The 56,036-nt window shown below is 72.0% G+C and carries 51 protein-coding genes and 1 rRNA gene (1 of these 52 running past the window's edge); 12 read left to right on the plus strand and 40 right to left on the minus strand.

The features are described from left to right. The 3 genes in view from AB0I83_RS27425 to AB0I83_RS27435 are tightly spaced (at most 43 nt apart) and all read right to left on the minus strand, a layout consistent with a single transcriptional unit that may run on beyond the window. Positions 1–756: the 5' portion of an amino acid ABC transporter permease gene (locus tag AB0I83_RS27425; RefSeq protein ID WP_363306528.1), read on the minus strand. It extends 147 nt beyond the left edge of the window; the window shows 756 of its 903 coding nt (coding positions 1–756); it begins with the start codon at positions 754–756; its stop codon lies beyond the left edge, outside the window. A gap of 43 nt (positions 757–799) precedes the next feature. Further along, positions 800–2,641: an FAD/NAD(P)-binding protein gene (locus tag AB0I83_RS27430; protein ID WP_363306529.1), complete on the minus strand. Its 1,842-nt coding sequence runs from the start codon at positions 2,639–2,641 to the stop codon at positions 800–802. After that, positions 2,638–3,504: an amino acid ABC transporter permease gene (locus tag AB0I83_RS27435; protein ID WP_356536034.1), complete on the minus strand. Its 867-nt coding sequence runs from the start codon at positions 3,502–3,504 to the stop codon at positions 2,638–2,640. Before AB0I83_RS27435 ends, AB0I83_RS27430 begins: the two co-directional genes overlap by 4 nt. A gap of 451 nt (positions 3,505–3,955) precedes the next feature. On the opposite strand from AB0I83_RS27435, the gene AB0I83_RS27440 reads away from it, so the two are divergent. Next, positions 3,956–4,888: an ABC transporter substrate-binding protein gene (locus tag AB0I83_RS27440; RefSeq protein ID WP_363306530.1), complete on the plus strand. Its 933-nt coding sequence runs from the start codon at positions 3,956–3,958 to the stop codon at positions 4,886–4,888. A gap of 66 nt (positions 4,889–4,954) precedes the next feature. Here AB0I83_RS27440 and AB0I83_RS27445 read toward each other — a convergent pair whose 3' ends face one another. Next, a complete protein-coding gene (locus AB0I83_RS27445; RefSeq protein WP_363306531.1) occupies positions 4,955–6,157 on the minus strand; it encodes a DUF5685 family protein in 1,203 nt (400 codons plus the stop codon). 309 nt (positions 6,158–6,466) lie between these two features. Between AB0I83_RS27445 and AB0I83_RS27450 the strand changes: the two genes are divergently transcribed. Beyond that, positions 6,467–6,907, plus strand: a complete 441-nt coding sequence (locus AB0I83_RS27450; protein ID WP_356536031.1) for a cell division protein SepF — start codon at positions 6,467–6,469, stop codon at positions 6,905–6,907. A gap of 22 nt (positions 6,908–6,929) precedes the next feature. Here the strand turns inward: AB0I83_RS27450 and AB0I83_RS27455 are convergent, their stop codons facing one another. Together AB0I83_RS27455 and AB0I83_RS27460 are read right to left on the minus strand one after the other, a co-directional pair. Next, positions 6,930–8,150 carry an acyl-CoA dehydrogenase family protein gene (locus AB0I83_RS27455; RefSeq protein WP_356536030.1) on the minus strand — a complete coding sequence of 407 codons (1,221 nt, stop codon included), beginning with the start codon at positions 8,148–8,150 and terminating at the stop codon, positions 6,930–6,932. 91 nt (positions 8,151–8,241) lie between these two features. After that, complete coding sequence (locus tag AB0I83_RS27460) at positions 8,242–9,972, minus strand: MFS transporter (RefSeq protein WP_363306532.1); 1,731 nt, start codon at positions 9,970–9,972, stop codon at positions 8,242–8,244. A gap of 480 nt (positions 9,973–10,452) precedes the next feature. On the opposite strand from AB0I83_RS27460, the gene AB0I83_RS27465 reads away from it, so the two are divergent. Next, positions 10,453–11,475 (plus strand): phosphatase PAP2 family protein, encoded by a 1,023-nt coding sequence (locus tag AB0I83_RS27465; protein ID WP_356536028.1) that lies wholly within the window; start codon positions 10,453–10,455, stop codon positions 11,473–11,475. Between the two features lie 97 nt (positions 11,476–11,572). Here AB0I83_RS27465 and AB0I83_RS27470 read toward each other — a convergent pair whose 3' ends face one another. Both AB0I83_RS27470 and AB0I83_RS27475 read right to left on the minus strand, forming a co-directional pair. Next, complete coding sequence (locus tag AB0I83_RS27470) at positions 11,573–11,788, minus strand: I78 family peptidase inhibitor (protein WP_356536869.1); 216 nt, start codon at positions 11,786–11,788, stop codon at positions 11,573–11,575. Between the two features lie 429 nt (positions 11,789–12,217). Further along, entirely contained in the window at positions 12,218–13,498 is a 1,281-nt protein-coding gene (locus tag AB0I83_RS27475) for a glycosyltransferase (protein ID WP_363306533.1), read from the minus strand. Between the two features lie 309 nt (positions 13,499–13,807). Between AB0I83_RS27475 and AB0I83_RS27480 the strand changes: the two genes are divergently transcribed. Then, the gene (locus tag AB0I83_RS27480; protein WP_356536866.1) at positions 13,808–14,590 is read left to right on the plus strand and encodes a hypothetical protein; all 783 of its coding nucleotides are present in this window, start codon (positions 13,808–13,810) and stop codon (positions 14,588–14,590) included. 137 nt (positions 14,591–14,727) lie between these two features. Then, positions 14,728–15,033: a hypothetical protein gene (locus AB0I83_RS27485; RefSeq protein ID WP_363306534.1), complete on the plus strand. Its 306-nt coding sequence runs from the start codon at positions 14,728–14,730 to the stop codon at positions 15,031–15,033. 67 nt (positions 15,034–15,100) lie between these two features. Here AB0I83_RS27485 and der read toward each other — a convergent pair whose 3' ends face one another. The 7 genes from der to AB0I83_RS27520 form a co-directional block, all read right to left on the minus strand. After that, the gene (gene der, locus AB0I83_RS27490; protein WP_356536862.1) at positions 15,101–16,570 is read right to left on the minus strand and encodes a ribosome biogenesis GTPase Der; all 1,470 of its coding nucleotides are present in this window, start codon (positions 16,568–16,570) and stop codon (positions 15,101–15,103) included. A 63-nt stretch (positions 16,571–16,633) separates the two neighbouring features. Further along, on the minus strand, positions 16,634–17,293 hold the full coding sequence (locus tag AB0I83_RS27495; protein ID WP_363306535.1) for a lysophospholipid acyltransferase family protein: 660 nt from the start codon (positions 17,291–17,293) through the stop codon (positions 16,634–16,636). Next, complete coding sequence (gene cmk / locus AB0I83_RS27500) at positions 17,290–18,006, minus strand: (d)CMP kinase (protein ID WP_356536859.1); 717 nt, start codon at positions 18,004–18,006, stop codon at positions 17,290–17,292. The genes AB0I83_RS27495 and cmk overlap by 4 nt, the downstream gene beginning before the upstream one ends. 146 nt (positions 18,007–18,152) lie before the next feature. Next, positions 18,153–19,238, minus strand: a complete 1,086-nt coding sequence (locus AB0I83_RS27505; RefSeq protein WP_363306536.1) for a prephenate dehydrogenase — start codon at positions 19,236–19,238, stop codon at positions 18,153–18,155. After that, positions 19,235–19,597 carry a chorismate mutase gene (gene aroH, locus AB0I83_RS27510; RefSeq protein WP_356536856.1) on the minus strand — a complete coding sequence of 121 codons (363 nt, stop codon included), beginning with the start codon at positions 19,595–19,597 and terminating at the stop codon, positions 19,235–19,237. The genes AB0I83_RS27505 and aroH overlap by 4 nt, the downstream gene beginning before the upstream one ends. A gap of 37 nt (positions 19,598–19,634) precedes the next feature. Then, complete coding sequence (locus AB0I83_RS27515; protein ID WP_363306537.1) at positions 19,635–20,252, minus strand: TetR/AcrR family transcriptional regulator; 618 nt, start codon at positions 20,250–20,252, stop codon at positions 19,635–19,637. A 17-nt stretch (positions 20,253–20,269) separates the two neighbouring features. Beyond that, positions 20,270–20,632 carry a DUF1304 domain-containing protein gene (locus tag AB0I83_RS27520; RefSeq protein ID WP_356843934.1) on the minus strand — a complete coding sequence of 121 codons (363 nt, stop codon included), beginning with the start codon at positions 20,630–20,632 and terminating at the stop codon, positions 20,270–20,272. A 168-nt stretch (positions 20,633–20,800) separates the two neighbouring features. Between AB0I83_RS27520 and AB0I83_RS27525 the strand changes: the two genes are divergently transcribed. Both AB0I83_RS27525 and AB0I83_RS27530 read left to right on the plus strand, forming a co-directional pair. Then, the gene (locus tag AB0I83_RS27525; RefSeq protein WP_363306538.1) at positions 20,801–21,235 is read left to right on the plus strand and encodes a Rieske (2Fe-2S) protein; all 435 of its coding nucleotides are present in this window, start codon (positions 20,801–20,803) and stop codon (positions 21,233–21,235) included. 19 nt (positions 21,236–21,254) lie between these two features. Beyond that, positions 21,255–21,947, plus strand: a complete 693-nt coding sequence (locus AB0I83_RS27530; RefSeq protein WP_363306539.1) for a nucleotidyltransferase domain-containing protein — start codon at positions 21,255–21,257, stop codon at positions 21,945–21,947. A gap of 86 nt (positions 21,948–22,033) precedes the next feature. On the opposite strand, the gene AB0I83_RS27535 is transcribed toward AB0I83_RS27530, so the two are convergent. The 13 genes from AB0I83_RS27535 to AB0I83_RS27595 all read right to left on the minus strand — a co-directional run bounded on the left by AB0I83_RS27535 (position 22,034) and on the right by AB0I83_RS27595 (position 36,665). Further along, entirely contained in the window at positions 22,034–23,056 is a 1,023-nt protein-coding gene (locus AB0I83_RS27535) for an ADP-ribosylglycohydrolase family protein (RefSeq protein WP_356536845.1), read from the minus strand. Next, entirely contained in the window at positions 23,053–23,796 is a 744-nt protein-coding gene (locus AB0I83_RS27540) for an NUDIX domain-containing protein (protein WP_363306540.1), read from the minus strand. The genes AB0I83_RS27535 and AB0I83_RS27540 overlap by 4 nt, the downstream gene beginning before the upstream one ends. Further along, entirely contained in the window at positions 23,793–24,872 is a 1,080-nt protein-coding gene (locus tag AB0I83_RS27545) for an AAA family ATPase (protein ID WP_363306541.1), read from the minus strand. Before AB0I83_RS27545 ends, AB0I83_RS27540 begins: the two co-directional genes overlap by 4 nt. Continuing rightward, positions 24,869–25,519 carry a nicotinamide riboside transporter PnuC gene (gene pnuC / locus AB0I83_RS27550; RefSeq protein WP_363306542.1) on the minus strand — a complete coding sequence of 217 codons (651 nt, stop codon included), beginning with the start codon at positions 25,517–25,519 and terminating at the stop codon, positions 24,869–24,871. The genes AB0I83_RS27545 and pnuC overlap by 4 nt, the downstream gene beginning before the upstream one ends. 127 nt (positions 25,520–25,646) lie before the next feature. Further along, entirely contained in the window at positions 25,647–26,804 is a 1,158-nt protein-coding gene (locus tag AB0I83_RS27555; RefSeq protein ID WP_356536839.1) for a pseudouridine synthase, read from the minus strand. After that, positions 26,804–27,454: an SMC-Scp complex subunit ScpB gene (gene scpB / locus AB0I83_RS27560; RefSeq protein ID WP_356843944.1), complete on the minus strand. Its 651-nt coding sequence runs from the start codon at positions 27,452–27,454 to the stop codon at positions 26,804–26,806. The genes AB0I83_RS27555 and scpB overlap by 1 nt, the downstream gene beginning before the upstream one ends. Beyond that, positions 27,451–28,566 (minus strand): ScpA family protein, encoded by a 1,116-nt coding sequence (locus tag AB0I83_RS27565; RefSeq protein WP_363306543.1) that lies wholly within the window; start codon positions 28,564–28,566, stop codon positions 27,451–27,453. Before AB0I83_RS27565 ends, scpB begins: the two co-directional genes overlap by 4 nt. Positions 28,567–28,667: 101 nt before the next feature. Continuing rightward, positions 28,668–29,234, minus strand: coding sequence for a hypothetical protein (locus AB0I83_RS27570; protein ID WP_356536876.1), 567 nt, complete (start codon positions 29,232–29,234; stop codon positions 28,668–28,670). After that, positions 29,231–30,349: a ParA family protein gene (locus AB0I83_RS27575; RefSeq protein ID WP_356536834.1), complete on the minus strand. Its 1,119-nt coding sequence runs from the start codon at positions 30,347–30,349 to the stop codon at positions 29,231–29,233. Before AB0I83_RS27575 ends, AB0I83_RS27570 begins: the two co-directional genes overlap by 4 nt. Positions 30,350–30,707: 358 nt before the next feature. Further along, entirely contained in the window at positions 30,708–31,823 is a 1,116-nt protein-coding gene (gene ald / locus AB0I83_RS27580) for an alanine dehydrogenase (RefSeq protein ID WP_363306556.1), read from the minus strand. A 144-nt stretch (positions 31,824–31,967) separates the two neighbouring features. Next, positions 31,968–34,040 carry a tetratricopeptide repeat protein gene (locus AB0I83_RS27585; protein WP_363306544.1) on the minus strand — a complete coding sequence of 691 codons (2,073 nt, stop codon included), beginning with the start codon at positions 34,038–34,040 and terminating at the stop codon, positions 31,968–31,970. A 203-nt stretch (positions 34,041–34,243) separates the two neighbouring features. Continuing rightward, positions 34,244–34,870, minus strand: coding sequence for an NUDIX hydrolase (locus AB0I83_RS27590; RefSeq protein ID WP_356536831.1), 627 nt, complete (start codon positions 34,868–34,870; stop codon positions 34,244–34,246). Between the two features lie 124 nt (positions 34,871–34,994). Beyond that, on the minus strand, positions 34,995–36,665 hold the full coding sequence (locus AB0I83_RS27595; RefSeq protein ID WP_356536830.1) for a CTP synthase: 1,671 nt from the start codon (positions 36,663–36,665) through the stop codon (positions 34,995–34,997). Positions 36,666–37,079: 414 nt separating this feature from the next. Here AB0I83_RS27595 and AB0I83_RS27600 point away from each other — a divergent pair, with 414 nt between their 5' ends. The 3 genes from AB0I83_RS27600 (at position 37,080) to AB0I83_RS27610 (ending at position 42,127) form a co-directional block, all read left to right on the plus strand. Next, positions 37,080–38,906 (plus strand): glycoside hydrolase family 15 protein, encoded by a 1,827-nt coding sequence (locus AB0I83_RS27600; protein ID WP_356536828.1) that lies wholly within the window; start codon positions 37,080–37,082, stop codon positions 38,904–38,906. Between the two features lie 96 nt (positions 38,907–39,002). After that, positions 39,003–40,400: an FAD-binding oxidoreductase gene (locus AB0I83_RS27605; protein ID WP_363306546.1), complete on the plus strand. Its 1,398-nt coding sequence runs from the start codon at positions 39,003–39,005 to the stop codon at positions 40,398–40,400. Between the two features lie 98 nt (positions 40,401–40,498). Then, positions 40,499–42,127, plus strand: a complete 1,629-nt coding sequence (locus tag AB0I83_RS27610; protein ID WP_356536824.1) for a PucR family transcriptional regulator — start codon at positions 40,499–40,501, stop codon at positions 42,125–42,127. A gap of 36 nt (positions 42,128–42,163) precedes the next feature. Here the strand turns inward: AB0I83_RS27610 and AB0I83_RS27615 are convergent, their stop codons facing one another. The 5 genes from AB0I83_RS27615 to AB0I83_RS27635 all read right to left on the minus strand — a co-directional run bounded on the left by AB0I83_RS27615 (position 42,164) and on the right by AB0I83_RS27635 (position 47,304). After that, positions 42,164–43,243, minus strand: coding sequence for a glycosyltransferase family 4 protein (locus tag AB0I83_RS27615; RefSeq protein WP_363306547.1), 1,080 nt, complete (start codon positions 43,241–43,243; stop codon positions 42,164–42,166). Positions 43,244–43,420: 177 nt separating this feature from the next. Further along, positions 43,421–45,166 (minus strand): DNA repair protein RecN, encoded by a 1,746-nt coding sequence (gene recN, locus AB0I83_RS27620; RefSeq protein ID WP_356536821.1) that lies wholly within the window; start codon positions 45,164–45,166, stop codon positions 43,421–43,423. A gap of 83 nt (positions 45,167–45,249) precedes the next feature. Beyond that, a complete protein-coding gene (locus AB0I83_RS27625; RefSeq protein ID WP_356536820.1) occupies positions 45,250–46,173 on the minus strand; it encodes an NAD kinase in 924 nt (307 codons plus the stop codon). Continuing rightward, the gene (locus tag AB0I83_RS27630; protein WP_363306548.1) at positions 46,170–46,985 is read right to left on the minus strand and encodes a TlyA family RNA methyltransferase; all 816 of its coding nucleotides are present in this window, start codon (positions 46,983–46,985) and stop codon (positions 46,170–46,172) included. The genes AB0I83_RS27625 and AB0I83_RS27630 overlap by 4 nt, the downstream gene beginning before the upstream one ends. A 7-nt stretch (positions 46,986–46,992) precedes the next feature. Beyond that, positions 46,993–47,304: a hypothetical protein gene (locus AB0I83_RS27635; protein WP_363306549.1), complete on the minus strand. Its 312-nt coding sequence runs from the start codon at positions 47,302–47,304 to the stop codon at positions 46,993–46,995. A gap of 42 nt (positions 47,305–47,346) precedes the next feature. On the opposite strand from AB0I83_RS27635, the gene AB0I83_RS27640 reads away from it, so the two are divergent. Next, on the plus strand, positions 47,347–47,694 hold the full coding sequence (locus AB0I83_RS27640; RefSeq protein ID WP_356536815.1) for an SCP2 sterol-binding domain-containing protein: 348 nt from the start codon (positions 47,347–47,349) through the stop codon (positions 47,692–47,694). Positions 47,695–47,706: 12 nt separating this feature from the next. On the opposite strand, the gene AB0I83_RS27645 is transcribed toward AB0I83_RS27640, so the two are convergent. The 4 genes from AB0I83_RS27645 to AB0I83_RS27660 form a co-directional block, all read right to left on the minus strand. Beyond that, positions 47,707–48,534, minus strand: coding sequence for an ABC transporter ATP-binding protein (locus tag AB0I83_RS27645; RefSeq protein ID WP_363306550.1), 828 nt, complete (start codon positions 48,532–48,534; stop codon positions 47,707–47,709). A gap of 56 nt (positions 48,535–48,590) precedes the next feature. Then, positions 48,591–49,610: an iron chelate uptake ABC transporter family permease subunit gene (locus AB0I83_RS27650; RefSeq protein ID WP_356536873.1), complete on the minus strand. Its 1,020-nt coding sequence runs from the start codon at positions 49,608–49,610 to the stop codon at positions 48,591–48,593. 83 nt (positions 49,611–49,693) lie between these two features. Next, positions 49,694–50,653 (minus strand): iron chelate uptake ABC transporter family permease subunit, encoded by a 960-nt coding sequence (locus AB0I83_RS27655; RefSeq protein WP_356536872.1) that lies wholly within the window; start codon positions 50,651–50,653, stop codon positions 49,694–49,696. 208 nt (positions 50,654–50,861) lie between these two features. After that, complete coding sequence (locus tag AB0I83_RS27660) at positions 50,862–51,890, minus strand: HAD hydrolase-like protein (protein ID WP_363306551.1); 1,029 nt, start codon at positions 51,888–51,890, stop codon at positions 50,862–50,864. Positions 51,891–51,962: 72 nt separating this feature from the next. Between AB0I83_RS27660 and AB0I83_RS27665 the strand changes: the two genes are divergently transcribed. Beyond that, positions 51,963–53,243 carry a DUF1015 domain-containing protein gene (locus AB0I83_RS27665; RefSeq protein ID WP_356536810.1) on the plus strand — a complete coding sequence of 427 codons (1,281 nt, stop codon included), beginning with the start codon at positions 51,963–51,965 and terminating at the stop codon, positions 53,241–53,243. 151 nt (positions 53,244–53,394) lie between these two features. On the opposite strand, the gene AB0I83_RS27670 is transcribed toward AB0I83_RS27665, so the two are convergent. The 3 genes from AB0I83_RS27670 to rrf form a co-directional block, all read right to left on the minus strand. After that, positions 53,395–54,180 carry a hypothetical protein gene (locus tag AB0I83_RS27670; protein WP_363306552.1) on the minus strand — a complete coding sequence of 262 codons (786 nt, stop codon included), beginning with the start codon at positions 54,178–54,180 and terminating at the stop codon, positions 53,395–53,397. After that, positions 54,180–55,685 carry a hypothetical protein gene (locus tag AB0I83_RS27675; protein WP_363306553.1) on the minus strand — a complete coding sequence of 502 codons (1,506 nt, stop codon included), beginning with the start codon at positions 55,683–55,685 and terminating at the stop codon, positions 54,180–54,182. Before AB0I83_RS27675 ends, AB0I83_RS27670 begins: the two co-directional genes overlap by 1 nt. Positions 55,686–55,944: 259 nt before the next feature. Continuing rightward, a 5S ribosomal RNA gene (gene rrf, locus AB0I83_RS27680) occupies positions 55,945–56,036 on the minus strand; the annotation flags it as partial.

The raw sequence follows: 56,036 nt of genomic DNA on the forward strand, positions 1-56,036 counted from the left end.
GAAGAGTTCGCCGATCGCCATCACGGAGACGATCGAGGTTCCCTTGAAGAGGGAGATGATCTCGTTGGCGGCGTTCGGCAGGATGGACCGCATCGCCTGCGGCAGCACGATGCGCCGCAGCTGGCGCAGCCGCGGGATCCCGAGCGCGGCTGCGGCCTCCAACTGGCCGCTGTCCACGGCAAGTACGCCGCCCCGGACGATCTCCGCCGCGTACGCCGCCTGGTGCAGCGCGAGACCGAGGACGGCGGCGCTCATCGCGCCGACGAGGTTCATGGTGTCGAAGGAGACGAACCCGGGCCCGAACGGGATGCCGAACCGGAGCTCCTTGTAGAGGTAGGCGAGGTTGAACCAGAACAGCAGCTGCACGATGAGCGGGATCGAGCGGAACGCCCAGACGTACGCGTACGAGACCGCCCTGAGCAACGGGCTGGCGGACAGCCGCATGAAGGCCAGGACGATGCCGATCGCGAAGCCGAGGACGGTGCCGTAGAAGGTCAGCTGGAGGGTGACCCATACGGCGTGGAGGACGGTCCCGGTGGTGACGAAGTGGGCGAAGACGTCCCACTCCCAACCGGGGTTGGTGATCAGCCCGTTCAGGAACTGGGCGAGCAGGACGGCGGTGGCGGCGACGGACACCCAGCGCCAGGGGTGTCGCACCGGTACGACTTTCAGGGCCGCGTACTCATGGGCGGCCGTCTTCTCGCCCGGGTCGGCACCGGTCGGGCGGTCGAGAGGTGGATCGCTGGTCAGCGACATGGTGTGGGTTCCTTCTGCGACGTGTGTGGGAACGGGGGCGCGCTCAGGCTGTGAGGCGGTCCCGACAGGAGAGGTCGCGCAGGAACGCGAGCGCCGTGCGGGCGGTGGCGTCGTTCTGCCCGAAGGCCGGTCCTCCGGTGCGCGGCCGGGTGAAGGCGCCGCTGGAACGTGCGGTGGTGTACGGGCCGAGCGCGAAGCGGCGCGGGTGCGGGAGGCCGTCGCGGTACAGCACTCGTCCGTCCGCGGGGTCCACGGAGAGCAGCCCCGTGCCGGTGCCGGCGGCCCCGTCCTCGTGCAGGCCCCGCAGCAGCGTGCTGCGCGTGTTCCGCAGCGACGGGTCGGGCAGCCTGGCCTCGACCAGGGCGCGGGCCTCGGTGTGGGCGCCGGGCACGGTGGCGCTGCGGGCGCGGAAGACGCCCTGCTCCTCGTCGGCGTCCACGGTCGTGTCCGCGCCGAGGAAGCGCACGACCCCGGCTCGCGACAGGGCCAGGAGCTGGCGCAGGCGGGGGCCGGGCGGCCCCGAGGCGAGGTAGCTGAAGAAGCCGTGCCAGTGGTTCCCCGTGTCCCCGAGCCGGGTCAACTGCGCGTACACGGAGAGCAGTCCGAGGAACACGGCGAGGTCGGGGCTGTGCCGGGGGTCGTGGCGGCGTTCGAGGTCGGCGGTGATGTAGGCGCGCAGGCCGTCCTGCAGGTCGTCGTACGAGTCGTGGCGCACCCCGTCGAGGGGGCGGTCGAGGGCGTCCAGGTCGAGCCGGTCGGCCGGGTCGGGTACGGCCGAGGCGACGAGCGCGGCGAGCTCGGGGCTGCCGGGTTCCGCGACGGCGTACTTCTCCTCGAAGTCGTGCCGGGCGACGGCGGTGCGTTCGGGGTGGGCGGCGTAGAGCCGCCGGTAGTGCGCCTGGCCGAGCTCCTTCGCGATGAGCGGCCACAGGTCGCGCCGGAAGTCCACGGGGCCGGGCCTGCCGAGGATCTCCTCCACCTGGGCAGGGCCGAAGTGGTGCGGAAGTGCCGGGTGTTCGCCCTGCCAGGCGTAGCCGATCTTGGAGTGGTACGGGACGCCGCGCCGCGATCCGACGTACAGGACGGGTTCCTGGCCGGAGGGCAGGTAGACCCCGTTCTCGTGGCGCCCGCCGCGCCCCTCGGTCAGCAGCACCATCAGGTCGATGAAGGCGAGGCCGAAGCCGCGCACGATGACGGGCTCACCCGCGGGCAGGTCCGTCAGATCCGTGTCGGCGGTGAAGTCCGGTGGCAGATAGGTCAGTTCGTGGCGTTCGGCGAATGCGGTGAACTCCCGCTGCTCCGTGTCCGGTTCGGCGTCGAGGTGGCCGACGGTGAGGACGACGAGGTCGGCGGCGATCGGCTCGGCGCGCCCCCGGAGCCAGACGTGCTGCCGGCCGTCCCGTGGGCCCGAGACCCGGTGTGCGAGGCCGGTGTGCTCGTGGACGGTGATGCCGGGCGGGAGCGCGGCGACCGCCCGCTCGTACACCCAGCGCAGATAGGCGCTCTGCAGCCGTCGGCTGGGGAAGTCCTGGTCGCCGAGCCGGTGGATCTCCTCCAGGATCCCGGGGTCCGCACCGATGACGGTCCGTCCGGCGCGGACGTCCGCGGCCCAGGTGTGCAGTGCGGGTCCGGGGCTCACCGGGCCGTCCAGCTGGACGGTCTCGTCGGTGAACATGGTGACGTCCTCTGCCATGGAGTTCATCCAGAGCAGCGGGGACTGGTCCTGCCGCCAGATCCGTCCGCCGCCGGGCGGATACGGGTCGACGAGGTGGATGTCCAGGGGGCGGTCGCCGTACAGCTCGGCGGCGTTGGCCGCGATGCGTTCGAGGACTCCGGTGCCGCGCGGTCCGCCGCCTACGACGACCAGGACGGGTGCGCCGCTCACCGTGCGCCTGCCGTGCCGCGGGCGTAGTGGCGTTCGACGTAGTACTGGCCGAGGGAGAGCAGCGAGGTGACGGCGACGTACCAGAGGGTGGCGACCAGCAGGAGCGGGATGACCTCGTAGGTGCGGTGGTAGACGAGCTGCACCGAGTAGAGCAGGTCCTGTACGGCGATGATGCTGACGATGGAGGTGCCCTTGAGCGTCCCGATCAGCATGTTCCCCGCGGGCGGGACGATGGAGCGCATGGCCTGCGGCAGCACGATCCGCCGGAGCCGCCGCCAGGGCCCGAGTCCGAGCGACTGGGCGGCCTCCAGCTGGCCGCGCTCGACCGACAGGATGCCGCCTCGGACCACTTCGGCGGCGTACGCGGCCTCGTGGAGCGTGAGCCCGATGACGGCGACGGCGACGGGGCCGAGGAGGTTGACCGTGTCGACACCGAGGATCTGTGGGTAGAGGGCGCCGATGTTGAACCAGAAGAGCAGCTGGACGAGGATCGGCGTGGACCTGAACAGCCAGATGTAGCCCCAGCTGACGCCCCTGAGCACCGGGTTGCCGGAGAGCCTGAACACGGCGAGCAGGGTGCCGAGGGCGAAGCCCAGCACCATGACCAGGCCGGTGAGCCACAGGGTCAGCCCGAGGCCCCGCAGCACGGAGTCGGTCGTGAGGTAGTCACCGACGACGTCCCATTGGAAGGCGTCGTTGCGCACGACGGAGACCAGGGCGCCGGCCAGGAGGACCAGGACGGCGACCGCCGCCGCCCACTGCCCTGTCCGGCGCACGGGGACGATGCGGGGGGCCGGTTCTTCGGCGGCCTCACGGGGCCTGGCGGGAAGTGAGGAGGAAAGGCTGTCTGTAGGCGCGGACATGCGAAGGCTCCGTGGATGCAGAGATCGAACACGGGGCGTGCCTTCGGTGCGGAGCACAACGTGGACCGGGCCCCTCAGCGCCGGTCCGTTCCTGAGAGAAGCGCCGTCGGGGCCCTGTTGTCAAGCTTGTCCACAGTGTGAGCCGCACGTCTCAGCCCGGTTGACGCGCAACCGGATGCCTGTTCCACTTGGGCCATGTATTCGCAGCTGTGGCTGGTCACCCGCTCCCACATCGACTTCGGTCGTGTGTGGTCCTGTTCGTGTTGAGCTGACCCCCCTGCGTCTCCCTCTCCTCCGCTCGCGCCCCCGTCGGCGTTCGAGCTCCTTCCGCAGCGTTCCTTCGCGTGCACAGCACAGCTCCGCCCTCCCCTCGTATCGCTGATCTCCCGCCCCGACGCTCCGTGCTGCCTCTGCCGCGGAGCGGGGTCGACGAACCCGGAGAAACTCCGCCATGCCCCGAACCAGGCACAACGCCGCCTTCGCGCTGATCACCGTGGCCGCTCTCTCGCTCACCGCCTGCGGGTCGGGTGATCCAACGGCTTCGCCCGCGGAGGCCGCGGGCAGGGGGAGGATCCCGTCCGCCGACGTGGTGTCGTCGGTGAAGAAGGACGAGGCCGCGGCGAATCTGCTGCCCGCGAGTGTGCGCAGCTCGGGCACCCTCTCCCTCGCGTCCAGCGTCGGGGCCCCTCCCGGTGCGTTCTACCGGGAGGACGGGAAGACCCTCGCCGGAGCCGACATCGACTTCGCGGACGCGGTGGCGAGGAAGCTCGGGCTGGAGGTGAAGCGCGAGGTGGCCTCGTTCGAGGCGATCCTGCCCGCACTGGGCAGCGGGAAGTACGACCTGGGCACGGGCAACTTCGGGGTGACGGACGAACGCCGCAGGACGATCGACTTCGTGACGTACATCAACGACGGCCAGGGGTTCGCCGTCCGCGACGACAGCAAGCTGAAGAAGGTCACCGAACTCACCCAGCTGTGCGGTCTGACCGTCGGCACCGGCGCCGGGACCACCTTCGAGGCCACCCTGGAGGAGAACAGGCACCTGTGCGCCGACGCGGGGAAGAAGCCGTACGAGGTCAGGACGTACGCCGACCAGGCAGCCGTCTGGATCTCGCTCCAGCAGGGCCGCAGCGACGTCCTGATGAGCACGATCAACGGCCTGCGCTACGCCGTGACCCAGCAGAAGGGCCTGCGCTTCCTCAACGAGTTCAAGCGGCTGGACGTCGGCTTCGCCTTCAAGAAGGGCACCCAGCTGGCACCCGCCTTCCAGGCGGCGGTGAACAGCCTCAAGAAGGACGGTACCTACGACCGCGTCCTCGAGAAGTGGGGCACCGGGGAGTCGGCCATCGAGACGTCGCAGATCTCGCCGCCCGAGATCAGGTGAGGCGGCGGACCCGGGACGGCCGCCACGGGATCAGCAGCGGTGCGGGGCAACGGGCCTGATGCTTCCTCAGCAGTCGCAGCCGCAGTCGCAGCCCTCGCCGCAGCTGCAGCAGTCGCCACAGCAGCCGCAGCCGTCGCCGCACCCCTCGCAGCAGTCGCAGCAGTCGTTCTTGTGGCAGAGCCCTTCGCGCTCCTGGCCGCTCCAGGGGTCGTGGAAGCTGCCGGCACAGCACAACTGGCAGGTGCAGGCGAGCCCGGCCCAGACCAGGCAGCCGGCTATGAGGCCGCGCCGGTTGCGGGGCGGCTCCGGCGGGAGCGGCGGGCCGGACGGGCCGCCGGGGGTCGGAGCGTACGGGTTCCCGGGCTGCGGGCCGAACGATCCGGCCGGCCCGCCGCCGGGCTGGTGGGAGCAGGACGCCGAGCCGAAGGCCCGGTCCACCGAGCGGCGCAGTTCGTGCACCAGGAGTACGTGCGCCAGCGTGCCGTCGGTGAACTCCGCGTCCCGCATCGCGAGGCGCACGCCGTGCAGCGCGTCGTCGCACAGCCGGCGGGCCTCGGTCAGCGGGGTGCCGGTCGCGGTGAGCGGGTTCCAGGCTCCTGACGCGGCGTCTGTTCCCTGGTCCTCCACGGCATCCAGCAGGTGCGCGAGGCGCCCGAAGAGCCGGCCGGCCTCGGCGAGCGGCGCGGCGTTCCGCGGCTTGCCCGCGAGCAGGGCGGTGTGCGCGAAGGCCGCGGCGGTCGCCGTCTCGGTGGGTTCGGTGACCGTCAGCAGCGGGGTGCCGGGACCGGCGAGGGACTCGATCCCGGTCTGCCGGTCGACGGCGTCGACCAGGACCGCCGTGTCGAAGCCGAGCTCGGCACCCGTACGCGCGCCGGCCCTGTCCCAGCCGGCCGCGACCCGGCGGGCCGCTGCGGCCACCGGGCGGCGCTTCAACAGCCCGTCCCGGTCAGCCACATGGTCACGCACCTTCGCGGACGCCAGCACGAGCGACACGGCGGCCGCGAGCCTGGCGCCCTCCCCGCGGGCCACCGGCGCCGTACGCATCGAGCGCAGGGGGCAGGGCCCGGCGGTACGCCGCCGCCCGGCATCCCGCACGGACTGAGCCTCCGTCAGGACCGAGACGATCAGGCCGTCGTAGTTGGTGACGACCCGGGCGAACTGTCCGTGGTCCGCGCGCAAGGCGAGGCAGAGTCCGCAGAGATGCGCCATCCACTCCGTCTTGAGCCCTTCGGACAGCCGATGGGTGCAGGGCCTCACGATTCCGAACACGACGATCCCCCGGGAGCCGTTCACCTGACGCGCCGCGCTCGTGCGCCTGCGCGGCGTGCATCGTATCGAGTGATCCGTTCACCCGTACGCACCCCATGTCACCCGTACGGACGGGAGCATCATATTTTCCTTCCGCAACCCGCCTTATACGGCATGAACCCTGACGAATCGCCACATGATCTGCACCAGTAGCGTCACGAATCGCCTGCGCGCCGCCTATCTCCTTGGCGCTGTATCCGCATCATGGACGACCATAGGGATAGGAAAGAGATGCGGAACACCACAGAACCGCGGTGAGAGGAGGCGTCCATGGGATCGGTGCGCAAGGCGAGTGCCTGGTTGGGCCTCGTGGAGAACAACGACGAGCGGTACTACGACGACGAGTACTCCGAGGACGGCGATACCGGCACGAACCAGCCCTGGGTGACCGACCCGCGCGTTCAGGTCGCGTCGGAGAAGGCCGAGGACACGGGACGCAGGATCGCCACCGTCACCCCGGACAGCTTCCGGGACGCACGAGGGATCGGCGAGCTGTTCCGGGACGGCGTGCCGGTGATCGTCAACCTGACGGCCATGGACCCCACGGACGCCAAGCGGGTCGTGGACTTCGCGGCGGGACTGACCTTCGGACTCCGCGGCTCCATCGAGCGCGTGGCCACCCGGGTCTTCCTGCTGACCCCCGCCCACACACAGGTGGTGAACGGCGAAGCCGTCGGCCGGCCGGCCGACGGCTTCTTCAACCAGAGCTGAGCGGGGCGCTCGCCGGAACGGCCTACCGGAAAGCGTCCAGGCCGGTGAGCGCCTTGCCCAGCACGAGCTGATGCATCTCGACGGTTCCCTCGTAGGTGAGGACCGACTCCAGGTTGGTCGCGTGACGCATCACCGGGTACTCCAGTGAGATTCCGTTGGCGCCGAGAATCGTCCGCGCGGTGCGGCAGATCTCGATCGCCTCCCGCACGTTGTTGAGTTTTCCGAAACTGACCTGCTCCGGACGGATCCTTCCCGCGTCCATCCGGCGGCCCAGATGGTGGGCGAGCAGGATGCCCTTGTGGAGTTCCAGGGCCATGTCCGCGAGCTTCGCCTGGGTGAGCTGGAATCCGCCGATCGGCCGGCCGAACTGCTCGCGGGACTTCGCGTAGTCCAGTGCGGCCTCGAAGCTGGCGCGCGCGGCGCCCATGGCCCCCCAGACGATGCCGTAGCGGGCGTGGCTCAGACAGCTGAGCGGTCCACGGAGCCCGGTGGCACCGGGCAGGACCGCGTCGGCCGGCAGCCGCACGCCGTCGAGGACCAGTTCGCTGGTGACCGAGGCGCGCAGCGACCACTTGTGCCTGATCTCGGGCGCAGAGAAGCCGGGGCTGTCCGTCGGGACGACGAAGCCGCGGATTCCGGAGCCGCCGCCCTCCTCGTCGGTCTGCGCCCACACCACGGCGACCCCGGCGACAGATCCGTTGGTGATCCACATCTTGCGGCCGGTGAGCACCCAGTCCGTGCCGTCGCGCTTGGCGTACGTCCGCATCCCGGCGGGATCCGAGCCGTGGTCGGGCTCGGTGAGGCCGAAGCAGCCGATGGTCTCGCCGGCCGCCATGCCTGGGAGCCAGCGCTCCTTCTGCTCCTCGGAGCCGAAGCGGTGGATGGCGTACATGGCGAGGGAACCCTGGACCGAGACCAGGGAGCGGATCCCGGAGTCGGCGGCCTCCAGCTCCAGACAGGCCAGGCCGTACTGGACCGCGGTCGCTCCCGCGCAGCCGTATCCCTTCAGGGACATGCCCAGCGCGCCGAGCGATCCCAGTTCGCGGGCCAGCTCCCGGATGCCGGGGAGCTCGCCGTTCTCGTACCACTCGGCGATGTGCGGGAGGACCCGGTCGGTGGCCCACGTGCGCACGGTGTCGCGGATCGCGAGGTCCTCCGGATCGAGGAGATCGTCGATGCCGAGGGGGTCGCGCGGGTCGAACGGAGGGAGCTTCGACGGCTTCGCGGACTCGGTGGTGGACATGAGGGTGCCTCCGGCGGATCGCACGGTAAGGAAACGCGCCACGGTACTGAAACTAGCAGTGGTAGTTAAGACGCCCCGCCGACGTTACGGCTCAGCGTGCGGCCCGTCCAGAGCCGGTCGCCTCGGCCGGTTCGCGTCGCGCCGGCAGCGCCGGCCCGTGTGCCGCCTTGGGCGGCCCGGGCCGACGCCCCACGGCGGGCCCGGCGGGGCCCGGCACGACGGGGGCGGCGGCCTGCTCCGGCACGGTGGCCACGGATTCCCGGCACTCCTCCCCGGCCGGGGAGCAGTCCATGAGGCGGGGCAGGCGCAGCGCCGCCAGCGCTCCGAGCAGCAGCAGCCCCGCACTGACCAGCAGCGTGATGTGCAGACCGTCCATGAACGCGTGCCGCGCCGTGTTCCGCAGCAGGTCGCCCATGGGCCCGCCCAGCCGCCCCGCGACCTGGTAGGCCTCGCCCAGCGAGTGCGAGGCGGCCGAGCCGGCCGCCGCCGGTACGCCCTCCTCGTGCAGCCGGGTGAGACCGGGGGCGTAGGCCGCGTTCATGACGCTGCCGAGCAACGCGATGCCCAAGCCCGCGCCCAGCTGGTAGGAGGTCTCCCCGATCGCGGCGGCGCCCCCCGCCCGTTCCGCCGGGGCCTCGCTCAGCATGGACTCGTACGCCCCGAACAGCGTGGACTGCAACCCGAATCCCAGCAGCACGAAGGCGGAGGTGAGCAGCACGGGCCGGTCGTGCTGGCCCATCAGGGTCAGCAGGAGCACCGAGGCCGCCGTGAGCACGAAGCCCCAGCCGACCATCCGGCGCGGACCGATCCGGCTCAGGGTGTACGAGCCCGTGGCACCCGCCGCCATCGCCGCGAAGGTCAGCGGCAGGAGCCGCAGACCGGTTTCCAGCGGGCTGAGGTCCAGGACCAGCTGGAGGTACTGGACCGCGATCAGCTCCAGGCCGACCAGAGCCAGCATGGCCAGGACGATGCAGCCGACGGCGGTCGTGAAGGCGGGCCGCGAGAACATCGCGATGTCGATGAGCGGATGCGTACGCCGCTTCTGCCTGCGCACGAAGAGGACGAGCAGCGCGGCGCCGGCGATCAGCGGGACCAGGGTCGCGGGGTTCAGCAGTCCCTCGCCGCCCCCGACCCGCTTGATCCCGAGTACGACACCGAGCACACCGGCCGCGGCCATCAGCGCGCCGAGCACGTCCCAGGGGCCGTCGCTCTCGCCGCGGGACTCGGGCAGCAGGAAGCGTCCGACCGGCAGGAGCAGCGCCATGAGCGGGATGTTGACCAGGAAGACCGAGCCCCACCAGTAGTGCTCGACGAGGAATCCGCCGATGACCGGCCCGGTGGCGGCCCCCACCGCGGCGACCGCGGTCCAGATGCCGATGGCGAGGGCGCGCTCGCGCCGGTCGGGGAAGACCTGGCGGAGTATCGAGAGGGTGGCCGGCATGATCATCGCTCCGCCGACGCCGAGCAGCGCACGCGCCCCGATCAGCACCCCCTGCGACCCGGCCGTCGCCGCGAGTGCGGAGGCGATCCCGAAGAGCGCGTAGCCGCAGAGCAGGACCCGGCGTCTGCCGATCCGGTCACCCAGCGTGCCGAAGAGGATGAGCAGCGAGGCACAGACGAGCGGGTAGGCGTCCACGATCCACAGCAGGCCCACGGCGCTGGGCCGCAGGTCCTCGGTGACGGCGGGGACGGCGACGTGCAGCACGGTCGCGTCCAGCGCGACCAGCAGCAGACTGAGGCAGAGGACGACCAGGACGACCCAGCGGTTGGCACCGTCGGCTGCGGCGCGCAGCTTGCTCACGGCCGTGGACGTCCCGCTCATGTACGTACCTCCCACAATGAGTCCCTCGCGCTCGGCAGACCGCTGGGGATCCGGCTTCCGGCATCCCCCGGGCCCGGCATCGACGGGCGAGTGAGCCGTCAGCGTACGCGAGTTCCGCGTGGTCACACGTGGTGCACCTCATACGTTCGCGCACCACGGGGTGTGGCGTACGCCACTTGACTCCGCGCCCGCCGGGTGCGTGGGCGGCCGCCCCTCGGCGCCGTGGCGGCGCACCTCGACCGCTCCCTGCACGCGCCCCGAATGGCATCGCCCGGAGGCGGACCGACTCGTGGTGGGCCAATTCATCGACGCTCAAACATTTCTGCGAATAACACCACGGGTGAATAGAGGGAGAGGTCGAAGCGATTCCCCACGACGCCGGGAATGGATACCGATCTGAGACATAGTCCACATCACATCGTCATCACAAAAGCGCGGGATCGGCAGGATCCCGCGCTCACTCGCTGTAACGTCCATTGTGTGCGTACCGAACTCTTTGCCCGTCTGGACCGGGAGCCGGAACCGCCGAAGATAGAGACCCCGCGGATGAGTCGCCACCGCATCGCTCTCTTCGGCGGGACTTTGGCGTTCTATCTCGCCATCGTCGTTGCCGTGCTCGTCTCGTCCTGGCTGGTGACCCTCGACTGGAAGGTCATGCTGTTCCGGCCGTACCAGCAGTGGCCCGGACTCCACGCCTTCCTCGACTACTACGTCGTGCTCGGCCAGCGCGGCCCCACGGCGGTGATGGTCGCCTCCTGGCTGGGCTGGCGCTCCTGGCGCCAGCACACGCTGCGCCCCCTGCTCACGCTCGGGACCTCGCTGCTGCTGCTCAACGTCTCGGTCGGCGCGGTCAAGTACGGCCTGGGGCGGCTGGGCCCCCACTACGCCACCCAGATCGGCTCGGCGGAGCTCTTCGCCGGCGGCGATATATTTCCTTCGGGCCACACCGCCAACGCCGTCGTGACCTGGGGAATCCTTGCCTACCTGGCCACCACGCCGCGCGCCAGGCGCTACCTGTCGGCCGTCTCGGCCTTCGTCTCCCTGGGCGTGGGGCTCACCACCGTCTACATCGGCACCCACTGGCTCAGCGACGTGCTGCTGGGGTGGGCGGCCGGCCTGCTGATCCTGCTGGCCCTGCCCTGGTTCGAGCCGCTGATCACGCGCGCCGAGGTCCTGATCCTCTCGGTGCGCGAGCAGTGGCGGGCCCGGCGCAGGCTGCGGAAGCCCGTCACCGCGGCCCCCGTCGTGCCCGAGCCGGTCCTGCTGCCGCGGGCACTCGGGGCCGGCGAGACCGCCCGTGAGGCGACGGGCAGGGGCACGGCGACCGGGTCGGCCGGTGCCACCGCTCACCCCGGGGCCACCCGGGCCAGGACGTACCCCGTGCGCTCGGAACGGACACCGCTCACCCCCGGCGGCTCCCGCCGCCCGCCGCACGCGGACCGCACGCCGCACGGCAACACCGCTGCGACGCGACCGGTGGCGGGTGGGTCGGTGACCCCCTGACCTGCGGGGGACGTGGTACGCACACCCGCCCCCGTTCATGAGTGAGGGCCCCGACCGCGGTCGGGGCCCTCACTCATGAACGGGGTACGCGGAGGTGTCAGCCGACCCAGCAGCGGGTCACGGCCGCGTCGTCGACCTCGAAGTTGATACGGCCGCCACGGAACTCCATGGTGATGACGGTGCCCGGCGGAAGAGCACGGACCGTGCTCCAGCCACGCGCTCTGGCCTGCTGTTCGGCGGCCTCGGCGGCGAGGCCCACGTAGGACTCGGGGGTGTCGTCGGGCTGGGCGGGAGAGCTCGGTAGAGGTGCCATACCCCTCACCGTAGGCCGCGCCGCACCGTGACGGAAGCGGAGCGGCCACGGACATCGGGGCATCCCCATGTACACCGGCGGTCACGCTTGTGTCACAGGATCCCCACGGTCGTTTACGGCGGGCCACTTCATCCGAACGGGCGGACGGGCGGGAGTGGACTTCAATTGCGAATGGTTCGCAGAATGCTCCCGGAGCACCCACCGACGACTGACGGCAATCGGACCGCGCCGGTCCTCACGTGTTTACCCACGCCCACGAAAAGGTGAATACACGGCCGTTGTTCCAGAATTCATTCCCGCTTATGCGGGCCTTACCCGAGCGGCCCTCTCGTCCATCCGCGGCCTCCCGGGAGGCCGCGGACCACGGCACCATCCGGAATGAATCGGTCCGGGATGCGGCGCCCGGAGAGCCTCCCCGGGCGCCCGCGCTCAGGCGCGCCCCCTGCGGATCACCCCCGCAGCCTTGTGACGCAGCGCGTACGCCCCGTCCAGCACGTCACCCCTGGAACGGTGGACCGCGTTGCGCAGACGGCCCTGCGAGCGGCCCTTCGCGCCGCCCCCGGCGAGTTCGGCGAAGAGCCTCTCGTGCCGCTCCGCGATCGGCGCCGGGTCGAACCGGGCTGCGGAGGACCGCGCGGCGCGGCCCATCCGGTGCCGCAGCGCGTCGTCGTCGACCAGGCCGAGGAGAGCGCGGGCGAAGGCGCCGGTGTCCCCCAGCGGTACCAGCCGGCCGTCCGTGCCGTCCTCGATGATCTCGGCGGGTCCGTGCGGGCAGTCGGTGGCGACGACCGGTACCCCGCAGCGCATCGCCTCCACGATGGTCATCCCGAAGGACTCGCGCTCGGAGGTGACGGCGGCGATGGACCCCTTGGGCCACTCCGCCTCCATCGGGTCGGCGGAGCCCATGAGGAACACCCGCTCACCGAGCCCGAGCTCCTCGACGAGTGCGCGCAGGGGCTGCTGCTCGTCGCCCGACGCGTCCCCGGCGCCGTAGATCCGCAGGCGCCACTCCGGGCGCGCGGCGGCGACCTCGGCGAAGGCCCGGATCAGGACGTCGTACCGCTTGACCCGGTGGAGCCGGCCCGCCGCCACAATCCACTTCGCGTCGCAGTCGGCCGGCGGGCGGGCCGGCTCGGGAACGCTGTTCGGAATGGCCTCGATCCTCACCCCGGGCAGCCGCAGCCTGGTGCGGTAGTCACGCGCGTCGGCCTCGGTGACGGTCGTGACCGCGTCGAACAGTCCGTAGCGGTGCCGTATCTCCCTGCGCAGCCGGTAGCTGTGGCTCTCCAGGGTCAGGTGCTCCTGCCCGACGCGCACCGGACCGCACCGCGCCTGCCGGCTGATGTGGATGTTGAGACCAGGACGCGTGCCCACCACGACGTCGGCCTCCATCGCGCCGAGGTGGGCGGCGATGCGGGCGTCGGTGAGCCCGCTGTACTGCCGGTGCCTGGTGTCGCCCCGCGGGAACACCGTTGCGGGTGCGGCGTGTTCGGCGCGGTCTCCCTCGTACCCAGGGCTCGACCGGCGCAGGTCGACGAGGTGGCTCATCCGCACACCGGCCGGCGCACCGAGCGCCGGGGCGTCGCGGTGCCGGAAGACGGAGACGATCTCGACGTCGTGCTGCTCGGCCAGGGTCGTGGCGAGCGTGAAGGTGGTACGGATCGTTCCCCCGATGCCGTACGCGTTGTGGAGCAGGAATGAAATGTGCATTGCGTAGTCGTTTCCCCTGTTCGACTGGTCAGCTTCGGACCTTACGTGCCGTCAGGAGAAGTCACAGCATTCGTACAGGAGTCATACAGACCCGTGACATTTCGAACGAAGCGCCGCGCGAAAGCCCCGACTTCACGGAATGGTCGACTCCGGATCACCTCGCCATCTGCTCGTCCTTCGACCTGCCCGCCCTGTCGCGGAACTGCCCCGTAATCACCTCGATTCGCGCGTGACCCCGGCCCAGGTAAGCCCGTTGTCTTCATGAGCCGGGAACCGCCCGGCCCACGCCCCGAGTTCGAGGAGCCACCCTTGCCGCGCATGCTCGACGTCAGCGAGGACGTACGCGCCGAGATCGGCGATGCCGAAGCCGACAGGCTGCTCGTCGGCGACAGCGCCCCCGGCAGTTACGACTGCACCTCCTGCCGCACCCCCGGCGACTCCGACCAGGAACGCACCAGCACCGTGCTGTTCGTGGGCGACGAGACCGCCGTGCTCGCCTTCGCCCACGCGACCTGCATCCCCTCGCAGGTCGTCCAGGTCGCGGAGGACCAGCTCCAGGGGGCCGTGCGGTCCATCACCGGCAGTGAGCCACAGAATCCGGAGGGCCTCATGCCCGAACAGGCCGTCCTCGGCATCACCAGCGGTCTCGTCCTGATCGAGGACGACCTCCGCCCGGCGCTGGTCGTCGAACCGACCGGGCCGATCGCCCGGCCGGGTACGGACGGCAGCGGCGGCGACCAGTTCCTCCAGCTGCTGCTGGAGCAGGGCTTCCTGCCCGCCCCGGACCTGAACCGGCTCCCCGGTGTCCTCCCCGGCTGGTCCGTCCTCCTCGCCATGGGGCAGCTGCACGCGGTGCTGCAACCGGGCGCCGGCGGCGGCAACCCGGTCGCCTGGTGGCAGGCCCATCAGCCGCTCCAGGTCACCGAGGGCTGGCGGTCCGCGGCGAACAAGTCGCACAGCGTGCTCGTGTTCGCCGCGCCCGCCGGCTCCATCGGTCAGCAGCCGCGCGAGGACCTGCTCCGGGACGCGCTGGACAAGGCCGCGGTCAACGGCCTCCTGGTGGCCGCGACGATGCCGCTGGCCGGGACCTGATCGTGTCCGCGGCGCCCTCTCCTACCCGCCGAACAGCGTTTTCTCCGTCCGGCCCGCATCCGACGGGCGGTGAGGTCGTTGGCACCTACGTGCACTCATACGACCCTTCTCGCCAGCAGCAGCCCCCGATTCCGGCCATGCGCCCGTCGCAGGACCCCTCGGGCGGCAAGTCCCCCACCCCGATCTACGACGCGCTGTACTCCGAGTACCGGCGATCGTTCCGGGCGCTTCCGGGGGATCGCGCCGGCGAGGAGAATCTCGGCTTCAGAACGTTCGGCATCGGGATGTTCGGCAGCCGTGCACCGCTGAACGGCCGTACGTCGGCGAACGCACAGGGCAGCCACGGCGCCGGCGGGGGCAACCCCGGCTCCTGGCAGCGCGTGGGACGGCACGCGGGGCGTGCCAGGCCCGCGGCGCTGCCGCCCGGGTCCACGGACTCCTGACGGTACGACGAGGCCCCGGACACCCGCTCGGAAGAGCGGCGGTCCGGGGCCTCGTCGTACCTCTGGCTCACTTCTTGCGGCCACGCTTCTCGCGCACCCGCACCGAGATGTGCAGCGGAGTCCCCTCGAAGCCGAACTCCTCGCGCAGACGGCGCTCGACGAAGCGGCGGTAGCCGTGCTCCAGGAAGCCCGAGGCGAAGAGCACGAAGCGCGGGGGCTTGACCCCGGCCTGTGTGCCGAAGAGGATGCGGGGCTGCTTGCCGCCGCGCACCGGGTGCGGGTGGGAGGCGACGATCTCACCGAGGAAGGCGTTCAGCCGACCGGTGGAGATACGGGTCTCCCAACCCTTGATCGCGGTCTCGATGGCCGGGACCAGCTTCTCCATGTGCCGGCCGGTGACGGCCGAGACGTTGACGCGCGGGGCCCAGGCGACCTGCGCGAGCTCCGTGTCGATCTCGCGCTCCAGGTAGTAGCGGCGCTCCTCGTCGAGGGTGTCCCACTTGTTGAAGGCGATCACGACGGCACGGCCGGCTTCCACGGCCATCGTGACGATCCGCTGGTCCTGGACGCTGATCGACTCGCTGGAGTCGATCAGGATGACGGCGACCTCGGCCTTCTCCACGGCGGCCGCGGTACGCAGCGACGCGTAGTAGTCCGCGCCCTCCTGGAGGTGGACCTTGCGGCGGATGCCGGCCGTGTCGATGAACTTCCAGGTGATGCCGCCGAGCTTGATCAGCTCGTCGACCGGGTCACGGGTGGTACCGGCCAGCGCGTTGACGACGACGCGGTCCTCACCGGCGACCTTGTTCAGCAGGGAGGACTTGCCGACGTTCGGGCGGCCGATGAGCGCGATGCGGCGCGGGCCGCCCAGCGCGCTGCCGAAGGTCTGCGCGGGGGCCTCGGGCAGGGCCTCGAGTACGGCGTCCAGCATGTCGCCGGTGCCGCGTCCGTGCAGGGAGGAGACCGGGTGCGGCTCGCCGAGTCCGAGCGACCACAGTGCGGTCGCGTCGGCCTCGCCACTCTGTCCGTCGACCTTGTTGGCGCACAGGACGACGGGCTTGCCGGCCCTGCGGAGCAGCTTGACGACGGCCGCGTCGGTGTCGGTGGCACCGACGGTGGCGTCGACCACGAAGACGACCGCGTCGGCGGTCTCGATCGCGTACTCGGCCTGGGCGGCGACGGAGGCGTCGAGGCCGAGCACGTCCTGCTCCCAGCCGCCGGTGTCGACGACCTTGAAGCGGCGCCCGGCCCATTCGGCCTCGTAGCTGACGCGGTCACGGGTGACACCGGGCTTGTCCTGCACGACGGCCTCGCGGCGGCCGATGATCCGGTTCACCAGGGTCGACTTGCCGACGTTCGGGCGGCCGACGACGGCGAGCACGGGAAGCGGTCCGTGACCGGCCTCACCGATCGCGCCCTCGACCTCCTCGGGGTCGAACCCCTCCTGCGCGGCGAGCTCCATGAACTCCGCGTACTCGGCGTCGCCAAGTGCTCCGTGCTCGTGGTCCGAGCCGTCGGAGTGAATCTGGTCGTTCATGAAGTCCGTTCCTCTTTGCATCATCATCGATGGGCCACGATCGCGCGGCCCACTACTCAAGTGTCACAGGCGTCCGGTGAGACGCCTCGCGTTTGCGAGGTGGGCGGTCAGCTCGCCCTGGATCCGCAGTGTCGCCTCGTCCAGCGCCCTCCTGGTGCGCCGGCCGCTGCCGTCGCCGGCCTGGAAGGCGTCGCCGAAGACGACGTCGACCCGGCTGCGCAGCGGAGGCAGTGCCGGTATCAGCCGGCCGCGCCCCTCCGTGCTTCCCAGGACCGCGACGGGGACGATCGGCGCCCCGCCACGCACCGCGAAGTACGCGAGCCCCGCGCGGAGGGAGGCGAAGTCACCCTCTCCCCTGGTGCCCTCGGGGAAGATCCCGAGGACCCCGCCGTCCGCCAGCACGCCGAGTGCCTGTGTGATGGCGGTGCGGTCGACGGTCGTACGGTCCACCTTCAGCTGCCCGATTCCTCTCAGGAACGGGTCGAGGGGGCCGACGAACGCCTCCTTCTTGATCAGGAAGTGGACGGGCCTGGGCGCGGTGCCCATCAGCATCGGTCCGTCGAGGTTGTGCGCGTGGTTCACCGCGAGTATGACGGGTCCGGCGGTGGGGACCCGCCACGCGCCGAGCACACGGGGCCTGAACAGCCCGTACATGAGACCGATGCCGATCCCGCGCCCGACGGCCGCTCCGCGCAGCTTGGGCGCGGCGGTGGCTTCGGTCACTTCGCGGCCTGCTTCTCCCCGACGAGGGTGACGACGCACTCGATGACCTGCGCGAGGGTCAGCTCGGTGGTGTCCACCTCGACGGCGTCCCCGGCCTTGGCCAGCGGCGAGGTCTTGCGGCCGGAGTCGGCGGCGTCCCGCCTGATCAGGGCCTCACGGGTGGCGGCCAGGTCGGAGCCCTTGACCTCGCCGCTGCGGCGGGCGGCGCGCGCCTCGGGGGAGGCCGTCAGGAAGATCTTGATGTCGGCGTCGGGCAGCACGGTGGTGCCGATGTCACGGCCCTCGACGACGATGCCCCCCTCGGCCTCGTTGGCGATGGAGCGCTGCAGCTCGGTGATCAGGGCGCGCACCTCGGGCACCGCGCTGACGGCGCTGACCTTGGAGGTGACCTCCTGGGTACGGATCGGACCGGAGGCGTCCTCGCCGTCCACGGTGATCGTCGGCGCGGACGGGTCGGTGCCGGAGACGATGACCGGCTTGGCGGCGGCCGTGGCGATCTCGGTCGCGTCCTGTACGTCGATGCCGTTGTTCAGCATCCACCACGTGATCGCGCGGTACTGGGCGCCGGTGTCCAGGTAGCTCAGGCCGAGCTGGGACGCGACGGCCTTGGAGGTGCTGGACTTGCCCGTGCCGGAGGGGCCGTCGATGGCGACGATCACTGCGGCCGGGGCGGTCCGGGCGGCGGCGCTTGCGGTTTCCACGGTGGTGGACACCTTCCTGGTACACGGGGGCGGGCGAGACGGGCCGTGCAACGGCCTCCCCCAAGGTTACCGAGTGCGCGAAGCGGCTTTGTACCCCTGGGCCGCCCCTTGGCCGCCCTGGGGCCGCTGCCTGGCCCGCAGCCGGTACCGCCGGTCCGTCAGGGCCGGATCGACCAGCCGCGTTCGGCGAGCGCCGCGCTCAGCGAGGGTGCCGCGCTCGGCTCGACCATCAGCTGCACCAGACCGGCCTGCTGACCGGTGGCGTGCTCGATACGGACGTCCTCGACGTTGACCCCGGCGCGGCCGGCGTCGGCGAAGATCGCGGCCAGCTCCCCCGGGCGGTCGCTGATGAGCACGGCCACGACCTCGTACGGCGCCGGGGCGGCCCCGTGCTTGCCGGGCACCCTGACCCGGCCGGCGTTGCCGCGCCGGAGGACGTCCTCGATGCCCGCGGTGCCCGTGCGGCGCTTGTCCTCGTCGGCGGACTGCAGGGCGCGCAGGGCCAGGACCGTCTCGTCCAGGTCGGCGGCGACCCCGGCCAGCACATCGGCGACCGGGCCGGGGTTGGCGGAGAGGATCTCCACCCACATCCGGGGATCGGAGGCGGCGATCCTGGTGACGTCCCTGATCCCCTGGCCGCACAGGCGCACGGCCGTCTCGTCGGCCTCCTCCAGCCGGGCGGCCACCATCGAGGAGATGAGCTGCGGGGTGTGGGAGACGAGGGCGACCGCGCGGTCGTGGGCGTCGGCGTCCATGACGACGGGGACCGCACGGCAGAGCGCGACCAGTTCCAGGGCGAGGTTGAGGACCTCGGTGTCGGTGTCCCGGGTCGGGGTGAGGACCCAGGGGCGGCCCTCGAACAGGTCGGCGGTGGCCGCGAGGGGTCCGGAGCGCTCCTTGCCGGCCATGGGGTGCGTCCCGATGTACGGCGTGAGGTCGACGCCGAGCGCCTCCAGCTCGCGGCGCGGACCGCCCTTGACGCTGGCGACGTCGAGGTAGGCGCGGGCGGCCCCCTCGCGCATCGCCGTGGCGAGCACGGTGGCGGTGTGGGCGGGCGGTACGGCGATGACCGCCAGGTCCACGGGCCCCTCGGGCGGCTCGTCCGTACCGGCCCCGATGGCGGCGGCTGTGTGCACCGAGGAGGGGTCCCTGTCGACGAGGTGCACCTGGACGCCGCGCCCCGCGAGGGCGAGGGCAGCGGAGGTCCCGACCAGGCCGGTTCCGATGACGAGGGCTGTTCTCACTGGGCGATGTCCTTGCGGAGGGCGCCGGTGGCGCCGAGGTAGACGTGGCTGATCTCCGTCTTGGAGAGATCCGTCTCCACATGCGCCAGTATGCGGACCACCCGGGGCATCGCCCCCGCGATGTCGAGTTCCTGGGCGCAGATCAGGGGTACGTCGACGATGCCGAGGCCACGGGCGGCGGCGGCCGGGAAGTCGCTGTGCAGATCGGGGGTGGCCGTGAACCAGACGCTGATCAGGTCGTCCGCGACGATCTCGTTGCGCTCCAGGAGGGCGGTGAGGAGCTCACTCACCCGCTCGTCCATGTGACCGGCTTCGTCCCGCTCCAGCTGGACGGCTCCACGGACTGCTCGTACCGCCACGTTCCTACCCCTTGAATCCGTCGTGCTGCGTGCCCTTTCAGCCTAGAGGTGCGGCGGGCGGGCCGGTCACCGTGCTCTGTCCGTGAGACGCCGCGGCGGCGTGCACCGCGAGGAGCATGCGCCAGACCCGGCCGGCGAGCTGCTCCGGGGTGGCGTCGATCCGGTCGTGGACCCAGTCGGTGAGCACACCGGTGAACAGACCGGCCACGGCGCTGGCGGTGAGGTCGTGGCCGCTTCCGGCGGGCCTGCGCCGGTTCAGCTCGTCGAGGCTGTACTGCCGGAGCTCCCGGTGCAGCAGCTCCCCGAGGGGACCGCCGCCCGGCCCGAGCAGGCTCCGGTGGACAGGGGCCCTGCCGCGGATCTCCCGGAGCAGGACGACGAGCTCACGCGGCGGCGCGTCCGGGCCGGGCGGCGTACGGCCCCAGGCGTGCAGCGCCTCGACCGCCTCTCTTACGATGTCGGCGCAGGCGTCCACGGCGAGGGCGCGCAGATCGTCGTAGTGCAGGTAGAAGGTGGCGCGCCCGACGCCCGCCCCGCGCACCACGTCCGCCACACCGATCCGTTCCAGCGGCCGCTCGGCGCAGGCCGCCAGCAGCGCCTCGCGGAGCTTCGCCCGGGTGCGCGCGGTGCGCGGGTCGCCGCTGCCGTCCGTCACCGCCGGGGGCACCCGGCTCAGCCCGCGGCGAGGACGAGGGCGAGGGCTGCCGCGGCCGGTGCCGCCTGGACGTACAGGATCTTGCGGCTGACGGTGGCGGCTCCGTACACCCCGGCGACGACCAGACAGCTCAGGAAGAAGATCTGCGCCTGGTGGGCGACGGGATCGCCCGCGACCAGGCTCCAGACCAGCCCGGCGGCCATGAAGCCGTTGTAGAGGCCCTGGTTGGCGGCGAGGGTGGCGCTCTCCCGGGAGAACGCCTCGGTCGTGCCGAAGGCCTTGCGGCCGCGCGGGGTGTCCCAGAGGAACATCTCCAGGACGAGGAAGTAGGCGTGGATCAGCGCGACGAGCGCGACCAGCACCTGGGCGGCGGTCTCCATGGCGTGCGGCCTCCTGTGGATGGATTTCCTGGACGACTGTACAGGAAATCTGCCTTCGGTCACCCGCCCGGACGCACCCGCCGCCCGGTTGCTTCGTCCGTGCGGCCCACCGCGCCACGATGCCTCTCACCGGCCACCGCACCAGGCGGCCGCCACACGAGGAGTGCCATGAACGCACGGCGAAGGACGGTCCTCACGGCAGGCGCCGCCGCACTGGCGACCGGCTGCGGCTCGTCCGGAGACGGGGGCGGGGACGGCGACGGGAGCGCGGCCCCGGCCACCGCCCCGGAGACCACCGGGTCCCCGCACGCCTCCGGCGGGGAGCTGACCCGGACCTCCGGCGTCCCGGTCGGCGGCGGGAAGATCTTCAAGGACCGCAAGGTCGTGGTGACCCAGCCCGTGGCGGGCGACTTCAAGGCCTTCTCCGCGGTCTGCACCCACGCGGGCTGCATCGTCGCGTCGGTCGCCGACGGCACGATCAACTGCCCGTGCCACGGCAGCAGGTTCAGCATCACGGACGCCGCGGTCGAGGCGGGTCCCGCGCCGCGCCCGCTGCCCGCCGAGCGGATCACCGTCGAGGGCGACAGCATCCGCCTCGGGTAGGCCGCGTAACCTCGCGCGCATGACCACCCCTGCGGCCGATGCCCTCGTACGCGAGCACACGGTCTACTCGTGCGTGATGGGCTCCCGCGCCTTCGGGCTGGCCACCGACGGCAGCGACACGGACCGGCGCGGGGTGTTCGTCGCACCCACCCCGCTGTTCTGGGGCTTCACCAAGCCACCGGCCCATGTGGACGGCCCCGGTGAGGAGCAGTTCTCCTGGGAGCTGGAGCGCTTCTGCGAGCTGGCGCTGCGGGCCAACCCCAACGTGCTGGAGTGCCTGCACTCACCGCTCGTGGAGCACATCGACGACACCGGCCGGGAACTGCTCGGCCTGCGTGGGGCGTTCCTGTCCCGCCGGGCCCACGAGACCTACGTGCGCTATGCGATGGGGCAGCGCAGGAAGCTGGAGGCCGACGTCCGGCAGCACGGCGCTCCGCGCTGGAAGCACGCCATGCACCTGCTGCGGCTGCTGGCCGGCGGCCGGGACCTGCTGCGGACGGGTGAGCTGGTCATCGGGGTCGGCGACGCGCGCGACGAGCTCCTCGCGGTGAAGCGGGGCGAGATCCCGTGGTCCGAGGTGGAGCGGCGGATGACACGCCTGGCCCGGGAGAACGACGAGGCTGCCTCCGGCTCCCCGCTGCCGCCGGAACCGGACCGGGCACGCGTGGAGGCGTTCCTCGTACGGACCCGGCGGGCGTCGGCCCTCGGCTGACCGAGCCGCGCGCGGGCGACGAGGTCGTACGGCGCGTCGAACCCCGACCGGGCCCCCAGGAGGGAAGCCGTGTCGGGTCGCACGGATCAAGCGTCCCAGAGCGCGGCCAGCGACAGCAGGTCGCTGCGGTACTCGATGCGCTCCGACCACTCCTTGGGCCAGGCCTGGGAACCCAGGTGCGCGCCCGCCAGCGCTCCCGTGAGGCAGGCCAGCGAGTCGGAGTCGCCCCGGGTGCAGGCGGCCCTGCGCAAGGCGGTGACGGGCTCTTCGGGGAAGAGCAGGAAGCAGTGCAGGGCGGTGGCGAGGGCCTCCTCGGCGACCCAGCCGTCGCCGGTGGCCTCGCAGGGGTCCGTCTCGGGGGACGGCGAGCGCAGCGCGTCCTGGACACGTCCGAGAGCGGTCAGGCACTCGTCCCAGCCGCGCCGGATGTACGCCTCGGGCGAGGCGTCGCCCGCGTACCGCCAGAGGTCGCCGAGCCAGCGCTCCGGGTAGCGGCCGCTGCTCTCGTAGGCGTAGCTGCGCAACTGGCCTGCCAGGCCCATCGGTTCGACGCCCTGCGCCAGCAGGAACACCGCACGGGCCATGAGGTCGGAGGCGGCCAGGGCGGTGGGGTGCCCGTGGGTGAGCGCCGCCTGCAACTGCGCGACGCCTGAGCGCTGCTCCTCGCTGAGGCCGGGTACGAGTCCGACGGGCGCGACCCGCATGTTGGCGCCGCAGCCCTTCGAACCGGTCTGGCTGGCCTCCTGCCAGGGGCGGCCCCCCTCCAACAGGTGACAGGCCGTCATGCAGGTCTGTCCGGGCGCGCGGTTGTTCTCCGGCGAGTGGTACCAGGCGACGAACTCGTCACGGACGGGGCGCACCAGTCGCTGCGGGGTGAGCAGCCCGCTGTCCATGGCGGTGCGTATGCCCCGCCCCAGGGCGAGCGTCATCTGGGTGTCGTCACTGACGACCGCCGGCCGCGGCAGCCGCATCTGCCGCCACGGTCCGCACTTCGCGAGGATGGACGGCACGTCGTCGAACTCGGTCGGATAGCCCAGCGCGTCGCCGAGCGCGAGTCCGGTCAGCGCCCCGGTGGCCGCCTGTTTGGTGAGAATCCTGGTCGGGATCATGGTGTCCGTCCTTCCGGGCGCCCTTCCGGACGCAGGAGTGGTGGGTGCAGGGCGGTGGCGGGGCCGGCCCGGTGCAGTGCGGCCGGTTTCCCCCGTCCCCCGGTGCGGCGCGGCGGCCCTTCCACGGTCTGCACGAAGCCGGACGTGGTCAGGACCTTGCGCCGGAAGTTGGGCCGGTCCAGCTCGACGCCCCAGACGGTCTCGTAGACCTGCTGGAGCTCACCGAGCGTGAACTCCGCGGGACAGAAGGCGGTCGCCAGGCAGGTGTACTCGAGCTTGGCGCCGATCCGGTCGTGCGCGTCGGCCAGGATGCGGTCGTGGTCGAAGGCGAGCGGCCCGGTGCCTCCCGCGTCCCACCAACGCGCGCGTGCGGCGTCCCCTCCGCCGCGCGGTTCCGGCAGGTCGGGGACGAGTGCGGCGTACGCGACGGAGACGACCCGCATCCTGGGGTCGCGGTCCGGATCGCTGTAGGTGCGCAGCTGTTCGAGGTGGAAGGCGCACACGGTGTCCTGGGTGAGGCCGGTCTCCTCCGCGAGTTCGCGGCGGGCCGCCTCCTCGGCGGACTCGCGGGGCAGGACGAAGCCGCCCGGGAGCGCCCAGTGCCCCTTGTAGGGGTCCTCGCCCCGTTCCACGAGCAGCACGTGGAGCCGGCCCTCGCGGACGGTGAAGACGGCGAGGTCGACGGTGACGGCGAAGGGGGCGAAGGCGTGGGGGTCGTACCCCTCGGGGGCGGTGCTCATCGGTTCTCCGGGAGGGGGTCGGCGAGGTGCGGGCCGGCGGCGAGGAGTGCGTCCACGGCTGCGACCGCCGAGTCCAGCCGACTGCGGCGGGAGCCCTTCATCTCGATGAACTCACGTCCGGTGCGTGTGAGTTCGGCCCGGAAGCGGTCCGTCATCCAGGGCCGCAGCTCCTCGCCGTCGCGGAGCCCGTCGTCCTCGAAGGCGACGCCCTCGTGGTCGGTGAGCAGCCAGAGGTGGTGGGTGGTCAGGTCGGCGGTCCGCTCCACGAGCGGGTTGCGTCCACCGATGTACCGCTCGTGCCAGACGGTCGTGGCGAAGGAGTCCGTGTCGCAGAAGAGCACCGGGGAGCCGACGCGCGCGGCGGCCTCCTCCCTGGCGTTCTGGGTCTCGGCGATGAGGGGGAAGTCGTCCGTGCGGAAGGTGACGTCCTCCCACTGCGCGGCGGGCCACCGGCTTCGCAGGTCCGCGAGCTTCCGCTCGCTGAACTCCCTTCCGTACTCGGCGACGCACAGGGTCCGCGCCCAGACGCCGCCGCGCTGCCGGTAGTGCTCGGTCAGCGCCCTGGCCAGGGTCGTGGTGCCGGTGGACTCGGCGCCGAGGACGACGACCCGGCGGGTGAGCGCGGCCCTGACGGGCGCTTCGAGGTGCTCCCAGCAGCCGGCCGGGTCCGCTCTCACCTCGGTGCCGGAGACGGGGAAGGCGGTGCGGCCGGGGTCGACGAGGACGGACCGGGCGCCGAAGCGCCGGGCCAGTTCGTCGCCGTACGGCTCCGAGGTGAAGACGGCGTCGACCTGTTCGGGTACGGCCCCGGTGAACACGGCCATGTGCGCGTCCCAGATCGCCGGGTCGTGCAGGTCCATGCGGATGTCGTCCACGGCGCCCACCACCCGGACGTCCGGGTGCACCTCGCGCATCCAGGCGACCCGGTCGGCGAGGGGTACGGACTCGACGGAGGCGGCGCAGACCAGGACGGTGAGCCGCTCGCAGCTGTCCTGGGCGGTGCGGACGAGGTGGTGGTGGCCGGCGTGCGGCGGGTAGAACTTGCCGAGGACCAGGCCGTGGCCGTAGCGCTTCACGCGGGCACCCGCTCCCGGCCGGTGGCGGCGACGAGGTCGCGGCTCCAGCTGCGCAGCCCCATGAGGCAGAGCGCGAGGAAGCCCGCGTACAGCAGGGAGGTGAGGTAGAGCTCCTTGTACGCGTACAGCGGGATGTAGACCACGTCGGCGGCGATCCACAGCCACCAGGACTCGACGCGCTTGCGGCACTGCCCGTACGTCGCCATGAGGGACAGCGAGGTCGTCAGGGCGTCCCAGAAGGGCACGGTCGAGTCCGTGGCCCGGGAGAGCAGCAGGGTGAGGCCGAGGGTCCCCACCGCCCCCGCCGCGAGCAGCCAGGCCCATTCGGTACGCGAGGTTCCGCGCACCGGCAGGACGGACGCACCTGGTCCACCCCCGTGGGTCCAGGTCCACCAGCCGTACGCGGCGAGGGTGATGAAGACGATCTGCAGGCCGGCGTCGGCGTACAGACCGGACTGGGTGAACAGCAGGATGAAGAACAGGTTGTTGGCGATGCCGATCGGCCAGTTGGCGAGGTGCTGGCGGGCCACTAGCCAGACGCAGAGCGCCCCGCTGCCGAAGCCCAGCACCTCGGTCCAGCTGACCGGGGTGCCCAGGACAGTCACCAGGGGTTGCCGCAGGGGGTCGAGTACGTCCGCGAGCGTCACGCCGTTCCTTCCATCTTTATGGTCACTATGACTATAAAGAAGAATCGGCCGATGCAAAAGGCCCGCGGCCGGATCCCTGTTCGAAACGAACCAGGAACCGGCCGCGGGCCGTTCGGTGCGGGGCGGGTTACAGACCGACCTCGCGCATCAGCATGCCGACCTCGGTGTTGGTCAGGCGGCGCAGCCAGCCCGACTTCTGGTCGCCCAGCGGGATCGGCCCGAAGGACGTCCGCACGAGCCGCTCGACCGGGTAGCCGGCCTCGGCCAGCATCCGGCGGACGATGTGCTTGCGGCCCTCGTGGAGGGTGACCTCGACGAGGTAGTTCTTGCCGGTGTTCTCGACGACGCGGAAGTGGTCGGCGCGGGCGTACCCGTCCTCCAGCTGGATGCCGTCCTTGAGCCGCTTGCCGAGGTCGCGCGGGAGCGGTCCCTGGATGGCGGCCAGGTAGGTCTTCTTCACGCCGTACTTGGGGTGCGTCAGACGGTGGGCGAGCTCGCCGTGGTTGGTGAGCAGGATGATGCCCTCGGTCTCGGTGTCGAGCCGGCCGACGTGGAACAGCCGCGTCTCGCGGTTGTTCACGTAGTCACCGAGGTTCTGGCGGCCGTCCGGGTCGCCCATGGTGGAGACGACGCCGGCGGGCTTGTTCAGCGCGAAGAACAGGTGCGACTGCGTCGCGACGGTCAGGCCGTCGACCTTGATCTCGTCCTTCTGCGGGTCGACCCGCATGCCCTGCTCCAGGACGATCTCGCCGTTGACCTCGACCCTCGCCTGCTCGATCAGCTCCTCGCACGCACGGCGCGAGCCCATGCCGGCGCGGGCGAGGATCTTCTGCAGACGCTCGCCCTCCTGCTCGGCACCCGGGTTCGTCCTGGGGGTCCTGATCTCGGGCTTGTCGGCGTACCGGTCCCGGTTGCGCTGCTCGATCTTGGCGTCGAGCTCACGGGGGCGGGACGGGGCGCCCACACGGCGTCCGCCCTTGCTCACGTTCTGCGCGGGCTTCGGGCCGCCCTTGGCCCCACCGCGCGCCGCCGCGCCGCGGCCCTTGCGCGGGCCGCCGTCGCCGCCCGGCTTGTCGGAGCCCACGTCGTAGCGGCGCTCCTCGGGGCGGGGCCGGCGGGGGCGCTGCTCCTGCTTGTCGTCGCGCTCCGAGCCGGAGACCCGGGGGTTCGGGTTGCTGTTCCTGCCGCTGCCGCTGTTGTTCCTGTTCCTGCCGCCCGCGCCGCCGCTCCGGCCGCCGCTCTTGCCGGCGCTGCCGCTTCCGCTGTTGCTGCCACTGCTTCGCATCAAAATTCCGTCTTGTCGTCTGCGTGAGTTTCCGGGGTGTCCGGAGCGTCCGGATCGAACGACGGCACACCCTCTAGCGTCTCAGCCTCGATCGCGTCCGCCTCCGGGAGGAAGGGCGCGAGCTCCGGGAGCTCGTCCAGGCCTCGCAGGCCCATGCGCTCCAGAAAGTAGTTCGTCGTCCTGTACAGGATCGCACCTGTTTCGGGTTCCGCGCCCGCCTCCTCGACCAGACCCCTCTGGAGCAGGGTCCGCATGACACCGTCGCAGTTCACTCCGCGCACCGCCGAGACCCTGGACCGGCTCACCGGCTGCCGGTACGCGACCACCGCCAGCGTCTCCAGCGCCGCCTGCGTGAGCCGGGCGTGCTGCCCGTCCAGGACGAAGCCCTCGACGGCGTCCGCGTACTCCGGACGGGTGTAGAAGCGCCAGCCCCCGGCGACGTACCTGAGGTCGAATCCACGGCGCTGGACGGTGTACTCGTCCGCCAGCTCCCGCAGGGCGTCCGCGACGGCCCTGCGGGGCCGCTGGAGGACCTTGGCGAGGTGTTCCTCGGTGGCGGGCTCGTCCACCACCATGAGGACGGCCTCCAGTGCGGGCCTGAGGTCGAGCCCCGCAACCCGGGCCTCGCGCCCCTCGTCGTCCGTGCTCATGCCTGTACGTCCTCCTGTGGCTCGCGCACCTCTTGGTCGAACTCGTCCGTGACCAGCGGTTCCGCCCCCTCGCCCCCGGCCCAGCGCACGAGGAGTTCGCCGAGCGCCTCCTCCTGGTCGAGCGCGACCGCCTTCTCCCGGTAGAGCTCCAGGAGCGCCAGGAACCTGGCGACCACCGTGAGGGTGTCCCCGGCGTCCTCGGCGAGGTCACGGAAGCTGATCTCGCCCTCCGCCCGCAGCCGCGCCACCACGATCTCCGCCTGCTCCCGCACGCTCACGAGCGGGGCGTGGATGTGGTCGACGTACACCTGCGGCCTGGGTCTGGGCTGCATCGCCTTCACGGCGAGCCGCGCGAACCCCTCAGGACCGATGCTGATCACGACCTCGGGCAGCAGCTCCGCGTGCTGGGGTTCGAGTCCGACGGTGCGGGGGTGGCGGCGCGACTCCGAGTCGAGCCGGTCGCTGAAGATCTCGGCGATCCGCTTGTACGCGCGGTACTGCAGCAGCCGCGCGAAGAGGAGGTCCCGCGCCTCCAGCAGGGCGAGGTCGGCCTCGTCCTCCACCTCGGCGGTCGGGAGCAGTCTGGCCGCCTTGAGGTCGAGCAGGGTCGCCGCGACGACGAGGAACTCGGTGGTCTGGTCGAGATCCCAGTCCGGCCCCATGGCGCGGATGTACGCCATGAACTCGTCGGTGACCTTCGACAGCGCGACCTCGGTCACATCGAGCTTGTGCTTGGAGATCAGCTGGAGCAGCAGGTCGAACGGACCCTCGAAGTTGACCAGCCGCACGGTGAAACGCCGGTCGCCGCCGGACTCCCCCGCGCCCTCGCCGGCACTGCTCCCGGGGGTGGCTCCCGGGCTTCCGGCCGCCTCGGCCGTGCCCGGGAGGCGGCCGGCGGGCGCCCGCGGCCCCTGGGGGGCCGAGAGGGCCGGGGCCGGGCCTGCTGGGGCCTCCGGGGTCGCGACGTGCCCGGCGGCCACGGACGCCGGAGGTACCGCCGGATCGTCCTCGGCCGCCGCCGCGGGCGCTTCCGGGGTCGCCGGGAGCCGTGTCCCCGGCCCCCGGCCGAGGGCACGGCGGGCGGGACGGGGGTGGTCGTCGGCTGTCGGCATGTGCTGGGGTCCAGAGGTGCGGCGGGAGGTCGGGCGGTGGCCCTGGGACGGGCCGCCCGGTCGGCGGTCCTCCCCCGGGCAGGCTACCGGCGCCGTGCCGCTCAGCGGCCCCGCAGCCTCCGGACGAGGATGCTCGCGTCGCCCCGCGACTCCAGGTCGGCCAGCACCACGGCGACCGCCTCACGGACGATGCGCCCGCGGTCGACGGCCAGGCCGTGCTCACCGCGCAGTACGAGCCGCGCGTGTTCGAGGTCCATCAGTTCCTCGGCCGACACGTAGACGGTGATCTTCTCGTCGTGGCGTTCCCGGCCGCTCGGCCGGCGGTTCGCCCCGCGCCCTCCGCCGCGCGCCCTCTGCGGCTGCACGGTGGCAGCAGCCTCCTGGGGCGGTGCGGTGCGCGACCGGTCCGCAGCGGTCTCGCTCCCGTCGGCACGACTGTGCGGGCCGGCGCTGTCGGGGCCCGCCGCCGAGTGCTCCGCACGGGACGCGCCGGTGGCCGCCTCGCCACCGCCGCCCTGGCCGGTGCCGTCCGGGGCCGCGTCGCCTCCCGCGGCCGGCGCGGGCACCCTCGCCTCGCCGTTCGCCTTGCGGCGCCGCTCGGCGGAGGATGCCTGAAGGCCCGTGCCCCCGGTGGTACGGAACAGCTCGTCGGCCCCCGGCAGACTCACTCGGCGTGACACCGGGCGAGCACCTCCCTGGCGAGCTGGCGATAGGCGGCGGCACCGACCGAGTTGGACGCGTACGTCGTGATGGGTTCACCGGCGACCGTGGTCTCCGGGAACCGCACCGTGCGTCCGATGACGGTGTGGTAGACGTGCTCGTCGAACGCCTCGACGACACGCGCGAGCACTTCGCGGCTGTGCACCGTGCGGGAGTCGTACATCGTGGCCAGGATGCCGTCCAGCTCCAGCTCGGGGTTGAGCCGCTCCTGGACCTTCTCGATGGTCTCCGTGAGCAGCGCCACACCACGCAGGGCGAAGAACTCGCACTCGAGCGGGACTATCACCTTGTGAGCCGCCGTCAGGGCGTTCACGGTGAGGAGGCCGAGCGAGGGCTGACAGTCGATCACGATGTAGTCGTAGTCGGCCATCAGCGGCTTGAGGGCACGCTGCAGCGTCGACTCCCGGGCCACCTCGCTCACGAGCTGCACTTCGGCGGCCGAGAGGTCGATGTTGCTGGGGAGCAGGTCCATGTTGGGCACGGCGGTCTTCAGGAGGACCTCGTCGGCCACCATGCCCCGCTCCATGAGCAGGTTGTAGACGGTGAGGTCGAGCTCCATCGGGTTGACCCCGAGCCCGACCGAAAGGGCTCCCTGCGGGTCGAAGTCGACGAGCAGGACGCGCCGGCCGTACTCCGCGAGCGCGGCGCCCAGGTTGATGGTCGACGTGGTCTTGCCGACGCCGCCCTTCTGGTTGCACATCGCGATGATCTTCGCGGGGCCGTGATCGGTCAGCGGACCGGGGATCGGGAAGTACGGGAGCGGCCGACCGGTCGGGCCGATCCGCTCGCGGCGCTGGCGGGCGGCGTCGGGCGCGAGCGTGGCCGCGTACTCCGGATCGGGCTCGTACTCGGCATCGGGGTCGTAGAAGTGCCCCTCGGGCACCTCGGCGAAGTCGGCGAAGCGGGCGGTCTCCCGGCCACTTTCGTTGCCGGCCATGGCGTTCACGTTTAGGCCGTCCATCATCTGGGGGGCTGTCGTCATGTGCTGGTGGGTGGCGAAGGTGCGGACTGCGACGGAGCCGACAGCTTCGAGCCCGATCGGGCTCAGACCCCGCACAGGCATCCCTGGTTGACCACCCCCGGGAGTAATTGTCGACTCATTCACAAGTCGTCTTACCTCCTTGGATGTGACCAGGAAACTTATCGATAGGTCAGCGTGGCACCATGCCGACGATTGGCGACTCTATGGCGTGTCACCGGTTCGCAGCAACACAATCCGCCGGACCCGGCCCGATGTGTCGGCAATCGAACACCCCTCTGTCAAGGGTGCGGAGCACCTGGGGCGCACCTTTCACAGGGGTGCAAAACGGGCGGAGGGTTACGTCTCCGACCAGTTGGACCGCGCCCGCTCGCGCGTCCGGCCGGACCTTGCTGGGCAAGGTCCGGCCGGACGCGCGAGGTTGACGGAGAGGGTTGACCGCTCAGCCGAGAAGCGCGCTCAGTTCCACGTGGTCGAGACCGTGGGACTCGGCCACCTCGCGGTAAACCACCTGGCCGTCATGGGTGTTGAGACCCTTGGCGAGTGCCGCGTCACGGCGCAGGGCGTCGGCCCAGCCACGGTTCGCGAGCTCCAGGATGTAGGGCAGCGTGGCGTTGGTGAGCGCGTAGGTGGAGGTGTTCGGCACCGCACCGGGCATGTTCGCGACGCAGTAGAAGACCGAGTTGTGGACCATGAAGGTCGGATCGGCGTGCGTCGTGGGACGCGAGTCCTCGAAGCAGCCTCCCTGGTCGATCGCGATGTCGACAAGAACACTTCCGGGCTTCATCTTGGCGACCAGCTCGTTGGTGACCAGCTTCGGGGCCTTCGCGCCGGGGATCAGAACCGCACCCACGACGAGGTCGGCCTCCACGACGGCCTTCTCGAGTTCGAGGGCGTTGGAGACGACCGTCCGCACCTTGGTGCCGAAGATCTTGTCGGCCTCACGCAGCTTGTTGATGTCCCTGTCGAGCAGCGTGACGTGGAAGCCGAGCCCGACCGCGATCTGTGTGGCGTTCCAGCCGGAGACGCCGCCCCCGATGACGACGGCCCTGGCGGCCCCCGTGCCGGGGACACCGCCGGGGAGCACACCGCGCCCGCCGACCGAACGCATCAGGTGGTACGCGCCGACCTGCGGGGCGAGGCGGCCCGCGACCTCGGACATCGGGGCCAGGAGCGGCAGCGCGCGGGCCGCCGTCTCGACGGTCTCGTACGCGATGGCGGTCGTGCCCGACCCGAGCAGGGCGTCCGTGCACTCGCGGGAGGCCGCGAGGTGCAGGTACGTGAAGAGCGTCTGGCCCTTGCGGAGGCGGTGGTACTCCTCGGCGACCGGCTCCTTGACCTTGAGCAGCAGGTCGGCGGCGGCCCAGACCTCGTCGGCGGTGGGCAGGATCCGCGCGCCGGCGGCGACGTACTCCGCGTCCGGGATGGACGAGCCCTCGCCGGCGTGCTGCTCGACGAGGACTTGGTGGCCGTGGCGGACGAGCTCATGCACTCCGGCGGGGGTGATCGCCACCCGGAACTCGTTGTTCTTGACTTCGCGGGGGATGCCGACCTTCACGTCGATCACGGTCCTTGGCTCGGAGAGTGCTCGGGACATAGCGGGGTGTACCCACATGAACCAAGCATAAAGGGAGACACCGCAGAGATGTGCGGCAGAGCCATCATTAATGAAGGACTTCTCGCTGTCCAGCCTTACAAAGCATTAAGTTTCGATCGAAGCACTACGGATTTCGTAGGCTGAACCCTCTTCGACCAGCAGTCTGTCCGCCGTAGCCCTGTGCAGCCGGGCCGCCGCGGGATCACCGAGCCTGTCGAGGGTGTCCGCCAGCCTGAGCTCCAGTGCCGCCTGAAGCCGCACGTCACCGGCCCGGCGAGCCAGCTCGACCGCCTCGCGGCAGGTGTGCAGCGACTCCTGGGGCCTGCCCGCGTACTCCTGCACCCGGGCGGCCTCGCTGAGCGCCCGCGCCTGGGCCGGCAGGTCCCCGAGCCTGCGGTGCCCGGCAGCCGCCGCCCGCCAGTCGCGCAGGGCCTCGCCGTACCGCCCGGCATACGTGTGGACGGCTCCGAGCCGTCCGTAGAGCCTCGCCGCGTCGGCCCGCTCCCCTTGGCCGAGCCGCTGGGCGAGGGCCCTGCCGTACCAGTCGGAGGCCCGGTTGAAGTCCCCGAGTTCCGCGTAGGCGCCGCCTGCGGATTCCATCGCCCGGCCGGTCGCGTAGAGGTCGTTCGCCGCCCGCCCGGCGTCCAGCGCCGCCCGGTACCGGGCCAGCGCCTCCCGCGTACGGCCGGTGCCGGCGTCCAGATCCGCGAGGTTGAGCAGGGCGGCCGCCTTCTCCCGGGGCAGGTCCCGGCGCTCCGCCACGTCGAGGACCAGGCCGTGCAGCCCGTACAGCACGGGAGCCGCTTCCTCGGTGCCGCGGTGCACCGCGAGGGCGCGGACGAGCGCGGCCACCAGACGGCGGGCGAGGGTGTCCAGGTCCCCGTCCCGCACCGCGAGCCGGGCTGCGGCCACCAGCGAGGGTTCCCTGACACGAAGCCATTCGGCGGCGGACCCGGGGTCGGGGAAGCGCAGCGAACGCGGCAGTCCCGCGAGCTTCCGGCGCGCCGGGGAGTCCTCGGGGTCGGTGACCGCGCGGCAGGCCTGGAGCCGGCGCACCGTGCGCTCCAGCATCCTGGCCCGGGCCAGCTGGATCTCCGCGGGCCGCTCCCGCTCCTCCAGCACCGCGCGCACGAGCGGCACGAGGCAGCCGGGCAGCTCGTACTGCGCGGGTTCGGCGCCGTTCGTCCGCAGCAGACCGGAGCGGACGAAGTCGTCCAGGGTCGTCCCCGCCGCCGACACCGAGCAACCGGCCAGCGCGGAGGCCGTGTGGGCGTCGGCCGTTCCGGCGGGCGCGAGGGCGAGCAGCCGCAGTATCGAGGCGGCGGCCGGTGGCAGCGAATCGTGGACCAGCCGGAAGGCGCGGGCCAACGGCCTCGACGCGGAGGGCTGTTCGGAGTCTTCCTGATGCTCCAGCAGTTGCTTGGTGACATCGGCGACCGAGGCCCCGGGCCGGGCGGCGAGCCAGCCCGAGACCAGGGCCAGGGCGGCCGGCTGCCCCCCGCACTCCTCGGTGAGCGTCTGGGCGGCCCGCGGGTCGACGGTGATGCGGACCTGCCCGATGCCGCGGGCGAGCATCTGTACGGCGGAACCCGCGTCCATCCCGCCGATGGTGCACGGACGGACGTCGGGGATCCCGGTGAGCGGACCGGTGGCGGTGGCGACGACGAGACAGTCGGGATTGTCGGGCAGCAGCGGATCGACCTGTTCGGCGTCCACGGCGTCGTCGAGCAGGATCAGGGCGCGGAGCGGCGCGAAGGCCTCCCGGACCATCTGGGAGAGCTCGTCCTCTCCGGCTCCGGGCGGGGCGGCGACGGAGAGCATGCCGAGGAGTTCGCGCGCGGTGCGCTCTCCGGGGACGCGCTCGCCACCGGGCTCGGTCAGCGCGACCCGGAAGACCCCGTCGGGATAGTCGCCGGGCTCGGCGAGCCGCGCGGCGAGTTCGGCGGCGAGCGCGGAGCGTCCGGATCCGGGCCGTCCGGCGATCAGCAGGACCCTGGCGCGTGGCGCCTTGCGACCGGCGAGGGTGTCCAGGCCGGCGCGCTCGATGTCCTCCTGAAGGCTCTTCAACTCTCTTTCGCGGCCGAAGAACTGACTTGCCATCACATCGGGCGGCTCCCCGGCTCCCGCCGTCCTGGCCGATCCGGCCGGGCTGCTGGTGTCCACCGCCTGATCGGTCACGGGCCACGCTCCACTTCGCTGCACGCGGTTGCCCGCCGGAACTCCGGTCGGGGCGTTTCGAGCGTAGTTCAGTGGTGCGGACGATCACTGCCGCGCGGGGCGGAAGCATCCCTCGATCGGATCAGCGTTTCATACGATCGGACCCGTCGCCGGTACGCGGAACGCCGGTACGACGACGGGTCACGAAGCGGCCTGAGGGCGCGTCAGACCTCGAACGGCCGGGCCGGCCAAGGGGCCTCGGCCGGACGCAGCGAGTCCACACCGTCGCCCGCGAGTGCGGCGGTGAGCGACAGGACCCCCACCACCAGGCAGTTGTTGTGCAGGTCGCCGGCGAGCACGCTCCGCACCAGGTCCTCCAACGGCACCCGGGCCTGCTCCATGTCGGCCTCCTCCTCGGCGACCTCGAAACGCTCGCCCTCCGCCTCCGAGAGTTCCCGCGCGAGGAAGACGCGGACGGCTTCGTCGCAGCCGCCGGGCGTGGTGTAGACGTCGGTCAGCACCCGCCAGTCCTCGGCCTTGACGTGCGCCTCCTCGTAGAGCTCGCGCTGCGCGGCGTGCAGGGGGTTCTCACCGGGGACGTCCAGCAGCCCCGCCGGGATCTCCCACAGCTTGTGCCGCACCGGATGACGGTACTGACGCAGGACCAGCACCCGGCCGTCCCCGTCGAGCGCGAGCACGGCGACGGACCCCGGGTGGACCTGGTAGTCGCGGTTGTGGACGCTGCCGTCGGGCATCACGACGCTGTCGGTGCGGACGCTGGTCTTGTTACCGGTGAAGGGTGTCACCGTCGCGGTGACCTGCCACTCCTCGGGCGTGTCCTGGAAACCCATGTACGTCCTCCCACGAACAAACGGAAACCGGGGCACGCATCCCGTGAAGGATCCGTACCCCGGTCAACCGTATCGCCTCGGAGCGTCGGGCCCCGCGACGCGGTGCTCCGAACGCCGGACGCCCCTACGCGTCGGCGCCGGCCCCCCGCGCCGCGACCTTGCGCTCCACCGCGGCCTTCACCAGGCCGGCGAAGAGCGGGTGCGGGCGGGTCGGGCGGGAGCGCAGCTCCGGGTGCGCCTGGGTGGCCACCAGGTAGGGGTGGACCTCACGCGGGTACTCGACGTACTCGACGAGCTTGTTGTCCGGGGAGGTGCCGGAGAAGACCAGCCCGGCCTTCTTCTCGAGCTCGGCGCGGTAGCCGTTGTTGACCTCGTAGCGGTGGCGGTGGCGTTCCTCGACGTAGGGCTCGCCGTCGTAGGCCTCGCGGACCAGGGAGCCCTCGGCGAGCTTCGCCGGGTACAGGCCGAGCCGCATGGTGCCGCCCAGGTCGCCCGCGCCCTCGACGAACGCGAGCTGCTCCTCCATCGTGGAGATGACGGGGTGGCCCGTGGCCGCGTCGAACTCGGTGGAGTTGGCGTCGGGGATGCCGGCGAGGTTGCGCGCGGCCTCGATCACGATGCACTGAAGGCCGAGGCAGAGGCCCAGCAGCGGCACCTTGTTCTCGCGGGCGTACTGGATGGCGCCGACCTTGCCGATCACACCGCGCTCGCCGAAGCCGCCGGGGATGCAGACGGCGTCGACGTCACCGAGCTGCTCCTGGGCGCCCGCCGGGGTCTTGCAGTCGTCGGAGGCGACCCACTTGACCTTGACGCGGGCCCTGTTCGCGAAACCGCCGGCCCGGATCGCCTCGGTGACCGAGAGGTAGGCGTCGGGCAGGTCGATGTACTTGCCGACCAGGGCGACGGTGACCTCGTGGTCGGGGTTGTGGACGCGGTCCAGCAGATCGCCCCAGGTGGTCCAGTCGACGTCGCGGAAGGGCAGGTCGAGCTTGCGGACGACGTAGGCGTCCAGGCCCTCGGAGTGCAGCACCTTCGGGATGTCGTAGATCGACCTGGCGTCCGGACAGGCCACCACGGCGGCCTCGTCGACGTCGCACATCAGCGAGATCTTGCGCTTGATGGAGAGCGGTACGTCGCGGTCGGCACGCAGCACGATGGCGTCCGGCTGGATACCGATGTTGCGCAGGGCCGCCACGGAGTGCTGGGTCGGCTTCGTCTTCAGCTCGCCGGACGGGCCGATGTAGGGCAGCAGCGAGATGTGCACGACGAAGACGTTGTCGCGGCCGACCTCGTGACGGACCTGGCGGACCGTCTCCAGGAACGGCAGCGACTCGATGTCGCCGACCGTGCCGCCGACCTCGGTGATGACGACGTCGACGTCACCGGTCGCCATCCGGCGGATGCGGTGCTTGATCTCGTTGGTGATGTGCGGGATGACCTGGACGGTGTCGCCGAGGTACTCGCCGCGCCGCTCCTTGGCGATGACCTGCGAGTAGACCTGGCCGGTGGTGACGTTGGCCGAGCCGTCGAGGTCGACGTCGAGGAAGCGCTCGTAGTGGCCGATGTCCAGGTCGGTCTCGGCGCCGTCGTTCGTGACGAACACCTCACCGTGCTGGAAGGGGTTCATCGTGCCGGGGTCGACGTTGAGGTAGGGGTCGAGCTTCTGCATGGTGACCCGCAGGCCACGTGCCTTGAGCAGGGCACCCAGGCTTGACGCAGTCAGACCCTTGCCGAGGGAGGAGGCGACACCCCCGGTGACGAAGATGTGCTTGGTCGTCGTGGATGTGGGCTGCATAGCCAAAGGGGGCTCCCGTGGTCGCGATCATGAGGTGCGTGCCGGCGTGCCGTACGGAGAATTCCGGAGGCGCCGTCGCTGCGGTTCGGGGGCCTCGTCCACTGTCGGGACGACCACCGGTCCACGGGCTACCAGGGTATCAGCGACGAAGGGGGGCTGCTTCCGGCCATACGACCCCGGCAACGCTCACAAGATCACCATGACCGTTTCACGTTCTACTCATTCGCCGGTGACAGGCGACGGACAACTTGCGGACAGGCGCGCGGAACCCCTGGGTGCGTCGTATCCTGCTCGGACACTCGCTGCCGAGTTGGCCGGCCCAGCGGCACCACCCCAGCCCGCTCACCCGTGCAAAGGCTCGTCGGTTCTACTACAACGACCCCTTGACCAGCAGTAAGCGCCCTACGGGGCGACATGGCCGTTCGACTGGAGACGCACGTGGCCGGGCGCATCGAGGATTACGCACTCATCGGAGACATGCAGACCGCAGCCCTGGTCTGCCGGGACGGCACAGCTGACTGGCTGTGCCTGCCACGCTTCGATTCCCATGCAATTTTCGCCGGACTTCTCGGTACCGAGGAGCACGGCTTCTGGCGGCTGGGACCCGCCCGTCCCGAAGGGACGGAGGCCCCGGCGGCGGACCGTCGCAGATACCGCGGCGACTCGCTCGTCCTGGAGTCGGAATGGGACACGTCCCGCGGCACGGTCCGCGTGACCGACTTCATGCCGCCGCGTGACGGCGCGCCCCAGCTGATCCGCATCGTGGAGGGTGTGAGCGGCCGGGTCCCGATGCGCTCCGAACTCCGGATGCGCTTCAGTTACGGCCGGGTCACCCCGTGGGTGCACAAGGTCGACGGCCGCACGGTGGCCGTCGCGGGCCCGGACTCGGTGTGGCTGGACACGGACGTCGAGACGTACGGCCAGAACCTGACGACGTACTCCGACTTCACCGTGGCCCCGGGTGACCGGATCGCCTTCACGATCAGCTGGCAGCCCTCGCACCACGAGCCGCCCGCCATGCCGGAACCGGAGTCGTCCCTGGAGGCGACCGAGAACTTCTGGCGCGAGTGGGTCGAGCAGTGCACCTACCACGGCCCCTACCGCGAGGCCGTGGTCCGTTCGCTGATCACCCTGAAGGCGCTCACCTACGCGCCGACCGGCGGCATCGTGGCCGCGCCGACCACCTCCCTGCCGGAGGACATCGGCGGCTCCAGAAACTGGGACTATCGCTACACCTGGCTGCGCGACGCGGCGATCACGCTCTCCTCGCTGCTGCGCACGGGTTACCGCGAGGAGGCCCGCGCCTGGCGGGAGTGGCTGCTGCGCGCGGTCGCGGGTGACCCGGAGAACCTCCAGATCATGTACGGCATCGCGGGTGAGCGGGAGCTCGGCGAGGCGGAGCTGGACTGGCTGCCGGGGTACGAGAACTCCGGCCCGGTCCGGGTCGGCAACGGCGCCGCGAACCAGTTGCAGCTCGACGTGTACGGCGAGGTCACCGAGGCACTGCACCTGGCGCACATGACGGGCCTCACGCGCAACGACTACGCCATGGGCCTGCAGCTCAAGCTGATCGAGTACCTGGAGAAGCACTGGGAGGAGCCCGACGAGGGCATCTGGGAGGTGCGCGGTCCGCGCCGGCACTTCGTGCACTCGAAGGTGATGGCCTGGGTGGCGGTGGACCGCACCATCAAGCTGATCGAGTCGGGGGACGCGGAGGGGCCGCTGGAGCGCTGGTACCAGCTCCGCGACGACATCCACCGTGACGTCTGCGAGCGGGGCTACGACCCGGAGCGCAACACGTTCACCCAGTCCTACGGGTCCAGGGAACTGGACGCGTCGCTCCTGCTCATTCCGCAGATGGGCTTCCTGCCCCCGGACGACAAGCGGGTCATCGGGACGATCGAGGCGATCCAGCGCGAGCTGTCCACCGAGGACGGATTCGTACTGCGCTACCCGACCGACGGCGACGACGCCGGGGTCGACGGTCTGGAAGGGGACGAGGGCGCGTTCCTGGCCTGTTCCTTCTGGCTGGCGGACGACCTGGCGATGATCGGCCGGGTCGACGAGGCCCGCCGTCTCTTCGAGAAGCTGCTGTCCCTGCGCAACGACCTCGGCCTGCTGGCCGAGGAGTGGGACTCCGGCCTCCAGCGCCAGGTGGGCAACTTCCCGCAGGCGTTCAGCCATGTGCCGCTCATCGACACGGCGCTGCGGCTGACCGCCAGCGGGGCGTACGTCGGCTGACCCGGAGGGCGTGACAGGACTGCGGCCCAGCGGCCGATGTCCACGGCCGGACCTACGATGGAAGGGTCCTGTCACGCCCTGCGAAGGGGGCACAGCATGTCGCCCCGAACCTCCCCGCCGGCTGCCGCTCCGACCGGCCTCCGCTCCGGTTTCGCCGGTGAGGTCCACGTGCCCGGCGACCCGGGCTACGACGAGGCACGCACCGTCTTCAACGGCATGATCGACCGCAGACCCGCAGTGGTGGCCCAGTGCGCCTGCGAAGCGGACGTGGCCCGCGCCCTCACCCTCGCCCGTGACGAGGAGCTGGAGGTCGCGGTGCGCGGAGGCGGTCACAGTGTGGCGGGCATGGCCGTGAACGACGGCGGGCTGGTGATCGACCTGCGCCGGATGCGCGGTGTGGAGGTCGACCGGGACGCCAGGTCGGCCCGCGTCGGCGGGGGTGCCGTCATGAGCGACCTGGACCGGGCCACCCAGCCCCACGCCCTGGCGACCACGGGCGGGCGGGTCTCCACCACGGGGGTCGGCGGCTTGACCCTGGGTGGCGGCTCCGGGTGGCTGGAGCGGAAGTTCGGACTGGCCTGCGACAACCTGCTGGCGGCCGACGTGGTGACGGCGGACGGCGCCACCTTGCGCGCGAGCGCGGACGAGAACCCCGAGCTCTTCTGGGCCCTGCACGGCGGCGGCGGGAACTTCGGCGTGGTCACGTCCCTCACGCTGCGGCTGCACGAACTGCCCGTGATGAGCATGGTGCTGCTGCTCTTCCGCCCCGAGAACGGCCCCGAGGCGGTCCGCACCTACCGGGACGTGATGGAGTCCGCCCCGGACGAGGCGGGCGGCGCCTGCATCTACGTCACCGGTCCGCCCGAGGAATGGGTGCCCGAGAACCTGGTGGGACATCTGGTGTGCGCGGCGCTGGTCACCTTCGCCGGCACACCGGCGGAGGCACGCGACGTGGCGGCGCCGCTGCTGGCGCTGGAGCACGAGGCCGAGCTGGTCGACACCATCGCGTACGCCGATCTGCAGTGCATGCTGGACGACCCGCCCGGCATGCGGAACCACTGGTCGGCGGAGTACCTGGACGGCTTCCCCGACGAGGCGGCGGCGGCCTTCTGCGCCGGCGCCGCCACCCTGCCCGTCCCCACCGGTTCGCAGCACGTGCTGTTCCCCATGGGCGGCGCGGTGGCCAGAGGGCCCGCCGACCATCCGCTGCCCTGGCGCTCCTCCTCCTGGGCCGTGCATCCCTTCGGCGCGTGGGAGAGCCGGTCGGACGACGAACGGGTCAGGGGGTGGGTGCGCGGGGTGCGCGCCGCGATGATGCCGTGGGCGAACGGCGCCGTCCACCTCAACTTCATCGGGCGCGAGGGGCAGGAGCGGGTCGTCGCCGGATTCGGCGAGCGCGCCTACGAACGGCTGTCCACCGTCAAGGCACGCTACGACCCGGACAACGTGTTCCACCTCAACCACAACGTCAGGCCCGCCGTGGCCTTGGTGTGACGGGCCACGGCGCCGCCCGGTAGCTTCCTGGCCGGGGCGTTCGCGTCTCAGGTGGACAAGCGCGCGGGCGCACGAGTGGAAGCACGAGGCCGGAGTCAGTGGAGACAGAGGGCGGAATCACCGTACGGCGGGCGCTGGAACTGCCGGGGCTGCGCGGCGGGCTCCCGGAGGTGCTGGCCTGTGAGGACCGGCTGGACCGCACGGTGCGCTGGGTGCACGCCGGTGAGGCGCCGAACATCCCCGCGCTGCTGAAGGGCGGGGAACTGCTGCTCATGACCGGGCTGGGGCTCGGGACGCGGCCGGCCGAGCAGCGCGCCTTCGTCCGCCGGCTCGCGGACCGAGGCATCGCAGCCCTCGTGGTGGAGCTCGGTCCGCGCTTCAGCCGGCTGCCCGCGGCGATCGTGGACGCGGCACGGTCGGCGGGGCTTCCGCTCGTACAACTGCACCGTGAGGTGCCGTTCGTGGCGGTCACGGAGGAGATCCACACCGAGATCGTCAACGGGCACTACGCGCTCCTCCAGCGGGCCGAGGAGGTGCACAGGCGGTGTACGCAGGCGGTTCTCGGCGGTGGCGGGGTGCCGCAGGTGCTGGGGATCCTGGCGGACTTCGCCGCCAACCCGGTGTTCCTGGAGACCCCGGACGGGCGGCTGCTGTTCGCGGCGGGCACCGGCAACGCCCAGGTGGGTACCGATCCGCTGCAGGTGTGGGAGGGGCTCCGCGGGGCGCGTACCGCACGTGAGACGCCTCCGGCGGGAGCCGTCCTGGTGGAGGTGCCGGGCGGTGGCGCGGGCGCCGGGGCCGTACGCGCCCGACTGGTGCTGCTCGCCGTGTCGGGCCCGGTGCTGACCGTCCACCGGATGGCGGCCGAGCGGGCGGCGGGCATCCTCGCCGTCGTGCTGATGCAGGCCCGCCAGGAGGAGGAGGTGGCGGCGCGGGGACGCGGTGACTTCCTCACGGATCTCGCCGAGGGCCGTGTCGCGGCGCGGAACGCGCCCGCGCAGGCCCGTGTGCTGGGGTTCAGGCCCGACGAGGATCCCCTGCTGCCGGTGGTCATGCGGCTGGCCCCCGAATCGGCGCCGGCGGGCAGCTGGGCGCTGCTGGCCCGGGCGGTCTCGGAGGAGCTCGCGGCGGTGGGGGCGCCGGTCCTGGTCGGGGTGCGGCCGGTGGAGGACAGGGTTCCGCTGCTGCTCGCACTGCGCCCCGGGACCACGCGCACGGCCCTCGCGGACCGGGTCGCGGCGGCGCTGCGGGCCGGGGCGGAGCGGGCGGGCCTGGAGCGGGCCGGTGACCGCACGCCGGTCGTCGTGGTGGTCGGGGCGGCCGGAGGCTGGGCGGCGGCGGGTCCGGGACTGCGGCACGCCGCGGAGGCCGCGACGGCGGCGCAGGGGCTCGGGGAACGCCCCTGGTACGACGCTCGGAGCCTGGACATCGACCTGCTGCTGTGGCGGCTGCGGGACCATCCCGATCTGGAGTCCTTCGTGGACCGGGCGATCGGGCCGCTGCGTGAGCACGACCGGACGTCCCGGCCCGTGCTGCTGCCCACTCTGGAGGCCTACCTCGCCCATGCGGGCCGCAAGGCGGAGGCGGCCCGGGATCTGCATCTGAACCGGCAGACGCTCTACAACCGGCTGGCCCGCATCGGCGAGCTGCTGGGCACCGACCTGGACGACCCGCAGTCGGTGCTCGCCCTGAGTCTGGCCCTGCGGGCCCGTCGGCACACCCGCTGAGGACTGACTGTCCCGCCGGGGGTTGCGGGACAGCTCTCAGCCGCGCGCGCCCGCCGGGGGCCGCGCCAGCTCGTCGTAGACGGAGAGGACGTGCGCGATCGTGTCGTCCTCGGTCGGCCAGGCCGCGGCCCGCGCGCGTCCCGCGTCGGCGAGCCGCTCCCGCTGCCCGGGGTCGCCGAGGAGCCGCACGACGGCGCCCGCGAGCGATGCCGCGTCCCCGGGCGGTACGAACGCCGCCGCTTCGCCGACGAGTTCGGGCAGTCCGCCGGTCCTGGCGGCGACCAGCGGGACACCGAGCCGCAGCGCCTCCTGCGCGAGCAGCGGCCCGGCCTCGCCGCGTCCGGACAGCACCGCCGCGTCGGCGGCGGCGAGGAGTACGCCGATGTCCTCGGGGCCACCCGCGAGGACGACGGGGAGCCCCTCGTCCGCGATCCGGCGGCGCAGGGCGTCGAGCCGGGTGCCCTCCCCCACGACCACCAGCAGGGGCACGGGGTCCAGCGCACGCCACGCACGTACGGCGTCGAGCAGCGTGTCGGGTCCGTCCTGGGCCGCCGACACGAGCAGGGGCCTTCCCACCGCGCCCAGTTCGGCGCGGGTCTTGCCCGGGTCCGCGGTGCCCGCGAGCCGGCTCGCCGGGACGGCCGCGGGTGCGAGCCTGGCGTCCTTGGCGCCCCTGCGCCTGGCCCGGTCGACCAGCTCCCACGAGGTGCCCAGCACAACGGCCGCCGCGCGCGCGGCCCTTCGCTCCAGCAGGCGCAGCAGTCGGCCGCGGGCGCCCTCGGCGTGGACGCGGGAGTGCCAGGTCACGACCAGCGGCGTGCCGCGTCCGCTGATCGCGATTCCCGCGCGTACGGCGGCGTGCAGACCGTGGGCGTGGACGATGTCCGCGCCTGCGCAGGCCGTACGGAGGGCGGCGACGGCGGCGGGGTCGCTGCGCCGGGGCACCGCGACGAAGCGGGCACCCGTCGCGGGCAGGCCCTGGGCGCGGCCCGCGCCGTCGGGGGCGCAGACGGTGACCTGGACCCCTCTGGCGATCAGGCCCGCGGCGAGCGAGCTGACGTGAGCGCTGCTTCCGGCACCGCCGCCCAGGACTTGGACCGTACGCAGCTGTGACACCTTGATCTGCTCCCGGAGCGCCCGAATCGGTGGAATGTACAGCGCCAAGGATGCCAGTCCGTACGCACGTTCCGGCACCGAAGAAACGTTGCACCCGCACGCGCGGCGAGAGCGGGACGGCCCGCCTCACTCCTACGAGTGAGGCGGATGGCGCAAAGGTGACGCCCCGTCGGTCCGTCAGCCGTCGGCGCGGGCGGTCTCCAGCAGCTCCTCGGCGTGCGCCCGGGCCGTCTCCGAGTCCTCCTGGCCCGCGAGCATCCGGGAGAGCTCCCTGACGCGGTCCTCGCCCTCCAGGACCGTGACCCCGCTCCTGGTCACCGAACCGTCCACGGTCTTCTCCACCAGCAGCTGCCGGTCGGCGAAGGCCGCCACCTGCGGCAGGTGGGTGACCACGACGACCTGCGCGGACCTGGCGAGCTTCGCCAGCCGCCGGCCGACCTCGACGGCCGCCTTGCCGCCGACACCGGCGTCGACCTCGTCGAAGAGGTACGTCGGCACGGGATCGGACCCCGCGAAGACCACCTCGACCGCGAGCATCACGCGGGACAGCTCACCGCCCGACGCGCCCTTGGCGATCGGCCGGGGCTGGGCACCGGGGTGCGGCGCCAGCAGCAGTTCCACCTCGTCGGCGCCGGACGGCCCGTAGACCACGCTCCGGCCGCCGATGTCGATGCCGGACGCCTCGTCGGGCGCCTCGGTCTGCCGGATGGCGAAGGAGACCCGGGCGTGCGGCATCGCGAGCGAGGCCAGCTCCTCCGTGACCGCGGCGGCGAAGCGTGCCGCGGCCTCCGTCCGCGCGTCGGTCAGTTCCTGCCCGAGGGCGGAGAGCTCGCCGCGCAGCGCGTCGCGCTCGGCCGAGAGCTCACCGATCCGGTCGTCGTCGCCCTCCAGCTCGGTCAGCCGGGAGGCGCCTTCCTGGGCCCAGGCGAGCACGGAGGCGATGTCCCCGCCGTGCTTGCGGGTGAGCACGGCGAGCGCGGCCCGCCGCTCCTCCACGGCGGCGAGCCGCAGCGGGTCGGCGTCCAGCTGGTCGGCGTACCCGGCCAGTTCCCCGCCGACGTCGGCGAGCAGGATGGAGATCTCGCCGATCCGGTCGGCGAGCGCGGCCAGCGCCGGGTCGTGTGCGCGCACGGCGTCCAGGGAACGTCCGGCGGCGGCGACGACCGTGGTGGCGTCCACACCCTCCTGGTCCTCCGGATCGCCCGCCAGCGCCGCGTGCGCCAGGGCGGCCGCGGACGCGAGCGCCTCGGCGTGGCCGAGCCTCTCTGCCTCCGCGGCGAGTTCGCTGTCCTCCTCGGGCAGCGGCTCCACCGCGGCGACCTCGTCGAGGCCGAAGCGGAGCAGATCCGCCTCCTGGGCCCGCTCCCTGGCCCGCGTGGTCAGCTCGTCCAGGTCCGTGACGACGGCGCGCAGCCGCCGGTACGCCCCGGCGTACCTGGTGTGCGGCCCCTCGACACGGCCACCGGCGTAACGGTCCAGGGCCTGCCGCTGCCGGGCGGGCTTGAGCAGCCCCTGCTGGTCGGTCTGGCCGTGCACGGCGACGAGTTCGTCGGCGAGCTCGGCGAGCACGCCCACCGGCACGGATCTCCCTCCGAGGTGGGCACGGGAACGCCCCTCCGCCGAAACGGTACGGCTGATGAGCAGCGCACCGTCCTCGATCTCGCCCCCGGCCTCCTCCGCCCGTACCGCCGCCGCGTCGCCCGGGGACACCGTGATGCGCCCCTCGACGACCGCGGCCTTGGCACCGATCCGCACCAGGGCGGGATCGGCACGTCCGCCGAGCAGCAGCCCGAGGCTGGTGACGACCATGGTCTTGCCCGCGCCGGTCTCGCCCGTCACCGCGGTGAAACCGGGTGACAGCTCCACCACCGCGTCGTCGATGACTCCGAGCGACCGTATCCGCATCTCCTCCAACACGGACATGACCTTACGAGGTCCGAAGGCCGGTGTGCGACGGGCCCCGGTGACCGGTTCACTCACGCGGGTGTGAGCAGCGGCCCCCGGGCTCAGTGCGGAGCGCCCCGCCAGCCCTGCACAGGCAGGGCGAACTTGGCCACCAGGCGGTCCGTGAACGAGGCGTGGTGCAGCCGCGCCAGCCGCACGGGCACGGCGCCGCGCCGCACCTCGACCCTGGCCCCGGCGGGCAGCTCGACGGTCCGGCGCCCGTCGCACCACAGCACGCCGTGCGGGGTGTGCTGCTGCACCTCGACCGCCAGCACCGAGTCGGGCGAGGTCACCAGGGGCTTGGCGAACAGCGCGTGGGCGCTGATCGGCACCATGAGCAGCGCCTCGACCTCCGGCCAGACGACGGGTCCGCCCGCCGAGAAGGCGTACGCGGTCGATCCGGTCGGCGTGGCGCAGACGATCCCGTCGCAGCCGAAGCCGGTCACCGGGCGGCCGTCGATCTCCAGGACGACCTCCAGCATCCGCTCGGGCGAGACCTTCTGCACGGCGGCCTCGTTGAGCGCCCAGTCGGTGTGCACGACGGCGCCGTTGCTGTGCACGACGACGTCGAGCGTCATCCGCTCCTCGACCTCGTAGGCGCGGGTGACCACCCGGTCCACGACCTTGTCCAGGTCGTCGCGCTCGGCCTCGGCCAGGAAGCCCACCCGTCCGAGGTTGACGCCGAGCATCGGGACGCCGGAGGCGCGCGAGATCTCGGCTCCGCGCAGCAGCGTCCCGTCCCCGCCGAGGACGATCAGCAGTTCGCATCCGTCCACCGCCGCGGGTGTGGCGTCGGTGACCGTCTCGACGGACGGCGGCAGCGGGAGGTCCTCGGCCTCCACGGCCAGCACCCGGACGCCGAGGCCGTTGCGCAGCAGGCCCTGGACCACGAGCTCGGCGCTGCGGATGGCGGCCGGGCGGCCGGTGTGCGCGAGCAGGAAGACAGTTCGTTCCGCGTTACCGGGTTGTGCCGCATGCGTCGTCAACGAGGCCCCTCCGCCACTGCGCGATCGACATCCGCGGGATCCAGCTCAGGTGCGCCGGCCCGCAGCCACAGAAAGTACTCGACGTTTCCCGACGGCCCGGGCAGCGGGCTCGCCGTGACCCCCTGGACACCGAGGCCCAGGAGCCAGGCCCGGCGGGCCACTTCGCGCACCGACTCGGCCCGCAGCTCGGGGCTACGGACCACACCGCCGGTGCCGAGGCGCTCCTTGCCCACCTCGAACTGCGGCTTGACCATGAGCACCAGGTCGGCGTCGGGAGCGGCGCAGCGCGCGAGAGCGGGCAGCACGAGGCCGAGCGGGATGAACGACAGATCGCCGACGACCAGGTCCACCGCCTTCCCGTCGATCTGCTCCAGCGTCAACTCACGTACGTTGGTACGGTCCTTGACGGTGACGCGTTCATCCGACCTGAGTGACCAGGCCAGCTGGCCGTAACCGACGTCGACGGCGACGACGTGGCCGGCTCCGGTCCGCAGCAGCACGTCGGTGAAGCCACCGGTAGAGGCTCCGGCGTCCAGGGCCCGCCTTCCCTCCACCTTCAGTCCGAGAGGCGTGAAGGCGGCGAGGGCTCCGGCGAGTTTGTGCCCGCCGCGCGAGACGTACTCGGGGTCGCTGTCGTCCTTGACGACCACGACGGCGGCGCTGGTCTCCACCTGGGTGGCGGGCTTGGTCGCCGTGTTGCCGCCGACGGTCACCCGCCCCGCGGCGATCAGCTGGCTCGCGTGCTCGCGAGAGCGGGCGAGCTTGCGGCGTACCAGCTCGGCGTCGAGGCGGCGACGTGCCACTCCTGCCACTTCTCGTTCAGCTCCTGTTGTCGTGCGCGGGCGTCGGTGCGGGCCGGGCGTCCAGCGCGGTCAGCTCTTCACGCAGCCCGCGGTGTACATCCTCGTACACCTCGGCGTGTCCGTCCGCCGCGAGGTGGTCGGCGTCGGCGAGCCGCTCCAGCCGCGCGTCCACCCCGGCGTGCCCGGTGGGGGTGCGCGCGAGGCCGAGGGGCGCGGGCGGGGCGGGGTCGTAGGAAGGAGCGGGAGACACGGCGGGCGGGGCGGCCCCGTCGTCCGTCCCACCCTGCTGCGCCGTGTCCGGCCCCGGCATCCTGTCGCTCACGCTCATGCGGGAACGCTACCTCGAAGGGCCGGTGTACCGTCGGTGACGATGGCGACCATGGCGGAGTGCCGCAGCGCACTCGACACACTTTCCGACAACCTGGCCGGCGCGGACGGCGACGTGCGCGGGGCCGCAGGCCTCGACCGCTCGCTGAGCTGCCACATCAGGGATCTCGACGTCACGTTCACCGGACGGCTGGCGGACGGCCGCATCCGGGTGCTGGACACGCTCGACGGTCCGCCCCGGGAGAAGGCGGAGATCCGGCTCGCGATGGCCGGCGACGACCTGGTGGCCATGGTGGACGGCGAGCTCAACTTCGCGAAGGCCTGGGCCTCCGGGCGGGTGCGGCTGGAGGCGGGCTTCCGCGACCTGCTGAAGCTCAAGTCCCTGCTCTGAGCCGGACAGGCCTCAGCGCTCAGCACCGGACAGGCCCCTCACGGCGGCCGCCGTGCGCTTGCGGCGGGCCGCGGGCACGATCAGCGGCGTCCCCGACTCCGGGTCCTCGATCACCTGGCACCGCATCCCGAAGACCTCCTCCACGAGCTCCGCGGTGACGATGTCGCCCGGCGCGCCCTCGGCGACGACCGCGCCCTCGCGCATGGCGATCAGGTGGGTGGCGTACCGGGCGGCGTGGTTGAGGTCGTGCAGCACGGCGACCAGGGTGCGGCCCTGCGTCTCGTGCAGTTCGGCGCAGAGGTCGAGCACATCGATCTGGTGCTGGATGTCGAGATACGTCGTCGGCTCGTCGAGCAGCAGGAGCGGGGTCTGCTGGGCGAGCGCCATGGCGATCCAGACACGCTGGCGCTGGCCTCCGGACAGTTCGTCGACGTAGCGGTCCGCGAGCTCACCGACGCCGGTCGACTCCATGGACTCACGCACGATCCGCTCGTCCTGCGGCGACCACTGGCGCAGCAGCCCCTGGTGGGGGTAGCGGCCGCGGGAGACGAGGTCGGCGACGGTTATGCCGTCGGGGGCTATGGAGGACTGCGGCAGCAGACCCAGGGTCCTGGCGACCTTCTTCGCGGGCAGCCGGTGGATGGACTGCCCGTCCAGCAGGACGTCGCCGCCGCTCGGCCTCAGCATCCGGGACAGGGCGCGCAGCAGGGTCGACTTGCCGCAGGCGTTGGGGCCGACGACGACCGTGAACGAGTGGTCGGGGATCTCGACCGAGAGGTTCTCGGCGATGACCCGCTGGTCGTAGCCGAGGGTCACCGAGTCCGCGGTGAGGCGCTGCATGGTCGTACTCCCGGATTCGAGGGGGGCGGTCTGCGGGGCGTCCGGCGTGCGCGGTCTCATATGCGTCCCGCCCGGCGTTCGGACACCAGCAGCCACAGCAGGTAGCAGCCGCCGAGGACACCGGTGACGACGCCCACGGGGAGTTGGCGGTCGCCGAAGGCGTTCATGGCGGTCCAGTCCGCGACGAGCAGCAGGGCCGCTCCCGTACCTGCCGCGGCGGCCAGGTTGGGGCCGGGGGCGCGGGTGAGGCGGCGGGCGACCTGCGGCGCGCTGAGCGAGACGAAGACGATGGGGCCGGCGGCGGCGGTGGCGACCGCGACGAGGAGGACGGCGCAGCCGAGCAGGACGAGCCGGGTGCGTTCGACCCGTACGCCCAGGGCGTGCGCCGCGTCGTCACCCATCTCGATCATGCGGAGCGGCCGGCCGTGTCCCAGGATCACGGGCAGCAGCAGGCAGCAGACCGCGAGCAGCGGCCAGACCTGGGCCCAGTCCCGGCCGTCCAGCGAACCGGTCATCCAGACCACGGCGCGGGTGGCGTCGACGAGGTCGGCCTTGGTGATCAGGTAGTGGATCGCGGCGGTGAGCATGGCGGCGGCGCCGATGCCGACGAGGACGAGCCGGTAGCCGTGCACCCCGCGCTTCCAGGCCAGCAGGTAGACGGCGACGCCGGTCAGCAGGCCACCGGCGACGGCGCCCGCGGCGACCTCGGTGGGGCCGCCGCGGAAGAGCACGATCACGGTGAGGGCGCCGACGGCGGCGCCCTGGCCGAAGCCCAGCACGTCGGGGCTGCCGAGCGGGTTCCTGGAGACGCTCTGGAAGACGGCGCCGCCGACCCCGAGTGCGGCGCCGACGAGCAGGCCGACCAGGACCCTGGGCAGCCGCAGCTCCGTGACGATGAACTCCTGCTGGAAGGTGCCGTCGCCGAACAGTGTGGTGACGACCTCGCCGGGCGACATCGCGTAGTCACCGCTGCCGATCAGCACCACGGCCACGAAGGCCGCCGCCGCGAGGAGCAGCACGATCACGGCGAACGCCCGCGCGTCGACCCGGAAGGAGAGCCCGCCGGCGGTCCGCACGGCGCGGACCGTCCTCGTGGTGTCCCGCGCGGTCCCACCGGTGGTGTCCCGCGCGGCCCGGGCAGTCGTGTCCTGCGTCGCCTTCACAGCTGGGCCATCCTCTTGCGTCGTACCAGATGGATGAACACGGGCCCGCCGAGCAGCGCGGTGACGATGCCGACCTGCAGTTCGGAGGGGCGGGCGGCGACTCTGCCCACCACGTCCGCGCCGAGCAGCAGCACGGGCGCGAGAACGGCCGCGTACGGGAGGATCCACCGCATGTCGGGACCGGTGACGGTGCGGACGAGGTGCGGGATCATCAGCCCGATGAAGACGATCGGTCCGCAGGCGGCGGTCGCGGCCCCGCAGAGCAGGGTGACGGACACCATGGCGAGGACGCGGGTACGGGTCAGGTGCGCGCCGAGTGCCCTGGCCGTGTCGTCGCCCATCTCCAGGGCGTTGAGCGGCCGGGCGATGAGCAGGGACAGCACCACGCCGAGGGCGATGAACGGCCACACCTTGCCGACGGTCTCCGTGTTCGCCGAGGCCAGTGACCCGACGGTCCAGAAGCGCAGCCGGTCGAGCGCGGCCGAGTCCAGCAGCTGCACGGCGTTGACGTAGCCGAACAGGGCCGCGGTGACCGCCGTGCCCGCGAGCGCCAGCCGTACCGGGTTGGCGGAACGGCTGCCGCCGAGCAGGTAGACGGCCACGGACACGAGTGCGGCACCGCCGAACGCGAACCAGACGTACCCCGTCAGGGAGGTGACGCCGAAGAAGGTGATGGCGGAGACGACGGCCGCGGCGGCGCCCGCGTTCACGCCGAGCAGACCGGGCTCGGCGAGCGGGTTGCGGGTCAGCGCCTGCATCACCGCACCTGCGAGACCGAGCGCTGCTCCGACGATCAGCCCGAGCACGGTGCGAGGCACCCTCACGTCCCTGACGAGGACGTCGCCGTTGGTTCCGGAGTAGTGGAACAGCCCGTGCCACACCTCGGACAGCGGGAGCGCCTTGGCACCGATCGCGATACTTGCGAGGCACACCAGCACCAGGACGCCCACAGCCACCAGGAGACCCGCGGCACGGAGCGCATGGCGCCCGGCGCGCGAGGACTTGTCCGGTGCGGCTTCGGAGCCGGGACTCGATTCGGGGGGACTCTCGACCAACACGTGGTTAGGTTAGCCTATCCTCCCATTTGCTCAACTCCCCGGTACCGCACAGGTCCCGGGAGCGGGCGGCCTGCCACGGAGCCCGGCCGGCCCACGGCGCAGGGACCTACAGGTCCAGCGCGGCCACGGCCTTCCCGGCGTCGAGTCCGCACGGTCCGTCCCCGGCGTGCGTCCACGCCGCCCCGCACAGGGCTCGCAGCCCGTCCAGGGGGTCGCCGCCACCGTCGAGCGCGAGCGCGTCACCGCGCACGCCCGCCGTCCACCCGCCGCAGCGGAAGCCGTCGTCCTGCGCCGACACCTCGGGCTGTCCGGTGAGGAGCCCGCGCAGGTCCCGGTCCACATAGGTCGGCCGGTACTTCGGCTCAGCCGCGAGGAGCTGCACGGCGTCGGTCACCCCGGTCAGCACGAGCAACGAGTCGACGCCGCCGTTGAAGGCCCCCTCGATGTCGGTGTCCAGCCGGTCCCCGACGACCAGCGGCCTCTCGGCGCCCGTCCGCAGGACCGTCTCGCGGTGCATGGGGGGCAGCGGCTTGCCCGCGACCTGCGGCTCGGCACCGGTCGCGATGCGCACGACCTCCACCGCGGCGCCGTTGCCGGGCGCGATGCCCCGGGCTCCCGGGATCGTCAGATCCGTGTTGGACGCGAACCACACGGCCCCGCGCGAGATCGCGTACGCCGCCTCGGCGAACCGGCCCCACGGGAGGTCGGGCCCGCCGAACCCCTGCGCCACGGCAACCGGGGCGTCGTCCGCGGACTCCACCGGCACAAGTCCCCGCTCCCGGAGCGCGACGCGCAGCCCCTCACCACCGACCACGAGCACCCGCGCCCCGGAAGGCAGCTGATCGGCCATCAGCCGGGCCACCGCCTGCGCCGAGGTGATCACATCGGCCGCTTCGGCCGGCACACCCAGCTCCGTCAGGTGCTCGGCCACGGCGTGCGGCGTGCGCAGGGCGTTGTTCGTCACGTACGCCAGCCGCATTCCGCCGTCCCGCGCACTGCCGAGAGACTCGACGGCGTGGACGATCGCGTGCCCGCCCGCGTACACCACCCCGTCGAGATCGAGCAGGGCCGTGTCGTACGCCCTGCTGAGCGCCTCGCTGCTCCCGAGCGGCCGGGACCTGTACTGCTGACTCATATGCCTGCGCTCCTCTTCCCGTGCATCTCCCCCGATCATCGCGCATCGCGCGAGCGCACATACGATGCCCGAATGAACACATCCGGGCTCGACGCCGGCCGGGGGCTGCGGCTGATCCCCTTCCGCGGACTGCGCTACGTCCCCGAACAGGTCGGCAGCCTGGCGGCGGTGACCTCGCCACCGTACGACGTCGTCGTACGGCCCGACGGGCTGCACCATCTCGAGTCCGCGGACCCGCACAACATCGTGCGGCTGATCCTCCCGCAGGCCGGCACCGCCGCCGAGCGTCACCGCCAGGCCGCCGGAACCCTGAGGAAGTGGCTCGCGGAGGGCGTCCTCGCCCCGGACCCGGTGCCCGTGCTCTACGTCTACGAGCAACGGTCCGTCGACACCCTGCAGCGCGGCGTGATCGGGGCCTTGGCGCTCTCCCCCGCGTCGGAGGGGATCGTACTGCCGCACGAGGACGTCATGGCCGACGTCGTCGAGGACCGGGCCGACCTGATGCGGACCGTGGCGGCCCATCTGGAACCGCTGCTCCTCAGCTATGCGGGGGACGGCGGCCCCAACAGTGCGACGGCGGTCATCGAACGGGTCGTGGAACGGCCGCCGCTGCTCGACACGACCACCGAGGACGGTTTCAGCCACCGCCTCTGGGCCGTCACGGACGCCGGGGAACGGGCTGAGATCGAGTCCGATCTCTCCCACCGCCAGGCGCTGATCGCCGACGGGCACCACCGCTGGGCCACCTACCTCAGGCTCCAGCGGGAACGGTCGGAGCCGGGGCCCTGGGACTTCGGCCTCGTACTCCTCGTCGACACGGCCCGCTACCCGCTGCGGGTCCGCGCCATCCACCGCCTGCTGCACCGGCTTCCGGTCGCTCAGGCACTCCACGCCCTCGACGGGTGTTTCCGCGTCCGCCGACTCGACGTGCCGCTGCCCCGGGCGCTCGACGCGCTCGCGGAGGCAGCCACGGAGGGGAACGCGTTCCTCCTCGCGGGCGACGGGCGCTTCCACCTGGCCGACCGGCCGGACGAAGGGCTGCTCGCCCGCACGATCCGCACCGACCGGCCGGCGGCCTGGCGGACGCTGGACGCGACCGTGCTGCACTCCACCCTCCTGGACGACGTGTGGGGCATCCCGGACGCCCCGGAGCACATCGCCTACATCCACGACACCTCGGCAGCGGTGGAACAGGCGGAGCGGAACGACGCCACAGCGGTCCTGATGAATCCGGTACGCGAGGACGTCGTACGGGATCTGGCCAGGCAGGGCGTCACGATGCCACGCAAGTCGACCTCGTTCGGCCCGAAACCGGCCACGGGGCTGGTCCTGCGGAGCCTCGGCACCGGCTGAGCCGGGGTCGGGGCAAAGGGCCGGGCCGGGATCCGGGACCGGGTCGGCCCGTGGCCGGTCGTGCGGTCGTGCGGCTTGCACGGGCCCGGGAACGCGGAAGGGCGGCACCCCCGCGGGTGCCGCCCTTCCGTATCCAGTGGATCAGCGGCGATCAGGCCTTCGCGGATCCATCCACGTCGTCGTCCTGCTCGTCGTCCGGCCCGACATCGTTCCGCTCGTCGTCCAGCTCGTCCCGGCCGTCCGTGTCCACGGCATCGGTGTCGCGACCGACCGTCGCACCATCGGCGACGACGCTGGTTGCGGGCTGCTCCTCGTCATCGCCGAGCGCGTCGACGAAGTCCACACCGTCGAGTGCGGCAAGCCGGTCGGAGGCGTCGGTCGCGCCGTCCTTGTCGGCCTCCAGCGCCTTCCCGAACCACTCACGTGCCTCGTCCTCGCGGCCGGCTTCCAGCAGCGCGTCGGCATAGGCGTAACGCAGGCGGGGCGTCCACGAGTGGACGGCGTTGGAAGCGAGCTCGGGGCCCTGAAGCGTGACGATGGCGGCGTCGATCTGCCCCATGTCCCTGCGGGCACCGGCGGCGACCAGGCGCATCTCGACCTGTCCGGCCTTGTCCAGCTTCTGCACCTCGGGCTCGCCGGCCATGGCCATTGCCCGCTCGGGCCGACCGAGTCCGCGCTCGCAGTCGGCCATGACGGGCCACAGCTCGACGGAACCGGTCATCCGACGGGACGCCCGGAACTCGGCCAGAGCCTCGGCGTACTTCTGCGTGGCGTACGCCGCGAACCCGGCGGCCTCACGCACGGCGGCGACGCGCGACGCCAGCCGCAGGGCGATACGGGAGTAGGCGTAAGCCTGGTCAGGATCCTCGTCGATCAGACGGGCGACCATGACGAGGTTCCTCGCGACGTCCTCGGCAAGGGTCTTCGGCAGGCTCATCAGCTCCTGACGGACATCCTTGTCGATCTCCTCACCGGTGACGTCGTCCGGGATCGGCAGACGCTTGATCGGCTCCCGGTCACGGTCGTCGCGGCCCTGATAGCCGCCACGGTCGTCACGGCCGCGGAATCCGCCACGGTCGTCGCGCCGGTCGTTGTCACGACGCGGCGCCCGGTCACGGTCGCCGCCCCGGCTGTCGTCGCGGCGGAAGCCGCCACCGCCGGTGCTTCCGCCACGGTTGTCGTCCCGGCGGAAGCCGCCACCCGTGCGGTCGTCATCACGACGCGGGCCGCGCGGGCGGTCGTCGCGGCGCTCGAAACCACCACCACTGGGCCGGCCACCACGGTCGTCACGCTGCTGACCACCGCGGTATCCACCACGGTCGTCATCACGACGCGGAGCACGGTCATCGCGACGGAAGCTGCTCGGCCGGTCGCCGCGGCGCGGGCCACGGTCGTCGTCACGACGCGGGGCACGGTCGTCGCGACGGAAACCGCCGCCACCGGTGCTTCCGCCACGGTTGTCGTCACGACGGAAACCGCCACCACCGGTGCTACCACCACGACTGTCATCACGACGGAAACCGCCACCACCGGTGCTACCACCACGACTGTCATCACGACGGAAACCGCCACCACCGGTGCTACCGCCACGGTTGTCGTCACGACGGAAACCGCCACCACCGGTGCTACCACCACGACTGTCATCACGACGCGGGGCACGGTCGTCACGCTGCTGACCGCCACGGTATCCACCACGGTCGTCGTCACGGCGCGGGGCGCGGTCGTCGCGGCGGAAACCGCCACCACCGGTGCTACCACCACGACTGTCGTCACGACGGAACCCACCACCGCTAGGCCGGCCACCACGGTCGTCACGCTGCTGACCACCGCGGTATCCACCACGGTCGTCGTCACGGCGCGGGGCGCGGTCGTCGCGGCGCTCGAAACCACCGCCGGTGCTTCCGCCACGGTTGTCGTCACGGCGGAAACTGCCACCACCGGTGCTACCACCACGACTGTCATCACGACGCGGGGCACGGTCATCGCGACGGAAACCGCCACCACCCGTGCTTCCGCCACGGTTGTCGTCACGGCGGAACCCGCCGCCACCGGTGCTGCCACCACGACTGTCATCACGACGCGGGGCACGGTCGTCGCGGCGCTCGAAACCACCACCGCCGGTGCTTCCGCCACGGTTGTCGTCACGACGGAAACCGCCGCCACCGGTGCTGCCACCACGACTGTCATCACGACGCGGGGCACGGTCGTCGCGGCGCTCGAAACCACCACCACTGGGCCGGCCACCACGGTCGTCACGCTGCTGACCACCGCGGTATCCACCACGGTCGTCGTCACGACGCGGAGCACGGTCGTCACGACGGAAACCGCCACCGGAACCGCCACCACGACTGTCGTCACGGCGCGGGGCACGGTCATCGCGGCGGACACCGCCACCACCGGTGCTACCACCACGACTGTCGTCACGACGGAAACCGCCGCCACCGCTAGGACGGTCGGTGTCTCGTCGAGGTGCGGACGACCGGTCGTCGCGGCCTCCTCGGAAGCCGCCCCTGTCACCGCCGTCCCGGCGACGCGGCTCGCGCTCCGGACGGTCGTCGGAAGAGTTGGTGGACATGGGGGTGACTCCTGTCATCGGGTACCACAGACATTCTCGCGCAGCCGACCATCCGACGCGCTTCGGAAAAACAAAAGGGCCCTCGGCCCCAGCATGAACGCTGGGACCAAGGGCCCTTGAAAGATTGTTCGGCGGCGTCCTACTCTCCCACAGGGTCCCCCCTGCAGTACCATCGGCGCTGAAAGGCTTAGCTTCCGGGTTCGGAATGTAACCGGGCG

Source organism: Streptomyces sp. NPDC049970 (assembly GCF_040660235.1).
Taxonomy (GTDB): Bacteria; Actinomycetota; Actinomycetes; order Streptomycetales; family Streptomycetaceae; genus Streptomyces.

Bases quoted from the DNA above. Each gene is read 5' to 3' on its own strand.
- AB0I83_RS27605 (WP_363306546.1), top strand. From the start codon at position 39,003: ATGTCGCCCCGAACCTCCCCGCCGGCTGCCGCTCCGACCGGCCTCCGC.
- AB0I83_RS27435 (WP_356536034.1), bottom strand. From the start codon at position 3,504: ATGTCCGCGCCTACAGACAGCCTTTCCTCCTCACTTCCCGCCAGGCCC.
- AB0I83_RS27470 (WP_356536869.1), bottom strand. From the start codon at position 11,788: ATGGCACCTCTACCGAGCTCTCCCGCCCAGCCCGACGACACCCCCGAG.
- AB0I83_RS27555 (WP_356536839.1), bottom strand. From the start codon at position 26,804: ATGCGAAGCAGTGGCAGCAACAGCGGAAGCGGCAGCGCCGGCAAGAGC.
- AB0I83_RS27595 (WP_356536830.1), bottom strand. From the start codon at position 36,665: ATGCAGCCCACATCCACGACGACCAAGCACATCTTCGTCACCGGGGGT.
- AB0I83_RS27450 (WP_356536031.1), top strand. From the start codon at position 6,467: ATGGGATCGGTGCGCAAGGCGAGTGCCTGGTTGGGCCTCGTGGAGAAC.
- AB0I83_RS27645 (WP_363306550.1), bottom strand. From the start codon at position 48,534: ATGCAGCGCCTCACCGCGGACTCGGTGACCCTCGGCTACGACCAGCGG.
- AB0I83_RS27455 (WP_356536030.1), bottom strand. From the start codon at position 8,150: ATGTCCACCACCGAGTCCGCGAAGCCGTCGAAGCTCCCTCCGTTCGAC.
- AB0I83_RS27460 (WP_363306532.1), bottom strand. From the start codon at position 9,972: ATGAGCGGGACGTCCACGGCCGTGAGCAAGCTGCGCGCCGCAGCCGAC.
- scpB (WP_356843944.1), bottom strand. From the start codon at position 27,454: ATGAGCACGGACGACGAGGGGCGCGAGGCCCGGGTTGCGGGGCTCGAC.
- AB0I83_RS27670 (WP_363306552.1), bottom strand. From the start codon at position 54,180: ATGAGCCTGCCGAAGACCCTTGCCGAGGACGTCGCGAGGAACCTCGTC.
- AB0I83_RS27640 (WP_356536815.1), top strand. From the start codon at position 47,347: ATGGCGACCATGGCGGAGTGCCGCAGCGCACTCGACACACTTTCCGAC.
- AB0I83_RS27475 (WP_363306533.1), bottom strand. From the start codon at position 13,498: ATGCACATTTCATTCCTGCTCCACAACGCGTACGGCATCGGGGGAACG.
- AB0I83_RS27530 (WP_363306539.1), top strand. From the start codon at position 21,255: ATGACCACCCCTGCGGCCGATGCCCTCGTACGCGAGCACACGGTCTAC.
- AB0I83_RS27565 (WP_363306543.1), bottom strand. From the start codon at position 28,566: ATGCCGACAGCCGACGACCACCCCCGTCCCGCCCGCCGTGCCCTCGGC.
- AB0I83_RS27660 (WP_363306551.1), bottom strand. From the start codon at position 51,890: ATGAGTCAGCAGTACAGGTCCCGGCCGCTCGGGAGCAGCGAGGCGCTC.
- AB0I83_RS27440 (WP_363306530.1), top strand. From the start codon at position 3,956: ATGCCCCGAACCAGGCACAACGCCGCCTTCGCGCTGATCACCGTGGCC.
- AB0I83_RS27535 (WP_356536845.1), bottom strand. From the start codon at position 23,056: ATGATCCCGACCAGGATTCTCACCAAACAGGCGGCCACCGGGGCGCTG.
- AB0I83_RS27635 (WP_363306549.1), bottom strand. From the start codon at position 47,304: ATGAGCGTGAGCGACAGGATGCCGGGGCCGGACACGGCGCAGCAGGGT.
- der (WP_356536862.1), bottom strand. From the start codon at position 16,570: ATGAACGACCAGATTCACTCCGACGGCTCGGACCACGAGCACGGAGCA.
- AB0I83_RS27665 (WP_356536810.1), top strand. From the start codon at position 51,963: ATGAACACATCCGGGCTCGACGCCGGCCGGGGGCTGCGGCTGATCCCC.
- AB0I83_RS27520 (WP_356843934.1), bottom strand. From the start codon at position 20,632: ATGGAGACCGCCGCCCAGGTGCTGGTCGCGCTCGTCGCGCTGATCCAC.
- AB0I83_RS27575 (WP_356536834.1), bottom strand. From the start codon at position 30,349: ATGCCTGTGCGGGGTCTGAGCCCGATCGGGCTCGAAGCTGTCGGCTCC.
- recN (WP_356536821.1), bottom strand. From the start codon at position 45,166: ATGTCCGTGTTGGAGGAGATGCGGATACGGTCGCTCGGAGTCATCGAC.
- AB0I83_RS27600 (WP_356536828.1), top strand. From the start codon at position 37,080: ATGGCCGTTCGACTGGAGACGCACGTGGCCGGGCGCATCGAGGATTAC.
- AB0I83_RS27485 (WP_363306534.1), top strand. From the start codon at position 14,728: ATGCGCCCGTCGCAGGACCCCTCGGGCGGCAAGTCCCCCACCCCGATC.
- AB0I83_RS27540 (WP_363306540.1), bottom strand. From the start codon at position 23,796: ATGAGCACCGCCCCCGAGGGGTACGACCCCCACGCCTTCGCCCCCTTC.
- AB0I83_RS27525 (WP_363306538.1), top strand. From the start codon at position 20,801: ATGAACGCACGGCGAAGGACGGTCCTCACGGCAGGCGCCGCCGCACTG.
- AB0I83_RS27590 (WP_356536831.1), bottom strand. From the start codon at position 34,870: ATGGGTTTCCAGGACACGCCCGAGGAGTGGCAGGTCACCGCGACGGTG.